The organism is Pseudoalteromonas sp. PAR1, assembly GCF_947311895.1.
Classification (GTDB): Bacteria; Pseudomonadota; Gammaproteobacteria; order Enterobacterales; family Alteromonadaceae; genus Pseudoalteromonas; species Pseudoalteromonas lipolytica_C.
Genome location: NZ_CAMZMY010000016.1, coordinates 1 through 57,671, shown reverse-complemented (window position 1 = coordinate 57,671; position 57,671 = coordinate 1). Strand labels below are relative to the sequence as shown.

Annotated in this window: 44 protein-coding genes and 1 pseudogene (1 of these 45 running past the window's edge); 18 read left to right on the top strand and 27 right to left on the bottom strand. The window is 39.9% G+C overall.

What is annotated here, in order from left to right; translation table 11 throughout:
* Positions 1–2,593 carry the 5' portion of an insulinase family protein gene (locus QL229_RS13930; protein ID WP_135926588.1) on the bottom strand. The gene continues 293 nt to the left of window position 1, outside the view, so only the first 2,593 of its 2,886 coding nucleotides appear in the window; it begins with the start codon at positions 2,591–2,593; the stop codon falls past the left edge of the window.
* A gap of 166 nt (positions 2,594–2,759) precedes the next feature.
* Here QL229_RS13930 and QL229_RS13925 point away from each other — a divergent pair, with 166 nt between their 5' ends.
* Positions 2,760–3,173, top strand: coding sequence for an MAPEG family protein (locus QL229_RS13925; RefSeq protein ID WP_138556552.1), 414 nt, complete (start codon positions 2,760–2,762; stop codon positions 3,171–3,173).
* A gap of 50 nt (positions 3,174–3,223) precedes the next feature.
* On the opposite strand, the gene QL229_RS13920 is transcribed toward QL229_RS13925, so the two are convergent.
* Positions 3,224–3,961, bottom strand: coding sequence for a peptidylprolyl isomerase (locus QL229_RS13920; protein ID WP_138556553.1), 738 nt, complete (start codon positions 3,959–3,961; stop codon positions 3,224–3,226).
* Between the two features lie 246 nt (positions 3,962–4,207).
* Between QL229_RS13920 and QL229_RS13915 the strand changes: the two genes are divergently transcribed.
* Positions 4,208–4,405: a hypothetical protein gene (locus tag QL229_RS13915; protein WP_135926585.1), complete on the top strand. Its 198-nt coding sequence runs from the start codon at positions 4,208–4,210 to the stop codon at positions 4,403–4,405.
* Between the two features lie 74 nt (positions 4,406–4,479).
* The gene (gene ushA / locus QL229_RS13910; RefSeq protein WP_281547087.1) at positions 4,480–6,084 is read left to right on the top strand and encodes a bifunctional UDP-sugar hydrolase/5'-nucleotidase UshA; all 1,605 of its coding nucleotides are present in this window, start codon (positions 4,480–4,482) and stop codon (positions 6,082–6,084) included.
* Between the two features lie 47 nt (positions 6,085–6,131).
* Here ushA and QL229_RS13905 read toward each other — a convergent pair whose 3' ends face one another.
* Together QL229_RS13905 and QL229_RS13900 are read right to left on the bottom strand one after the other, a co-directional pair.
* Positions 6,132–6,959 (bottom strand): hypothetical protein, encoded by an 828-nt coding sequence (locus QL229_RS13905; RefSeq protein WP_249930178.1) that lies wholly within the window; start codon positions 6,957–6,959, stop codon positions 6,132–6,134.
* A 106-nt stretch (positions 6,960–7,065) separates the two neighbouring features.
* Positions 7,066–7,971, bottom strand: coding sequence for a hypothetical protein (locus QL229_RS13900; protein WP_138556555.1), 906 nt, complete (start codon positions 7,969–7,971; stop codon positions 7,066–7,068).
* A gap of 219 nt (positions 7,972–8,190) precedes the next feature.
* Between QL229_RS13900 and QL229_RS13895 the strand changes: the two genes are divergently transcribed.
* Together QL229_RS13895 and QL229_RS13890 are read left to right on the top strand one after the other, a co-directional pair.
* Positions 8,191–9,054, top strand: coding sequence for a S1/P1 nuclease (locus QL229_RS13895; RefSeq protein ID WP_138556556.1), 864 nt, complete (start codon positions 8,191–8,193; stop codon positions 9,052–9,054).
* Positions 9,055–9,088: 34 nt separating this feature from the next.
* On the top strand, positions 9,089–12,205 hold the full coding sequence (locus QL229_RS13890; RefSeq protein WP_281547086.1) for a TonB-dependent receptor: 3,117 nt from the start codon (positions 9,089–9,091) through the stop codon (positions 12,203–12,205).
* Between the two features lie 312 nt (positions 12,206–12,517).
* Here QL229_RS13890 and QL229_RS13885 read toward each other — a convergent pair whose 3' ends face one another.
* The 5 genes from QL229_RS13885 to QL229_RS13865 form a co-directional block, all read right to left on the bottom strand.
* Positions 12,518–13,528 carry an ABC transporter ATP-binding protein gene (locus tag QL229_RS13885; RefSeq protein ID WP_138556558.1) on the bottom strand — a complete coding sequence of 337 codons (1,011 nt, stop codon included), beginning with the start codon at positions 13,526–13,528 and terminating at the stop codon, positions 12,518–12,520.
* A gap of 11 nt (positions 13,529–13,539) precedes the next feature.
* The gene (locus QL229_RS13880) at positions 13,540–15,039 is read right to left on the bottom strand and encodes an iron ABC transporter permease (protein ID WP_138556559.1); all 1,500 of its coding nucleotides are present in this window, start codon (positions 15,037–15,039) and stop codon (positions 13,540–13,542) included.
* Positions 15,039–16,079 carry an extracellular solute-binding protein gene (locus QL229_RS13875; RefSeq protein ID WP_135926578.1) on the bottom strand — a complete coding sequence of 347 codons (1,041 nt, stop codon included), beginning with the start codon at positions 16,077–16,079 and terminating at the stop codon, positions 15,039–15,041. Before QL229_RS13875 ends, QL229_RS13880 begins: the two co-directional genes overlap by 1 nt.
* Positions 16,079–16,891, bottom strand: a complete 813-nt coding sequence (locus tag QL229_RS13870) for a hypothetical protein (RefSeq protein WP_281547085.1) — start codon at positions 16,889–16,891, stop codon at positions 16,079–16,081. Before QL229_RS13870 ends, QL229_RS13875 begins: the two co-directional genes overlap by 1 nt.
* Before the next feature lie 96 nt (positions 16,892–16,987).
* Complete coding sequence (locus tag QL229_RS13865; protein ID WP_281547084.1) at positions 16,988–17,443, bottom strand: MarR family winged helix-turn-helix transcriptional regulator; 456 nt, start codon at positions 17,441–17,443, stop codon at positions 16,988–16,990.
* 103 nt (positions 17,444–17,546) lie between these two features.
* On the opposite strand from QL229_RS13865, the gene hmgA reads away from it, so the two are divergent.
* Both hmgA and maiA read left to right on the top strand, forming a co-directional pair.
* Positions 17,547–18,851, top strand: a complete 1,305-nt coding sequence (gene hmgA / locus QL229_RS13860) for a homogentisate 1,2-dioxygenase (RefSeq protein ID WP_138556562.1) — start codon at positions 17,547–17,549, stop codon at positions 18,849–18,851.
* Complete coding sequence (gene maiA / locus QL229_RS13855; RefSeq protein ID WP_138556563.1) at positions 18,851–19,480, top strand: maleylacetoacetate isomerase; 630 nt, start codon at positions 18,851–18,853, stop codon at positions 19,478–19,480. Before hmgA ends, maiA begins: the two co-directional genes overlap by 1 nt.
* Positions 19,481–19,537: 57 nt before the next feature.
* Here maiA and QL229_RS13850 read toward each other — a convergent pair whose 3' ends face one another.
* Positions 19,538–19,768, bottom strand: a complete 231-nt coding sequence (locus QL229_RS13850; protein WP_105180290.1) for a TIGR02647 family protein — start codon at positions 19,766–19,768, stop codon at positions 19,538–19,540.
* Between the two features lie 95 nt (positions 19,769–19,863).
* Between QL229_RS13850 and QL229_RS13845 the strand changes: the two genes are divergently transcribed.
* Positions 19,864–20,163, top strand: a complete 300-nt coding sequence (locus tag QL229_RS13845) for a DUF1496 domain-containing protein (RefSeq protein WP_105180289.1) — start codon at positions 19,864–19,866, stop codon at positions 20,161–20,163.
* Positions 20,164–20,220: 57 nt separating this feature from the next.
* The gene (locus tag QL229_RS13840; RefSeq protein WP_138556565.1) at positions 20,221–20,487 is read left to right on the top strand and encodes a VF530 family protein; all 267 of its coding nucleotides are present in this window, start codon (positions 20,221–20,223) and stop codon (positions 20,485–20,487) included.
* Between the two features lie 3 nt (positions 20,488–20,490).
* Here QL229_RS13840 and QL229_RS13835 read toward each other — a convergent pair whose 3' ends face one another.
* The 8 genes from QL229_RS13835 to QL229_RS13800 all read right to left on the bottom strand — a co-directional run bounded on the left by QL229_RS13835 (position 20,491) and on the right by QL229_RS13800 (position 32,500).
* Positions 20,491–22,110: a diacylglycerol kinase family protein gene (locus QL229_RS13835; protein ID WP_138556566.1), complete on the bottom strand. Its 1,620-nt coding sequence runs from the start codon at positions 22,108–22,110 to the stop codon at positions 20,491–20,493.
* Positions 22,111–22,482: 372 nt separating this feature from the next.
* The gene (locus tag QL229_RS13830) at positions 22,483–23,112 is read right to left on the bottom strand and encodes a TetR/AcrR family transcriptional regulator (protein WP_138556567.1); all 630 of its coding nucleotides are present in this window, start codon (positions 23,110–23,112) and stop codon (positions 22,483–22,485) included.
* Positions 23,113–23,239: 127 nt separating this feature from the next.
* On the bottom strand, positions 23,240–24,643 hold the full coding sequence (locus QL229_RS13825; RefSeq protein ID WP_138556568.1) for an efflux transporter outer membrane subunit: 1,404 nt from the start codon (positions 24,641–24,643) through the stop codon (positions 23,240–23,242).
* The gene (locus tag QL229_RS13820; protein WP_138556569.1) at positions 24,643–27,774 is read right to left on the bottom strand and encodes an efflux RND transporter permease subunit; all 3,132 of its coding nucleotides are present in this window, start codon (positions 27,772–27,774) and stop codon (positions 24,643–24,645) included. The genes QL229_RS13825 and QL229_RS13820 overlap by 1 nt, the downstream gene beginning before the upstream one ends.
* 12 nt (positions 27,775–27,786) lie before the next feature.
* Positions 27,787–28,950 (bottom strand): efflux RND transporter periplasmic adaptor subunit, encoded by a 1,164-nt coding sequence (locus tag QL229_RS13815; RefSeq protein WP_135926564.1) that lies wholly within the window; start codon positions 28,948–28,950, stop codon positions 27,787–27,789.
* 194 nt (positions 28,951–29,144) lie between these two features.
* A complete protein-coding gene (locus QL229_RS13810; RefSeq protein ID WP_138556570.1) occupies positions 29,145–30,233 on the bottom strand; it encodes an ATP-dependent 6-phosphofructokinase in 1,089 nt (362 codons plus the stop codon).
* 71 nt (positions 30,234–30,304) lie between these two features.
* Positions 30,305–30,718, bottom strand: coding sequence for a hypothetical protein (locus tag QL229_RS13805; protein ID WP_138556571.1), 414 nt, complete (start codon positions 30,716–30,718; stop codon positions 30,305–30,307).
* An 87-nt stretch (positions 30,719–30,805) separates the two neighbouring features.
* Positions 30,806–32,500: a cyanophycinase gene (locus tag QL229_RS13800; RefSeq protein WP_138556572.1), complete on the bottom strand. Its 1,695-nt coding sequence runs from the start codon at positions 32,498–32,500 to the stop codon at positions 30,806–30,808.
* Positions 32,501–32,882: 382 nt separating this feature from the next.
* Between QL229_RS13800 and QL229_RS13795 the strand changes: the two genes are divergently transcribed.
* From QL229_RS13795 to iadA, 3 genes are all read left to right on the top strand, one after another.
* Positions 32,883–35,810, top strand: a complete 2,928-nt coding sequence (locus tag QL229_RS13795; RefSeq protein WP_138556573.1) for a TonB-dependent receptor — start codon at positions 32,883–32,885, stop codon at positions 35,808–35,810.
* A 148-nt stretch (positions 35,811–35,958) separates the two neighbouring features.
* Positions 35,959–37,368: a putative basic amino acid antiporter YfcC gene (gene yfcC, locus QL229_RS13790; protein WP_281547083.1), complete on the top strand. Its 1,410-nt coding sequence runs from the start codon at positions 35,959–35,961 to the stop codon at positions 37,366–37,368.
* 11 nt (positions 37,369–37,379) lie between these two features.
* The gene (gene iadA / locus QL229_RS13785) at positions 37,380–38,546 is read left to right on the top strand and encodes a beta-aspartyl-peptidase (protein WP_135926558.1); all 1,167 of its coding nucleotides are present in this window, start codon (positions 37,380–37,382) and stop codon (positions 38,544–38,546) included.
* A gap of 17 nt (positions 38,547–38,563) precedes the next feature.
* Here the strand turns inward: iadA and QL229_RS13780 are convergent, their stop codons facing one another.
* The 4 genes from QL229_RS13780 to QL229_RS13765 all read right to left on the bottom strand — a co-directional run bounded on the left by QL229_RS13780 (position 38,564) and on the right by QL229_RS13765 (position 42,987).
* A complete protein-coding gene (locus QL229_RS13780) occupies positions 38,564–39,853 on the bottom strand; it encodes a hemolysin family protein (RefSeq protein WP_135926557.1) in 1,290 nt (429 codons plus the stop codon).
* Positions 39,854–39,983: 130 nt separating this feature from the next.
* On the bottom strand, positions 39,984–40,682 hold the full coding sequence (locus QL229_RS13775; protein ID WP_138556576.1) for a transporter substrate-binding domain-containing protein: 699 nt from the start codon (positions 40,680–40,682) through the stop codon (positions 39,984–39,986).
* Positions 40,683–40,809: 127 nt separating this feature from the next.
* On the bottom strand, positions 40,810–41,919 hold the full coding sequence (locus QL229_RS13770) for an arginase family protein (RefSeq protein WP_135926555.1): 1,110 nt from the start codon (positions 41,917–41,919) through the stop codon (positions 40,810–40,812).
* A 288-nt stretch (positions 41,920–42,207) separates the two neighbouring features.
* Entirely contained in the window at positions 42,208–42,987 is a 780-nt protein-coding gene (locus QL229_RS13765) for a DUF2189 domain-containing protein (RefSeq protein WP_199526905.1), read from the bottom strand.
* A 145-nt stretch (positions 42,988–43,132) separates the two neighbouring features.
* Here QL229_RS13765 and udp point away from each other — a divergent pair, with 145 nt between their 5' ends.
* Positions 43,133–43,888 carry a uridine phosphorylase gene (udp, locus tag QL229_RS13760; protein ID WP_135926553.1) on the top strand — a complete coding sequence of 252 codons (756 nt, stop codon included), beginning with the start codon at positions 43,133–43,135 and terminating at the stop codon, positions 43,886–43,888.
* Here udp and cdd read toward each other — a convergent pair.
* Together cdd and QL229_RS13750 are read right to left on the bottom strand one after the other, a co-directional pair.
* Positions 43,885–44,784 carry a cytidine deaminase gene (cdd, locus tag QL229_RS13755; protein ID WP_253038974.1) on the bottom strand — a complete coding sequence of 300 codons (900 nt, stop codon included), beginning with the start codon at positions 44,782–44,784 and terminating at the stop codon, positions 43,885–43,887. The genes udp and cdd overlap by 4 nt on opposite strands.
* A 197-nt stretch (positions 44,785–44,981) precedes the next feature.
* Positions 44,982–45,350, bottom strand: a complete 369-nt coding sequence (locus tag QL229_RS13750) for a hypothetical protein (protein ID WP_135926551.1) — start codon at positions 45,348–45,350, stop codon at positions 44,982–44,984.
* 339 nt (positions 45,351–45,689) lie between these two features.
* On the opposite strand from QL229_RS13750, the gene QL229_RS13745 reads away from it, so the two are divergent.
* Positions 45,690–47,726: a HAMP domain-containing sensor histidine kinase gene (locus QL229_RS13745; protein ID WP_138558171.1), complete on the top strand. Its 2,037-nt coding sequence runs from the start codon at positions 45,690–45,692 to the stop codon at positions 47,724–47,726.
* Here QL229_RS13745 and ppc read toward each other — a convergent pair.
* The gene (gene ppc / locus QL229_RS13740) at positions 47,723–50,368 is read right to left on the bottom strand and encodes a phosphoenolpyruvate carboxylase (protein WP_138558172.1); all 2,646 of its coding nucleotides are present in this window, start codon (positions 50,366–50,368) and stop codon (positions 47,723–47,725) included. The genes QL229_RS13745 and ppc overlap by 4 nt on opposite strands.
* Before the next feature lie 423 nt (positions 50,369–50,791).
* On the opposite strand from ppc, the gene QL229_RS13735 reads away from it, so the two are divergent.
* The gene (locus QL229_RS13735; protein ID WP_138558173.1) at positions 50,792–51,538 is read left to right on the top strand and encodes an SDR family NAD(P)-dependent oxidoreductase; all 747 of its coding nucleotides are present in this window, start codon (positions 50,792–50,794) and stop codon (positions 51,536–51,538) included.
* Between the two features lie 10 nt (positions 51,539–51,548).
* Entirely contained in the window at positions 51,549–52,157 is a 609-nt protein-coding gene (locus QL229_RS13730; protein WP_281547082.1) for a flavin reductase, read from the top strand.
* A gap of 3 nt (positions 52,158–52,160) precedes the next feature.
* Here the strand turns inward: QL229_RS13730 and QL229_RS13725 are convergent, their stop codons facing one another.
* Positions 52,161–53,240, bottom strand: coding sequence for a Xaa-Pro peptidase family protein (locus tag QL229_RS13725; protein ID WP_138558175.1), 1,080 nt, complete (start codon positions 53,238–53,240; stop codon positions 52,161–52,163).
* A 129-nt stretch (positions 53,241–53,369) separates the two neighbouring features.
* Between QL229_RS13725 and QL229_RS13720 the strand changes: the two genes are divergently transcribed.
* Together QL229_RS13720 and QL229_RS13715 are read left to right on the top strand one after the other, a co-directional pair.
* A complete protein-coding gene (locus QL229_RS13720; protein WP_138558176.1) occupies positions 53,370–54,590 on the top strand; it encodes a Xaa-Pro peptidase family protein in 1,221 nt (406 codons plus the stop codon).
* A 160-nt stretch (positions 54,591–54,750) separates the two neighbouring features.
* Positions 54,751–56,157: a TIGR00366 family protein gene (locus QL229_RS13715; RefSeq protein WP_281547081.1), complete on the top strand. Its 1,407-nt coding sequence runs from the start codon at positions 54,751–54,753 to the stop codon at positions 56,155–56,157.
* A gap of 249 nt (positions 56,158–56,406) precedes the next feature.
* Here the strand turns inward: QL229_RS13715 and QL229_RS13710 are convergent.
* Positions 56,407–57,377, bottom strand: a pseudogene (locus QL229_RS13710) (integron integrase).
* Between the last annotated feature and the right edge of the window lie 294 nt (positions 57,378–57,671).

Below are 57,671 nucleotides of genomic sequence, written 5' to 3'. Positions count from 1 at the left end.
AAGATACCAGCGTTGCATTTTTAAGTTGTGAAAATGTTTCTTCTGTCATGTTATCAAGCTCTACTGCGTATTGCTTTTTAAACTCATCAAAGCGTTCTTGCATTTCTTTAGGGCCTTTAACTGGTGTTTGGATATAAAGACCTAGTGCAGAGTAATCTTCAATCGGACGGGCTAACGCACCAACAGCATAAGCAAGCTGCTCTTCGGTACGAAGCTTATCAAAAGCAATCGTTCTGAAGTGGCTTTGTAACACTTGCGCTTGAGCCTTTTGCTTATAACCCGGTGTTGGATGAACAACCATATCGATAATCGCTACATCAGCTACATCAATATCCTTTTGCAATACAATACGTTCACCTATTTGTGGCAACCATGCTTTGCTGCGAGCAAACTCAGTAGATTTATGAGCCTTAGGTAATATAGCTGTTAGCTTATTAGCAATAGATTCAACATCATTTTGGTTGTAGTTACCAAACGTGAATACACGTAAATCATTTGCAGCAAGAGTTGATTGCTTAATAGCAGTAAAATCAGCAAGGGTTAGCGTATCTGCCGCCGCAATTAAGGTTTCGGTATCAAATTTACCACTTCGTGTTAGCTTAGAATATTCACCAAATGCTTGATAGAAAGGAAATTGCTTTTGTTGATTTAGTAAATCACGCTTATAACGGTCAATCGCTTGTGCAAAACCATCTTCTGATACATTTAAAGTAAGATTTTCAAGCGCCTGAGCCAATAATACGTCCTGCTTATCAGTAAAACCACTCAGTGATAATATAAGACCATTGCTTGGCTGTAACCCCAAACTCATACCTGCTACAGCCGCTTCAGTGCTTAATTTACTTTGCTCTAAGTTATACAGATCAGCCCAAATTGAGTAAAGCACCTGTGCTTTTACATCAACTAATGCATCAGGTGTGTTAATGTAAACTTCAACAAGCCCTTTAGGTTGCTCAGCAAATTGCTGACTTGCTTGGCGCCAAACTTTGACACCTTGCTTATCAAAGACCAGTTTAGGATGTGCTTGCTGTTTAAATTCCGCGGTCTTAATAGCAAAACTTTCTGGCAGTAAGCGGTTTACAGTAGGTAAAGCTAAAGCATATTCGCTTGGTTTATTCCAGCTTGCAACTTCTTCGTCGCTGATATCTTCAATACGATATTTACCATCGTAAAAATGTAGCTGCGAGTCTGTCTCTTCTTGCTTTGAAATATACCAAATACGTAGCGTCTCTTCGTTTAACTGTGAAAGCACGTTTTGCACAGCGTCAGCATCAAACTTTGCATAATAGTAAGGTGCATTAATTGCGTTGTTCACTGGGAACTTTTGCATACTATCAGTAAGGTTACTTACGTAGCCAAACTCATCACCTTTTTCAAGAAATTGAAACTCATTGTTTAACGAAGTACGAATTTCATTAAAATACTTGCTATCAACACCCTGCTCTTTAATTAACGCAATATACTGCATTACCATAGCAACAATTTCTTCACGGTTTTGCATGCCGGCGTCAGTTAGTTCAATACTTACTGTTAAGCTGCCGTAGTTACCATATTGTGTAGGTGAATCAGAAGCAGATAAACGTGATACCCAGCCTTTATCGCGTAATATTTGTGCCGGGCTGCCTTGCATTTCATTACTTAACAAGTAAGACACAAAGCGATTAGGTTTAACTGCAAACTGTGAACTGTTATCGGTTATCGTAAATTCAAGTTGTAATTGTTTGACGTCTTCATTTGGCGAATAGTAAACACGTTTGCCACCGGCTTTATCAAAATCAAGTTTATCTGTTACTGTTGGTTTTTCGATATGTTTATTTTCGATATCTGCAAAATACTGTTTAGCTTTTGCTTCCATTTCAGCTAGCGGACGGTTAGAAATCATCGCCACTTTCATGATATTAGATGAATAGTATTTATTATAAAAAGCAACCGTTTCTTTATGTAAATCACTGCCTTCTTTATCACCTAGCGTTTCTAGGTTACCAATTAAGAAACGGTTTGCAGGATGGTCTCCCATCATCTTGCGTGCTAATTTAAATTGTCCAAAAAAGTCCATTTCACGGCGCATTGACCATTCAGCATTAACCGCATTTTTTTCTTTATCAGTGTATTCAGGGTAAAGCTTAGGTGCTTTAAAAAAGTCAGAAAAACGGTCTAATGCTTCATCATAGGCATCGTTATTTACTTTAAACATATAATTAGTGATATCTAACCAAGTGTATGCGTTGTGCGCACCACCGTTTTTGGTCATAAAATCACTATAACCTTTGGTATCAGGATAGCGGTCTGTACCTAGGAAAAGCATATGTTCTAGATAATGTGCCATACCTTGTTGCGACATAGGGTCGTGTAGTAAACCGACACCAACACTAAGTGCAGCTGCTGACTTTTCTACACTCGGATCTGAGATTAAAATAACATCAATCTCATTATCTAGTTTTAGTGTTTTATACTCTCGGGCATCATTTGGACTGACAACCAAAGAATCAGGTATAAGGCTGCTATTAGCTGTAGATGAAGTCATAGTAGATGTTGAAGAACACCCAGCTAATACAGCAAATGCGATTGCACTAAGGCCCATTATTTTTTTCATTATTATGTATCCATTAGATATTGAATCAATTTTTATTTATGATGAGTTTTCATCAGCCGCAATTCAATGCTTTTTAACAGACTAACACTAAAAGTTTGTAACACATTGTGAAAAAGCAATGCAAAAGGCTAATAATCATAATAATTACAATATAAAAGGATGAGTTATGGAAAAGTGGCTAATCGTAGCGATGTTTACTCAGGTATTACTTACATTCATAGTAATGTACATTATGGGCAAGCGCCGCTTTAGCGCGGCTAAGAAAAAAACCATAGAAATGAAAGACTTTCTTACAATGGATTTAGAAAAGGCAGGTTCGCACGTGCGTCTTGCAGATCGTAACTTTATAAATCAGTTCGAAATGCCTGTACTGTTTTTTATTGCGTGTTTAACAGCACTACAACTAAATGCTGTAGGTACTGTTTTTGTTGGCTTTGCTTGGGCTTATGTCGTTTTGCGTATAATCCATAGCTTTATACATTTAACCTCTAATACGTTAAAGGCTAGATATTATAGCTTTGTTATCAGTAGCTTTATTATGCTGATTATGTGGGTACTGATATTAATAACAATCTTTTAATACTCAGTAATACTAAGAAATAAGGCGCTTTTAAGCGCCTTATCAAAGAATTATTTACGACGACAAAAGCCAAACAAAGCTAGTAAAGACAGCATCCACGCCATACTACCACCTGAGCCACTGTCTAAATCACCTGAAGGCTTATCTTGTTTGATCAGCGTGTTTTCTTTTGGTTTTAATAATTGAGAAGAGTTCGGATCATCGTCAAGAATTACCACACTATTAATAGTTACCAAATTCTCACCATTAAAGCCTGAGGTATCTGTTGGACATTGATCGTTATTTAAATCAACAACAGGAATATCACCACAGTGTGTGAGTTCAGTGATTTTATCTAACACCATTTGGCTTTCAGCTGTAATTTGGCCGAACACAGTAAAACCACCATTTTGAAGATCTAAATTAGCACTATTGTCTTTTAAATTGAAAAACCATTGGCTAGTTGCACTATTTGCATTACCACCTTGCTTAGCCATCGCAATGGTGCCTTTCACATTAGATAGTTTAGGCTCATTTTTTATCGCATCATTTGTTTCAATAGCTTTAAAATCAGAATCAAATTTAAATCCTCCGCCTTGTAAAACAAAATTCTCTACAGAGCGATGAATGACACTACTATTATAAGTACCCTCTTCTACATAATTTAAAAAGTTTTCTACAGTTATTGGGGTGTGTTGATCAAATAGATTAACTGTAATCGTGCCTTGGTTAGTTTGCATTTCAATGATAGTTGAGTTGGCGCTGTAGCTTGCTGCACAAAGCACAGAGGCAATTAAATATTTTTTCATTTTTTATCTTTCCTGATATTTTTATTCTAAAACTGCAGCAAGACTAAACAAAAACGCTAGGCGCTTAAATAGCAAACAAAATAGTTACACAAAACGCGCCATATCAATTACAAGTTAGTTACATTTATTTACACCGCGTATTCATTATGGTTATAAAAAATATAAATCTTAAATCAAAATCGTCTTATCAAATAGACTGAGTTTGTTAGTATTTGCATGACAACAAAGAACACACAGGAATAAACCATGGCGAATGAAGAAAACGCAATATGCGATTTTGGCTTACACCAAGGTGAGCCGTATAGTAAATTACCAGCGAGCTTCTTAAATTGGATGGTTGGTAATAACCATCAAAAATCACATTATGCAGAACAAGAGTTAATTCGTAGGCAACTCGCTGCAACTGGACAATTGAATACCGAAAATAGCAATAAAAATCTATAAAAGACATTTAATTTAAATATAAGTCGTTTAAACTAAGCGCTTAATTAACTACTGCTTTTAACAGGCAAACAATTATGCGCTTTTTTTTATCTTCTTTTTTACTGCTTACCTTAGCGGCTTGCAGCTCTTCTACTCACACTGATTCAGTACAATACCTCACATTACTCCATACAAACGACAACCATGGTCGCTTTTGGCACAATGAGCAAGGTGAGTATGGTATGGCAGCTCGTAAGACCTTAATTGATCAATTAAGAGCTGATGCTAAAGCAAAAGGTCATGCAGTATTATTACTCTCAGGTGGCGACATCAATACAGGTATTCCTGAGTCTGACTTACAGCATGCAGAGCCTGATTTTAAAGGTATGTCTATCATTGGTTATGATGCCATGGCTATAGGTAATCATGAATTTGATAACCCACTGGCAGTACTTGATCAACAACAAAAATGGTCTAACTTCCCATTTTTATCTGCCAATATTATAGATAAGGCAACTGGCGAGACACGTTATCAAGGATATAAGATCTTTGAGAAGAATGGCCTAAAAATAGCTGTAATCGGTTTAACAACCACAGATACAGCTAAAATAGGTAACCCTCAATATATTGGCAACCTTGAGTTTAAAGACCCAACAGCAGTTACAGCAAAGCTAGCTCCTGAAATCGATAAACAATACAACCCTGATATCACTATTGCAGTTACACACATGGGCCATTATGTTGATGCAAACTTTGGTATTAATGCACCGGGTGATGTAACAATGGCTCGTAACCTACCAAAGGGTACACTTGACATAATTGTTGGTGGGCATTCACAAGAACCGGTCTGTATGAAAGAGGCCAACGTCGCAGATGATAGTTTTATACCAGGCAAAGAGTGTAAGCCAGACCAACAAAATGGTACTTGGATCATGCAAGCACACGAGTGGGGTAAATATGTTGGTAAAGCTGAATTCAAATTAGAAAATGGTCATCTAACACTACTTAATTACGCGCTTATTCCGGTAAATCTTTATATCAATGATGAAAACGGCAATAAAAAGTTGGCAGCTGATTACATCGAACCAAACAAAAACTTACAAGATGTACTTGCTGTGTATCAAGCAAAAGGTGCAGCGCAAATTGCTGGAAAGATTGGTGCAGTTGATGAAAAGCTAGAGGGTGACCGTAACAAAGTTCGTTACGAGCAAGTAAACCTAGCACGGGTAATAATTGCTGCACAAATGCAATCTGTTGGTGCTGATTTTGGTATAATAAGTGGCGGTGGTATTCGTGATAGCATTCAAGCTGGCGATGTGAGCTATAAAGACATTTTAAAAGTTCACCCTTTTAAAAACCGTATCACCTATATTGATATGACCGGGAAGGCATTATTTGATTACCTATCTGTTGTGACTTCTTTCCCACCTGATTCAGGTGCTTACTTGCAATATTATAAATTAAGCTTTAAGCGTGAAAACGACACATTATCTGATGTTAAAATTGCTGGTAAACCACTTGATATGACGAAAACATATCGTATGAGTATTAACAGCTACAACGCCTCAGGTGGTGATGGCTACCCTACTCTTACAAACAAAGAAGGCTTTGTCAGTACAGATGATACTGACGCACAGGCATTAAAACGTTTCTTTGAGCAAAATAGTCCTGTTAAAGCGGCCGATTTCGCGCCTAAATAAACAAATTAAAAGTAAAAAGGGAAGTCAATGACTTCCCTTTTTTAGTTTTACTTACCTATCACTTCAATATCTTCTAACGTTATGTTCTTTAATCCATAATGATGTAAACGTGAACGTGAACCTTCACCATGCGCTTTCGGTGGGTAATAAACATCTTTAACTTCTGGTTGATCTTGCCAAACGTCATCAAGCGCAGCGCGGATTTCACTCAAGGTTTTTTCTAAACTATTGGTAAAATTTGGTCTTTTCCGAACTGTATGACCTAATTCAACTAACCGGTAAAAATACTTATTAGCGAGTGTAAGTAACTCTTCAGGAACATCCTTATTCTGATTGAGCACTACATCAGGATTTTCAGTACAAAACTCAACCAAAGCCAAATAAAAACATAACGGCTTATTGGCTAATGCAACAGGTTTATCAGGGCTACAATTCGCTGCCAATGTTTTATTTTGAAGATCGACAATCAAAATAGGTTTTGTTTTACTATTCGGTTCAGGTTCGGGAAGTTGTTTTGCAACTTGTAATTTTGTGCGTTCGCTTAAGAAGAGTAAATAACTAATCGCAAGTGAAAACAAACATACCAAAATAAATACTGCAATATCATTTTTATTTAAAATATTGTTATTAATAACAAAACTAATAGTAAAAACTTTTTGTGGTGTTTGAAGTTGCTTTTCAATCAGATCTGCTCTTGCTGGAAACTCTGTAATTCCTTCGATGGAATAAACAAAAATCGGGGTTTCTTTGAGCTGCGAATTAAGCTTAGCAAGGTAGTCAATAACAGCCTCTTTACTACCAGAATGCTTTAAAAAGTCATCAGGGAGGTTTAAATGGGTTAAATCTAAGGCGATTCGCTTCTCTATATTTGCCAAGCTTAATTGATTATTCTCTGTTGACTTAACCGCTTTTGCAAGAATATAGCTACCAAATAAGACCAGACAAATAACGAAGAATAAACAACCATAAATTAGCTTTACTCTAATTGGTAGCATTGTTTACCTCAGCATTAATTCGCATCGAGTGTTGCGTTTTACAGTTAAAGAATGATTGAACGTGATTGAAATAATGAGAATTTTGGTCATGCGCTAAATCAATTAAACGTTTTTGAACAGCACAGAGAAGATCTGTGTTTTCATCTTGCATTTTAAGGTACCAACGGCTGCCACTAATGTTGTCACTGATGGGAGTAATATAATTGATTGAAAAACGTTGCTGGTCTATGTCTTGCCAATAAGAAGAAATTAGATCAACTTTACCGCTTGCTAGTAATTCTCTCAGCTCTGAATGAGAGCCAGCATAGGTAATGTCTAAGTTCTCTAAATTTATATCTAACTTTTTGAACAACTGTTTTGGCAAAATATGACCAGAACGGCTTGTAGGGTAATCTAAAAGGCCAATTCGTTTGTCAAGAAAATAACTTTTATCTAGCCGCGGCTTTTCTTTGCTTGAAATAAAGTAGGCGGTGTAATCAGGAAAACCAACAACGGCTTTATAGTTGTAAGTTGATTCTGCCATAAAAGCGTTAATTAAGTTTTCTTTTGCGAGGATCAAATCGGCTAATCCTTTACCCAAAAACTCAACTGTATCAGATGTCTTGTAACCCCAATAAGAGGTAACCTTGCCATATTGCTTACTGATAGTGTCGTCTTGACATAATGAAAACGCGACATCTTCAGCTAGCCGTTTACCAGATGAATATACGACAAGTTCATTAAGATTAACCTCTGATTTAGTATCACATTGAAAAGAAGTTTCAATAAACGTATCGATATCAGATATAGGCTTATTTGCTTGTAAAATTCCCACAAAACAAAACAAGCCAAACGACAGAAACAAAAATGTAACAATCAAAGATTTTTTTATTAGTATTGTTCTTAAATTCAATTTTTATAGCCAACAACGCACCCTTGCCTCTATTTGAACAATTATTCTTACTTATTACAACAGGTAATTTTACCTAAAATAAATAACTCATTGTTTTTAAACATATATGAACAAGAAATTATGAATCTTATTGAGTCCTTTCTATTTGTTTTAAAATTCAGGAGAATTAGCACCAAGTAATCGTGCTTCAGGGCACATTCATTTTTGGACACTGAGTCAATGTTACAAAAAACAATAAAGATGTTGCTGTTATCGACACCTGTTATTTCAGCGGTGTTAAGTACTCCGGCTAATGCATGGGGACAAAATGGTCATCGTATTGTTGGTGAAATTGCATCTAAGCATATTACTGACACCACGAGGCAAGCATTAATTCCTTTACTTGATGGCGAGTCACTCCCTCAAATTGCCACTTGGGCCGATGAAATGCGCTCTGCCCCTGAGCAATTTTGGCAAAAAAAGTCATCTCGCTGGCATTACATCAATTTAAAAGAGGGTGATGCTGATCCTCATTACGACTCAAATGCCCACCATAACAAAGACACAGTGTCTGACATCCTTGAAGGGATGGAATATTCAATTTCAGTTTTACAAAACCAAAAAGCATCACTTGCAGAAAAACAGTTTGCTTTACGCTTTTTAGTTCATCTTGTTGGTGATAGTCACCAACCATTCCATGCAGGTCGCAGTGAAGATCGTGGCGGCAACAATATTTCTGTCACATTCTTCGGGCAAGATACCAATTTACATAGCCTATGGGACTCAAAACTCATTGAAAATGAAAATTTGTCCTATACTGAATTTGCGCAATTTATAAATACAACAAATCAAGCGTTGATAATGGACTACCTTACCAGTTCACCAAGCGATTGGTTAATCGAATCACATAATATTGCAAATTCAATCTATAAAGAAAATGAAACAAACGTAAGTTATAGTTATATCTATAAAAACTTACCAATTGTTAAAACTCGCCTACAGCAAGGCGGGATAAGATTGGCCGGTTTATTAAATAGTTTATTTGATAAATCAGCAAAACCGTTAGTAAAGGCACTTAAGATGCCAACTGACAGCAAACTATAAATGAAACATAACCTCTAACACGGGAAATAACATAATGAAAATCCAACTCCGCAAAACAGCTCTATCACTTGCTATTGCAGCATGTGTTGGTGTGAGTGGTGCAGCGTTAGCAAATGAAACAACATCTGCTATCAAGGGTCAAATCAAAGGTCCTAGCGGCAACCCTGCTGCTGGCACTAAGATTACTATCGTTCACTTACCTTCAGGTTCAACTAAAGAAACTGAAACGAACGATGCGGGTTACTTCACAGCTAAAGGCCTACGCGTAGGTGGTCCTTACCGCGTTGTTGTAGATTCTGACGTATTTGCAGATCAAACTTTCAACAATATTAACCTACAAGTTGGTGCTGACTACCCTGTTAATGTTACGTTAGAGCCGCAATCAGACATCGAACAAATCGTTGTTACAGGTCGTCCTATCAGCCGTATGTCTGGTGGTACAGGTCCTGCTGCGACTTTCACACTTGAAGATTTAGAAAACCAACCAGCTATCAACCGTGACTTAAAAGATATCATTCGTATCGACCCACGTGTAACAATCGATGATAGCCGTGGTTCAATTAACTGTGGTGGTGGTAACCCACGTTTCAACAGCTTAACGCTAGACGGCGTTCGTATGAACGATAACTTCGGTCTAAGCTCAAACGGTTACCCAACAATCGGTGCTCCTTTCTCTTTCGATTCAATCGAGCAGGTTGCCGTTGAACTAGCGCCTTTTGATGTTCAATATGGTGGTTTCACATCATGTAACATCAACGCAGTTACTAAATCTGGTGGTAACGAAGTACACGGTGGTGTTTTCTTCGATTACACAAATGATTCAATGAAAGGCGATAAAATCGAAGGTGAAGACTACGATAACGGTGATTACACTGAAAAACGTTACGGCTTCAACGTTGGTTTACCACTAATCAAAGATAACCTTTTCTTATTCACATCTTATGAGAAAGTTGAAGGTGTTAAACAGTACGAATACGGCGGTTTAAATACAGGTAGTGTTTCAGCGGCAGATGTTGCTCGTGTACAACAAATTGCTCAAGATGTTTACGGTTATGACGCAGGTGGCATGCCATCAAGCGCACCAGTTGAAGATGAAAAAATCTTAGTTAAGTTAGACTGGAACATCAACGACGATCACCGTGCAAACATAATCTATAACTATAATGATGCTTTCACGCTATCTCAATCAGATGCATACAGCGATACAGTAGCTTTAGAAAACCATTTCTTCAAGCAAGGTGCTGAGTTTACATCAATCATCGGTTCACTTTACTCAGATTGGTCAGACAACTTCTCTACTGAAGTTCGTATTGGTAAATCAGAGCTAGATGCAACAGTACAGTCTTTAGATGCAGCGAGCAGCTTTGGTGAAATGCAAATTGATGCTGCTGGTGGCGGTACTATCTACATCGGTCCAGATGACTCTCGTCAATCAAACGACCTAGACTATGAAACAACAACTGTAAAAGTTGCTGGTACATATTACCTTGATCAACATACGATTACTGGTGGTTATGAGTACGAAAAGCTAGACGTATTTAACCAATTCGTACAACACACACAAGGTGAGTGGCGTTTTGATTCTGTAGATGATTTTGAAGCAGGCCAAGCTTCAGCTATCTACTACAACAACGCTGCAGGTACTAACAACCCTACTGATGCGGCTGCAAGCTTCTCATACGCTCAACACACTTTCTATGTGCAAGATGAATACAGCTTCACAGATTTAGACGCAACATTAACATTTGGTCTTCGTTACGACAAATACACAAGTGACGACAAACCTAACTACAATGAAAACTTTACTAACCGTTATGGTTTTAGTAACCAAGCAACATTCGATGGCATCGACTTAATTCAACCACGTGTAGGTTTTGAATGGTACGCAACGGATGCATTAGAAGTACGCGCTGGTGTTGGTTTATTCTCTGGTGGTAACCCGAACGTTTGGTTATCTAACTCATACTCTAACGATGGTATTACAAACATTGGTACTTACCGTGAAGATGTTGACTTATTCAATACACCGACAGTGAATGGTGGTACACCAGGTTACGAAGTGCCACAAGAAATGTATGACCAAGTTGCTAATACAACAATTGGTGCGGGTGACTCTTCAGTAAATGCTGTTGACCCAGACTTTGAAATGCCATCAGAGTGGAAATACTCAGTAGGTGCAACATACACAACTGAAGATGAGTATGTATTCTCACTAGATTACTTATTCACTAAACGTAAAGATGCTGCAATTATCCAAGACATCGCGTTGCAAGATTCTGGTGAAACAACGTTTGATGGTCGTCCAATTCTTAAGTCTATAGAAGGGCGTAGCGGTGACTTATTACTTACTAATGTGAGTGGCGACAGTGGTGAGTCTCATATCATTTCTGCTGCAATGAGCAAGCGTTTTGATAACGGTATTAGCGTACAACTAGCTTACGCTTACACAGATTCAACAGATGTTAACCCAATGACAAGCTCTGTAGCGAGCTCTAACTACGGTAACATGGCGACATACGATCCAACAAACCCAGGTGCACGCACATCTGATTACGAGATCCCACATCGCTTTACTATGACATTAGGTTACACAACTGAGTTGTTTGATGGTTACAGCACACGTTTCAACCTATTCAGCGAAACATACAAAGGTCTACCTTACAGCTATACATATAACGGTAGTGACAAAGTTTGGGGTGATAGCAACTCAAACCGTAGCCGTCAGCTAATGTATATCCCTGAAGTAAATGACCCTAACGTTGTTTATGATATGACTGCTGATGAAATTAATGAGTTTAACGAGTGGATTTCTGCTCAAGGCCTTGAGCGCGGTGAAATCGTTGGCCGTAACAGCCAAAACGCTGATTGGTTCACGAAAGTTAACTTCAAGATGACTCAAGAGTTACCTGGTTTCATGCCTGGTCACAAAGGTGAAGTATTCTTCGTTATCGATAACTTAACTAACATGTTAAACGATGACTGGGGTGTACTTAAGAAAGGTAACTTCGTTGGTAACCGTATGATTAAAACATCAATCGATGACCAAGGTCGTTACGTTTACTCAAACTTTAGCCCTAACAATGGTAAAACTGCAACACAAAGCAACGCATCAGTTTGGGAAATGCGTGTAGGTGTACGTTACACATTCTAATAACGAGTTAACCTTGTTATAAAGCAAAAGCCCGCCCCTACTGGCGGGCTTTTTACGTTTGGAAGAAAGTGAGGAGTTACAGGTTACTAGGGGAAAGTTAGCAAGGGACAAGAGTAAAATTAGCAAGTTGCTAGTAGCAGCGATTTTATATCGCGTTTGATGGCTGAGGGCTGATGTTTAACGCGATCCAGCGTTGTTATGTAAGTCGTCATTTATGGCGACAAATCTTTAAACTTGAATGATCACGGACTAAAGCCCGACCTACCCTGATATGAAAATGCAGGCCAATTTGACCTGCACACAAAGTTTTATTTAAGCTGCGTAAACCGCAAGTGGATGGGTTGTATTGATTGAAACATGCACAGCATCACCCGGGCGCACTATCACCTCATGGCTCACACGGCTTGTCACCACAGTATCGCATGCCAGTTTAACAGCGCATAATCGGCTGCCCCCCTCATAACGTACCCAGGTCACTTCACCGTTATTTGTATTAGCATTATTAATTAGATGCACATCATCAGGGCGCAACAATACATCAACCTTTGCTGCATCATGATCAATTTTGATTGCTGGTGCATTGCCTATATCTGTTGTGGCTGTATCACCTACACAATTACCGGCAATGAAACTTGCCTCACCTAAAAAGCGTGCCACAAAACGATTACTTGGCAAGCTAAAGCAACGCTCAGGAGTATCAATTTGCTGAATTATCCCCTCTTTAAGCACCCCTACACGGTCACCGACAGATAAGGCTTCCTCTTGGTCATGGGTCACCCAAATAGCGGGAACACCTGCCGCCTTTAAAGCATTTCTAATATCCCATCGAAGAGTATCTTTTAGAGCTGCATCTAGGTTAGATAATGGCTCATCAAGTAAAACAAAGTCTGGTTCATGAGCAAGAGTTCGAGCGAGTGCGACACGCTGCTTTTGACCACCAGATAAGGTTGCCGGCTTTTTATTTCGAAATGCTTCAAGACCTAGTAGCTTTATCCAATGATCGGCTTTAGAAGTATCGTTAAGTCTAAAGCAAATATTCTGTTCAACAGTTAAATGTGGAAAAAGGGCAAAATCTTGAAACACCATTCCTACTTTACGTTTTTCCGGGGGAACTTGTAGTTTTGGCGTAGCTCGCCATGAACCTAAATTTATTTCGCCTTCGCTAATAGGAATAAGCCCAGCTAACGCTTGTAAAATTGTACTTTTACCACAGCCAGTTGGACCAACTAGCATGAGGATCTCACTTTCCCCAAGTGATAAGTTAAGTTCACTTACCACACGATTGCTACCATAATCGATAGACAGCTTACTAACTGATAGCATTAAACTGATCCTTAATGTTCTAATTGACTGCGCTTTTCACCAGAGAGCATTATAGCCAAGCCGCATGCTGATATCACTACCAACAATAAACCAGGAATAGCAGCACGGCCAAAGTAACCGGCTTCATAAACACGCCACAAATATGTTGAAAGGGTTTCAAAACCCGTTGGGCCAAGTAAAAGTGTTGCTTCAAGTTCACGCATTGATTCTAAAAATACCAAAGCAGCACCTGCGATAATACCGCGCATAGTTAGGGGTAAAGTAATTCGTATAAATGCTTCACGAGGGCTGGCACCCAGTACTCGTGCCGACTTTATTAAACTTGAATCTAGATGCTCAGTACTGGTTCTTACAGAGCCAACTGCAAGCGGCAAAAAGCGCAGCACATAAGCAATTACTAATAGAGCTAAGGTTTGATAAAAGAGTGGCAACTGTAGACCGCCATATACCAATGCCGTTCCCATCACAATACCCGGAATACCAAATCCAAAATAAGTTACACGCTCCATAATACGCCCTGCTTTTCCACTCAACGCTGCATGAGCAACAGGTACAGCAACAACAACAGCAACGATAGCAGCAATACCCGATGCATAGGCTGAATGCCAAGCAATACTGAAGTCAAAATCTGCAACTCCATCACGGGCAAGCCAAAGTGAAAAAATTGCCAAAGGTAAACAAATCGCAAGTAGCAATACTGGTAAAAATGTCAGTAACATCGCAACTTTTTGACCATTGGATGGAAATAACATCAATGAACGTCCATGGCGTTCTGAAGCTGTTTTAATTTGTGACTCGATAAACAATAAAAATCCGACGATAACCATCAGTTGTAGCGATAACATTGCCGCACGACTTAAACCAAAGGCGTTGTATTCTACATAAATAACCCGAGTGAACGTATCTAAGCGCATCATCGCCGGTGTACCAAAGTCTGATAAGGTATAAAGCGCAACCAGTAAAGAGCCTGCCGCTATACCATTGATAACCCGAGGTAAAATAACTTTAAATACACTCATTGTCATCGACATACCTAAAGTACGTGCAGCATTAACCATGCTGGCATCTAAGCTAAGTAAAGATGATCGAGTTGTTAGCATTACAAAAGGAAACGTGTATAGGGTCATTACAATGGCAGCGCCTGTTAGCCCATACATAGGCGGCGTTTCGAAGCCGAGCAACTGATTTATCTCACCACCGGGGCCAAATGCAGCATACAAGGTAAACGCACCAATATAACTTGGGATTGCCAGAGGAGCAGCAAACAGAACAAGCCACAGCTTTTTAAAAGGAAGTTGAACATAGGCACTAATAAACGCCAGAGGTACACCAATTAAAACAGAGCCTATTACCGTTAACACCATAAGTGATAAGGTGTTACCAAGAATTTTTAAGTTATGACTATCAAATACAGCAGTCGCATCACTTGCTAAAGTGATCAGAATATAAACTGGCACTAACGCCAAAAGCGCTGCAAGCAGCGCCATGGGATAAGAAGCAGGTATGCGCATTATAAAACACCGCTACTGCGCATAAGGTCGAGTGTTGGCCTTAAATCTGCCAATTGAGTTAAGTCAATTTTCGGCGGTGATACATCCGTTAATGCTGGTAACCCAGCTGGTTGTTCAATGCCTTGGATCAGTGGAATTTCATAGGCTTCACGGGCTAAGTAACTTTGTACTTCTGAACTTAGTAAGTAACGCATAAAATTCATCGCATTAGGGTTATCTGTTAACGATAAAACACCTGATGCATTAACTAAACAACCGGCATCTTGATTGGTAAAAGCAAGATCAAGATTAGCATCTGGTTTACCTGACTTAAGTCGTAATGTGTAATAGTGGTTTGCAAAGCCAATATCGACTTCACCACGTTCAACTGCCATTACTACACCAAGCTCACCAGCATAGGTTTTCGAACGTTTTTGAACCTTTTTAAGCCACTTAGCGGTTTTATCTTCACCTTCAAGAATACGCATAGCCGTTACGAATGATTGAAAAGATGCGTAAGCAGGTGCCCAACCTATTGATAAATCGCTGTCAGCAATCGCCATGATACTGTCGGGGATATCATCTTTGCTCAGACGCTTGGTGTTATAAGGTAGAGTTCGAATACGCCCGGTAACCGGTGCCCAACCAGGGTAACGGAATTGTGGCTGTAACTGTGCTGCTAAATCACTTGGTAATGGTTTAGCCAAACCCGCGTCGGTAATTAAACCAATCGCACCTGAGTCAACAGCCCAAAATAAATCAGCACGTTTAACTCCTGCTTTCGCTTCAGCGACAATCATATTGCCAAGCGCAGCCGTTGGGCCTCTACGAATTGATAAATTCAATTTTGGATTATTCTTTTCGATCGACTGCAGTACGTTTTCGTACAAGCCGCCTTCGCCGCGGCCTAAATATAATGTTAAGTCACCCTCAAGGGCGGGTAAGTCTTTTACAGAAACGGGGCTTGCAGCACTGGCTGCGAAGGCACGAGAAAGAGGTAGTGGCATTGCGCCTACTACCCCGAACGCAGCAAGTCCTTGAATAAAGGTTCTACGCTTCACTAAAATACATCCTTACGAGCTTTTTCGGCTTCTTCTAATAACACCTTAGCGCGATCTAGCTTTTCTTGCATATCAACAACCACTGCACGTACTTGGTCAACAGACCCTTTATCAGAAATCGCTTTTGGCAGGGTTACATTAAAATCTTTTTCGAGCACTTCGACTAACTTCGCATCTTTTTCGATAAGTGTACCTTCAACACCCTCGAATAAATGCAAGTAAGTATCATGTACGATTTGTGTTGCTTCGTCACTTAAACGCTCTGCGTACTTTGCAACAACACGGTCTAATTTGTGTTTGATTTCATCGATGGTAGCACTTTGCGTCGTTTCTTCTGAAGCAGTCGCTTTTACAGCTTTTAACAAGCCTTTTTGCTGGAAATCCGCGGCAAGTCTAACAGCTCCTAAACCTTGCCACAAGGCGGCATTCAACGCCTTTTGATGAGTGCGAACCTCAGCTGCAGGTTTTTTATCATCAATAGCCATTTTGATGCCATAAATACTTTGCCAAATTGATGCATAAACCGGTACATAGTTTGTTTCAATTGCACTATGGAACTTTACTGATTCCCAGTATTCGATTAGGTCATCACTTTTTACAGCTTTAGCACCTTTGCTTTCGTAATCACTCACCATGATATCGACTTTGTTGATCATCCATTCAACGTCATCAGAGTAATCTTTTAAATTTTCTTTTAGATGATTAACGTGCTCACCAATTGGGCCATTTGCCAATACAGGTTGGGCAATAAAAGTAGATGCTAATACTAGGCTTAAACCTAGTTTCTTCACGGTGTTTAACGCTAATTTCATAACAGGAGACATCCAAATTGCTAATTGTAAATGATAGCCATTATCATATACGTATCGATTCCCTAAATCAATTGCTATGATGCATTGATTACAGATTTACACATTTTTATTTAAGTAACTGGAAAGCTTACTAAGAGTGTTCATAAATTGTTTAATTTCTTGGCTATCTAACTCACTCACTAAACTTGCTTGCCATTCGTTTGCTAACGGAACAATTTGTTTATGCAAACCTACTCCTGCCTCTGATAACGATAACAAGTTTGCGCGTTTATCAGTTGGGTTCGCTTTTGCTGCGATAAGGTTTCTTGTTAATAATGACTTTACTGCACGGGACACCGTTGACTTATCCATTTGTGCCATATCACACAACTGTTTAGCAGTGCATTCACCATATTGAGCCAGGTTCGCGATTACTCGCCATTGTGGCACGGTTAAATCAAACTGCTTTTGATATAGCTCACTAAATTGCTCACTCATCTGCATTGCAATATTGGTTAATGAGTAAGGTAAGAACTGCTGTAAATCGAGCGTTGGGTGTTTGTTTGTTGTCATTGCTTCACTACTGTCAAAAATTATTTACACAAGTAAATTCAGTGCAGTTTGAATTTAGTCTCACATGAGAGTATCTTACCTAAAACCTTTCAGGAGTCTAGTGATGAATAACGAATTACAATATATGACAGGCTTTGGTAATGAATTCGAAACCGAAGCATTACCCGGTGCATTACCTATCGGTCAATTCAGCCCTCAAAAAGTAAAATACGATTTATATGCTGAACAGTTCAGTACAACAGCATTTACAGCGCCGCGTGCTGATAACCGCCGTACTTGGTTTTATCGTATTCGCCCGTCAGTAGTACAAGGTGATTATACACCTATAGACAATGGCCTTATTCGTACCGCTCCTATTACAGAAGTCCCAACGCCGCCGACAATGCTACGTTGGGATCCAATTGAAATTCCTGAGCAGCCAACAGATTTTATTGATGGTTTGATTACCATGGCAGCTAATGGCAGCGCTAATGCACAAACAGGTATAGGTATTCATATCTATGTAGCCAATAAATCAATGCAACAACGTTACTTTTATAATGCTGATGGTGAAATGCTGTTCGTACCACAACAAGGTGAGTTATTACTCCGTACTGAGTGTGGAAAACTAACAGTCCGAGCTGGTGAAATTGCCGTAATTCCTCGTGGGATTAAATTTGCTGTTGATTTATTAACGGACACAGCCCGCGGCTATATTTGTGAAAACTATGGCCATGCCTATATTTTACCAGAGCGCGGCCCTGTAGGAGCTAATGGCTATGCCAATGACCGTGACTTCCACTACCCTGTTGCGGCTTATGAAGATGTAGAAGGTGACTTTGAACTAGTTGCAAAGTTTAATGGCAATATGTTCCGCTGCGATATTGGCCATTCTCCATTAGATGTCGTTGCATGGACAGGTAATAGTGCACCATACAAGTATGACCTTGCTCGATTCAATGTTATGAATACCGTGAGTTATGATCACCCAGATCCTTCAATCTTCACCGTACTAACGTCACCATCGGGTACAGAAGGTGTCGCAAATATCGACTTTGCTATCTTCCCTCCTCGTTGGATGGTGGCTGAAAACACATTCCGTCCGCCTTATTACCACCGTAATATTATGAGTGAATTCATGGGACTTATTGAAGGTGTATACGATGCCAAAGAGCATGGCTTTATACCTGGGGGTTCAAGTTTACATAATTGTATGTCGCCACATGGTCCAGAAGCAGATGTATTTGAAAAAGCATCAAATGCCGAACTTAAACCACAACGCTACGAAAACACCTTGGCATTTATGTTCGAATCGCGTTACGTTATTTCACCAACTAAATATGCCCTTGAAGGTAAAGAGCGTCAGCCTAATTACACTGACTGTTGGCGCACTATTAAAAAACATTTCACAGGTAAACAGGACGCATAATGAAACTTTATAGCTATTTTCGTTCATCAGCCGCTTACAGAGTTCGCATTGCTCTTAATTTAAAGAACATTGATCACGAGTTGGTCACCGTTAATTTATTAAAATCAGAGCAGCAAAGCGACCAGTACCTAGCAAAAAACCCACAAGGGTTATTACCGGCACTAGAAACAGATCAAGGTGTGCTTGCACAATCGCTGGCTATTTTAGAGTGGCTTGAAGAAACACACCCAGAAACACCGCTTTTAACAGGTGACGCATGGCAAAAAGCCCAGATCCGCAATTTATGTTATGCCGTAGCGTGCGATATACACCCTATCGATAATTTGCGAGTATTAAAGTACTTAGCTAATGATCTTGGTGTTGATGAAGATGCAAAAACGGCTTGGTATAAGCATTGGGTAGAAGTTGGCTTTGAGAGTATCGAAAAGTTACTTGATGAAGCGAACACTTTTTGCGTTGGCGACAAACCAACACTTGCTGATGTCTGTTTAGTGCCGCAAGTATTTAATGCCTTACGCTTTAACGTTGATATGAGTAAGTACCCAAAAATCTCCGCAGTTTATGAGCATTGTAATAAGCTAGATGCCTTTATTGATGCGGCTCCTCAGAACCAACCTGACGCAATCTAATTCGTTGTTATTAAAACTAAAGGCCCAATCATTTTGGGCCTTTTTATTATCTAATTTTTATCTCAGTGCGGAATTAATAACACTCACGTGATTGATCAAATCTAGCCCTAAATCCGTTAAATAGCCGCCATCAGGGCTATCAGTAATGCCTTTGTCATAAAGACGTTTTGCAGCATTTTTTACTGTTTCTTCTGCATCAGAGTGGATTTTAATGCCTTGCATTTGTGAGTCGCGGGGAAACTTAGCAAGCAGGGTTAATTCGTCAATCATATTTTTATTAAATTGCATGTGTTCACCTTTTTATTATCACGTCATTGTGCTTTTATAGAATACAGTCATAAGCTTAGTGTAGATACAAAAAACTGCACAATGAGAGGTGTATTTTGTTTAGAAAGATTTTAATCTTAACTACCTTGTTTATTTTATTGTTTTCACAGTTCGTTTTAGCAAAAGATAAAGCATTAGTTGTGCTAGATGGCCAAGAAGCACTTAACAACCACAAAGTGTGTTGGTATGAAAATAAGCGTTATACCGAAGGCGCTTATATTGCTGTTGGCGATATAACGTTAATTTGTGCAGCCAAACAGCCAAATTTTTCAAACAGCGACTTAGCGTGGTTAAGACTGGATAAAAACGGCGATATTGTCTATCCAAAACGAGACAAGAGTATAAACGTCAATTAGCTTAAAGACGCTAGATACGTTACTATTACACAGTTTAGAAATAACCAAAGATTAAGCATGGACAATCAACCAAATAACCCTTTGCACGGTATCAAACTTGTCGACATCGTAACCCAACTTGAAGAAAAACTTGGCTGGGAAGGCCTAGCTGAGCATGTTGATGTGCGCTGTTTTCAAAATGACCCAAGTGTTAAATCAAGCTTAAAATTTTTACGTAAAACACCTTGGGCCCGTGAAAAAGTTGAACAACTATACATTGATACTTTCTCCTCTCAAAAGGCCGAAGATGACGCACCTTTTGAATGGAAAAGTATTAAAAAATAACTGTTAGGTTTCGGCCATTATCACCGAAAGTGACTTCGGTGATACCTCTACCACCAGCTTTTCTGCTGTTTTAACCTCACCATCAATCACATAACTAATGTCTTTTTCTGCACTTACAGAAACTCGTTTAGCATTTGTATGATGGCTATTAATGGCAAAGCTTGTTTGCGTTATGCTTGAAAATACTAATTCAGCAATACTTAACGTACTGGCTTTAGCCTCTGAGTTAGGCGTTAACCAATTAACATCAAGTAAACCATCATTATGATCTGGCTGACCTGCTGATTGAGCCAACAATGTAGTAAACGGCGCTGCATTTGCAATGATTAAACTATTGGTATTTATAGACTGAGGTTCATTGTCGTCTAATGTAACTGTATAATCTTGCGCTTCATGTTCGCTTAGTGCCTGCCAAAATCCTTGTAAATAAGCTAGTTGGCCGGACTCATTTTTAGCATCTCGATGCGCCTTTTCAATCATTTTCTGCTCAAACCCAATTCCTGCTAATAACAGCATTCGCTCGCCATTACACAAAGCGGTATCGATCCGACTTGCCTGTCCCTCAATAATAAGTTCACAAGCTTGTTCGACTGGGATTAACTTAGATTGGATCCCCATTAATACATGAGCTAATGCATTAGCAGTGCCTAAAGGAATAATGCCTAACTTACAGTCGGTATTGACTAATACACTGGCTACTTCTGTCACTGTACCGTCACCACCACATGCGATAACAACATCGGGATTTGTTTCTATAGCCTCTTTAGCTAATTGAATACCGTCCACTTCTTCTGTTGTAGTGTGTACAGTTAAATCATAATATTCACTTAACCTTGCGGTTATCTGCTTTTTCTTTTCTTGCCACAGCTTTGTACCAGAGACTGGATTAGCAATTAAGACAGCTTTGTTTTTAATTAGTAAATCGCCTCGACGATGACGTTTTATTAAGTGACGAAGTTGGCGCTTGTTTAAATTAGCAGTTTCTCGAGTTTCTTTGATTTGCTCCAAAACAGTATGAACATCTGCATCTTTATCTTGGCTTAGTAAGTATGCAGCCATAACAAACACTGAACGACCGCGACCTAATGCGCAATGCACAACAACACGTCTATCAGCCTTTACTTGATGGTGGATCCAGTTAATTGCTTGATGTAATTGCGCACGAGTTGGCACACTGTGGTCTAAAACGGGGATATTCAAATAGCGAATATTTTCTTGGGTCGATGACCATTCAAGGCCATCAAACTCACAGGTAACATCTAAGATTGCTGTAATCCCTAACTCTTTCATGGTGTCAATATCTGATGGAAAGAGCCTGCAAGCTAAAAACAGATGTTCATTTATTTGTTGTAAGGGAGGCACTTTATCATGCTTACGAGACCAAGCATTGTATATTTGAGCCCCTAGTAAAAAGGGAATAAACGCCCAACGAATGTAAATTGGTATTACACCGTTTTCACGCTTTCTGAAAATTCGCGCAATGTTAAAAAAATAAGCGCCACTGACTAGTAGTAGCGACAATGCAGCCCAATAAAAAAATAGCGCAAAATATACGAGCTCAACTCGAATAGCCACGATTATAAAAATAATTGCCAGCGCAAGATAGCTAAATGCTGCCCACATAATCACTCCTTGTTATTTTAATCATATACATTAATGCAAGTTTCTTTCCACACAGCAGATAAGCCCTAAACAGGCACTTTAGATGAAAAAATAAGCTCTTACCTTTATTTCCTATCGATAAGTTTAGGACATTTTTTCATTATGCTATGAATAACTTACACATTTTTGTACTTAACTTGATTTTCTGAGCTTGAGAAAACAGACTTCTATTTAAAGTGCTATATGTTGAACTTGCAAACACAACTAATTGGCAAAAATGATTAAATATTAACGCGGATTGCTATCAGTGTGATGAAAGTGAATGCGTAATAAAAAACTTCACAGAATCACTTTAACTGAACAGGAGTAACGGAATAAATTACCTTGCAGAGCTTAATCTATTCCCTTATCAAATGGTAATAGAAGCGTTTTCATCGCTGGACGAAGTGCTTTTAAAAGCTCACTAATGTTTAATGAAGGATTAAGCATCTTACGCAACAAGAGCCCCCCCATCACAGAAAACATCACTTCAATACGGGCATTCACTTCTTCAAGTGCGGTACCTTGTAACGGCCCTCTTTCACCAACTAACAATTCGCGCATAGAATCACGGGCGTGGCTATCTGACTCACGCAGTAAGTTAGCTATTTTTTCATTGCGCGCAGCTTCTGCGAGCATTTCTAAATCAAGCGCACCTTGATTTAAATCGGTATGGCGCTCAACACCTCTATCGAGTCCATCTAGCAACACGGTGACACGATCGCCCGGCTTATCTGCAAACTCTTTAAAGATTGAGAACATTTCTTCCATATCACGCTCAACAATCGATTCTATAATCGCTTCTTTACTAGCGAAATAATTATAGATATGGCCTGCACTCATGCCTGCTGTTTTAGAAATTTCAGCCATTCCCGCGCCATGATAGCCCTTACGTCGAAAACAATCCGCTGCAGCACAAAGCACTTGATTACGTCTTGCCTCAGCAAGCGCAGGGTCATTGTGTCTTTTCGTTTTTTGCGTCATGGTTTCTCCAAGCTCTTTTGAAATGGTTAACTTTTACTTAAACAAGGTTTACAGGATCTTAATATCACAGGAGAGTCAAAACAACTAAGATCCTGCAAAACCTTAAATAAATTATGCTTTTGCTGTTTTAATGCACATTTTTTTGCGCATTCCAGCCACCACCAAGTGCTTTATACAAATTAATTTGGCTAGCAAGATACGCTTGTTTACCCAAAATTAACTGTTGCCCAGCACTGTACCAATTTCGTTGCGCATCCAACACTTGCAAGTAACTGTCTGCTCCTTTTTGAAAACGCGCATCTGATAAAGTAAAAGATAACTCATTACTTTGGTACAAATCGTTGAGTGCATCTAGCTGATGCATATAACCTTCTCGATCAGCAAGGGCATCAGATACTTCTTTAAATGCTTGTTGTATGGTTTGCTCATAGCTAGTAAGCGCCATTTCTTGTTGTGCCTTTGCAACATCGAGATTGGCTTGATTACGACCCATATTAAAGATAGGTAAGTTAATCGATGGTACAAAACTCCAAGTCCCAGAGCCCGAATCAAAAAGATTACTCAAATCAGCAGAGGCCGTTCCGGCATTGGCGGTTAAACTTATACTCGGATAGAATGCCGCTTTTGCCACACCAATATTTGCATTAGCTGCCAATAAATCATGCTCAGCGGCCTTAATGTCTGGTCGTTGCGTCAGTAACTCTGACGGCAACCCCACAGGCACATCCGGTAAGTTCAGTACATCATCTATATTTTGATTTGGTAGTAAATCAGCAGTGACGGTTTTACCCACTAGAAAATCGAGAGCATTTTTATCACGCTTTAGTAAGCGCTGATAGTTTGCAATATCGACCTTAGCGGTTGCTACTGTACTTTCCAGTTGCGATAGCGTTAACTGAGACGCAGCGCCAAGAGCAAATGTTTTACGGGTTAGTTCTAAAGACTCCTGCTGAGACTTTAAAGTCTCGTTTGCAAGCGCCAATAGCTCTTTATCCGTCGCATAGTTAAGCCACGCATTCACTAATTCCGAAATCAAGCTAATGCGCACACTGGTTAAACTGTATTCAGCGGCATAGAGGTTTTGTAAAGCTTGCTCTGATTGGTTGCGCACTTTGCCCCAAAGATCAATTTCGTAAGCAGTTAAGCCAACAGTCGCTGAATAGTTTTCAGAAATAGTCGCTTGACCAGTACCAGATAAATCTGCCGGAAGACGCTGACGAGTTCCCGCTGCATTTAAATCAATGCTTGGGTAAAGCGCAGAATCTTCAATCTGATACATCGCTCTTACCTGCTGCACATTGAGTGCAGCAGTTTTAATGTCTTTGTTGTTTTCAAGTGTTAGTGCGATCAATTGTTGCAGCTGATCATTAGTGAAAAATGACTGCCAATTAAGTGCATTGATATCACCTGCAGTACCTTGAACATCATAGTTTTGAGCAACGGGTAATTCACGCTGCTCCATATCTGGCGCCATATTACAGGCAGATAACAAAAGTGCAGCAACAGACACTGAGATAAGTTTAGCTTTCATTATGCCTGCTCCTCTTTAGTTGACTTTGTTTTACCAGGGAATACACGGCGCACCAATACAAAGAACAATGGCACAAACAACACCACAATGGTCGATGACGCAAGAGTACCGCCAATAACAGCAATACCTAGTGCGTTTTGTGCACCCGAACCTGCACTTGATGCAATTGCAAGTGGTAGTACACCACACACAAATGCCATTGATGTCATAAAGATTGGACGTAAACGAAGGCGAATAGCAGCAACAGCAGCATCGACAAGTTTCATACCCTCGTCCATTTTATGAATCGCAAACTCTACAATTAAGATGGCATTTTTTGATGCCAGACCAATAGTGGTTAATAGACCCACTTGTAGATAAATATCATTTGATAAATTAAATACAAATGAGGCAATCGATGCACCAAATACCCCAAGCGGTACAATTAGCATAACCGCCGCAGGCACGGACCAGCTCTCGTATAACGCCGCTAAACAAAGGAATACAACTAACAATGAGAGTGCATAAAGTAATGGTGCTTGACCACCGCTTAAACGCTCTTCATATGAAATACCTGTCCATTCGAACGCCACACCTGGCGGTAACTTCTTAACCATTTTCTCAACTTCGGCCATCGCTTGACCTGTACTATAACCCGGTGCAGCAGCACCTTGGATTTCCATCGCTGAAAAGCCGTTATAACGCTCAAGACGCGGCGAGCCATAAGTCCAATAAGATTGAGCAAACGCAGTGAATGGCACCATATCGCCATTGGCATTGCGCACGTACCACTTGTCTAAATCTTCTGGCACCATGCGTGATTCAGGCGTACCTTGTAAATACACTTTTTTAACACGACCACGGTCAATAAAGTCATTTACATAGCGACTACCCCAAGCCGTTGATAACGTATTATTGATATCTGCTTGAGTCAGACCTAATGCTTCAGCTTTGGCTAAGTCAATATCAAGCTCCAGCTCTGGTTTATCTTCTTGACCATTTGGGCGCACACCCGATAACACAGGGTTTTGTGCCGCCATACCTAAAAACATGTTTCGAGCTTCAAGTAGTTTGTCATGTCCTAAACCAACACGGTCTTGTAGGTATAAAGTGAAACCATTTGCAGTACCGAGCTCAACAACCGCTGGCGGTGGGAAAGCAAACACAAATGCTTCTTTAATGGTTGAGAAGTATCCCATGGCTTTACCAGCAACAGCGCCTACTGATAAATCAGGGCGTTGACGTTCATCCCAGTGTTTCAAGCCAACAAAGCCGATTGCTGCGTTTTGCCCAGAACCTGCAAAGCTGAAACCTGTTACCGTAAAGATAGATTTAACCGCTTCTGATTGATCTTCTAAGAAGTGGTGTTCCATCTTTTCAACAACTTTTAAGGTTTGTTCTGTTGTTGCTCCAGCAGGTAGGCTTACTTGGTTAAACAAAATACCTTGGTCTTCATCTGGTAAGAATGCCGATGGTAATTGTGAGAAAATAAACACCATGCCACCCACGATTAAACCGTAAATAAGTAAATAGCGTTTACTGTGTTTGATCATACGAGACACAAAACCTTGTGTACCCGAGTTTGTTTTATCAAAACCACGGTTAAAACCAAGGAAGAAACGACCAAATAAAGACTTATCATTATGAACATGACTTGGTTTTAGCATTGTTGCACAAAGGGCCGGCGTTAGAATTAACGCAACCAGCACTGATAAACTCATTGCCGTTACCAAGGTGATTGAGAACTGACGATAAATAACACCTGTAGATCCCGGGAAGAACGCCATAGGCACAAATACTGCCGAGAGCACCATGGCAATACCCACAAGTGCGCCTTTGATTTCATCCATTGATTTACGTGTCGCTTCAAGAGGAGACAAGTTCTCTTCTGTCATTACACGTTCAACGTTTTCAACAACAACGATCGCATCATCAACCAGTAGACCAATGGCAAGGACCATAGCAAACATGGTTAGAGTATTAATTGAGAAGCCAAACACTTTTAAGATGGCAAACGTACCTAGCAATACAACAGGTACTGCAATAGTTGGAATAAGTGTTGCTCTGAAGTTCTGTAAGAATAAGTACATGACCAAGAACACCAGCACAACAGCTTCAATTAGAGTGCTAACTACTTTCTCAATTGAAAGTGATACGAATGGTGTCGTATCGTAAGGAACAACGGTTGTTAAACCTTCAGGAAAGAAAGGCTCAAGTTCAGCAAGTGCCGCTTTTACGCCATCAGCTGTATCAAGCGCATTAGCACCACTGGCAAGCTTAACACCTAAACCTGATGCCGGTTTGCCGTTAAAACGCGCAACAACACCATAGTTTTCACCACCTAATTCAACATCGGCAACGTCACTTAAACGAACAACCGAGCCATCAGCATTGGTTTTTACAAAGATATTTCTAAATTGCTCAGGTGTTTGTAAGCGGCTTTGCGCAGTCACTGTTGCATTCAGTTGTTGGCCACTCACTGCTGGCAAGGCACCCAGTTGACCTGCCGACACTTGTGCATTTTGGGCACTGATTGCAGCGCTAATATCAGCAGGAGTTAATGAGTACTTAAGTAATTTAGCTGGATCTAACCAAATACGCATTGCATATTGCGAGCCAAAAAGTTGTACTTCACCCACCCCGTTAACACGAGAAATAATATCAAGTACGTTAGATGAAACATAATCACCGATATCGATGTTGTTCATGCTACCGTCTTCAGATACAAAGCCTACAACCATTAAGAAGTTACGAGCCGATTTTGCAACCGAGACACCTTGACGTTGTACTTCCTCTGGTAATAAAGGTGTTGCTAACGACAATTTGTTTTGCACTTGAACCTGTGCGATATCAGGGTCGGTATCTGCACTAAAGGTTAACGTTAAAGTCGCAGAGCCGTTCGATTCAGAGGTTGACGACATGTAGAGCAAGCCATCGAGCCCTTTCATTTTTTGTTCAATAACCTGTGTAACCGTATCTTCTAAAGTACGGGCCGACGCACCAGGGTATGAGGCTTGAATACTAATTGCAGGCGGTGCAATTGATGGATACTGCGCAACCGGCAAACTTCTAATTGCTAAGATACCTGCCAGCATAACAACGATAGCAAGTACCCATGCAAATATGGGCCGATCAATAAAAAATCGTGACATTAAGTTTCTCCGTTACTGGCTGTTAGCTACTGATTCTGCTGGCATTGCGTTTACTGGGGCACCTGGGCGGATTTTCTGTAAACCTTCAACAATCAGCTTATCGCCATTATTTAGGCCATCTGTCACTAACCAGTTTGAGCCTACAGTACGGTCAGTTTTCAGCACACGTGCTTCAACGGTGTTATCTTTACTTACGACCATGGCAGTAGGTTCACCTTTGGTGTTTCTGCTCACACCACGTTGTGGTGCTAAAATCGCATCACTTTTCACACCTTCAACAATCACTGCGCGAACATACATACCCGGTAGAAGTAATTTTTCAGGATTAGGAAATTCAGCACGTAAAGTCACAGAGCCTGTACTTGGATCAACGGTTACTTCAGAAAATTGTAATGTGCCTTTGTGTTGATAAGTGCTGCCATCTTCCATTATTAATTCAACTTTTGAATGTAAAGCGGCATCTTTATCAAGCTCACCTGCGGCGATAGCTTTTTTCAAACGTGTTAGTTCACTGCTTGACTGTGTTAAATCAACATAGATTGGATCAAGCTGAGTGATAGTAGCTAATGCTGTTGCTTGATTAGCGCTAACAAGGGCACCGGCAGTGACATCCGATTTACCAATTTGACCACTAATTGGTGCTAACACTTTGCTGTAGTTTAAATTAATTTCAGCAGTTTTAAGCTGTGCTTGAGCAGTCAATAAGTCGGCTTTTGCACTTTTGTATGCCGCATCCGCTTCATCATAATCTTGCTGACTGACAGCTTTGATATTCAATAGCTCTTTATAGCGTTCAGCTTTTGCTTTGGCATTAGCAATACTTGCTTGAGCTTTAGTAATAGCGGCTTTGCTGGTAGCGACCTCTGCTTCAAATGTAGATGGGTCAATTTGATATAAGGCTTGGCCCTTTTCTACTTCAGCACCTTCAACGAACATACGAGACTGAATAATACCGTTAACCTGTGGACGAATTTGCGCGATACGTGAAGCAGCCACACGACCTGGCAATTCTTTAGTTAGCGTAAGTGGTTTGCTTTGCATCTCAATAACACCAACAGGTACAGCTTGAGCTGCCTGCGATTGCCCTTGAGCCGATTCTGATTGGCCGCAGCCTGATAATAAAACAGCACCAGCCAAAGCTGACACTGCAAAAAATGGAATGCGAGAGCGCTGCATGTGTAGTTCCTTAATTTAGAATGAACGATCATTCTAAACTAAAAAAGGCACAGATCAACCACCTTTAAGTATCTTTACATTAAATATTTTGCTTGCTTTGCAGTGTGTTTTTTGTGCAACAAATAAGTTGCTAAATGAATAATTTAGCAGCTAGTTAAGAAAATCATTTTAAAACTATCAGTTAGAACTGCTTATTAGTCACCTAAGCACATCCCCATAGCCCGGGCACTGCTTATTAACGAATGCTCTAAAGGGATAACACGATATTCAGAAGTTGCGGCTTTTAAACTGATTGGTTTAATTTCACCCTCTTTACTTACGGGGATAAAACCAAACTGGCCTTTCTTAACAAGTTCGAATGCTTGCACCCCAAACTCTGCTGCAAGCACCCTATCAAACGCATTGGGTGTGCCACCACGTTGAATATGCCCTAACACAGTGACTCTTACATCAAGGTCAAGTGCAATACGGATCTGTGAGGCTAGTTGCTCAGCAATTCCACCTAGCACTGGGTTTTCGTAGCCAAACTCACTTGATTGTTTACTTACAACACTTCCTGCAACAGGTTTAGCTCCCTCTGAAATAACGATATTTGCAAATCCATGGCCATTATCAAAACGTGATTTAAGTTTTGCTTTAACCACTTCAATATCGTAAGGAATTTCAGGAATAAGTGCTACTTCAGCGCCTGCTGCAATTGCTGAATGTAAACAAATCCAACCCGCATCACGACCCATAACTTCCGTCACAATCACGCGATTATGACTTTGCGCAGTTGGTATTAATCGATCAATGGCTTCTGTTGCAGTGTCAACGGCAGTTTGAAAACCAATTGTGTAATCAGTGCCATATAAATCATTATCAATGGTTTTTGGCACGCCTACGATATTTAAGCCATGCTCAAATAAATGCTGAGAGATTCTGTGAGAACCATCGCCCCCGATATTAATGACTGCATCAAACCCCAATTGTTTCAAAATACTTATTAACTCATCTGAACGGTCAATAAATACTTGCTCGCCTGCTATCTCTGCAGGAAATGCGGTAGGATTCCCTTTATTAACTGTTTCTAGAATTGTGCCGCCACGAACATGAATACCGGCCACTACTTCACTAGTTAAGTGAATAATATCATTTGGCTTTTCAAGTACACCACAGTAAGCTCTTCGGCTTCCATATACCTGCCAATTGCCATCATGTTCGGCTGCTTTAACCACAGCTCTGATCACCCCATTTAGCCCAGGGCAATCACCCCCACTTGTTAATATCAGTAATTTTTTCATTCTATGACCAACTTCGTTCACTGATTAATTAGAGATTAGCTTATATGTTGAACTTTCGCGTATGACTTACATCAACTAAAGTTCGGTTTTTTATGATTAGAAAACAGCGCTACAAAAAGTATTAATAATAGATACTTAGGCAAACTTGCAAGCAAAGTCGTATTATCAAAATTTGCAGAAAAGGTGTTAACAGCAAAATATAAATGCAGTGCTAAAAAAGGTGTCAGTAATATAAAATATGAATACGCTTTGTCTTTTAGGTAGAGCCATTTACTTAATAATAAGAACACAAAAAGTAATGCTATTAGTGGGATACCTAACGTAACAATATCAATCACTGTTAAAGCAAATTTAGGTGACAAATCATAAAGAGGTGTAAGAATTTCGCTAGGGATCGCTAAAGCTGAGCCAACCCCTACTACTGGAATAGATAAATAAGCAAACAAACAGCCAAAAATAAATAAAAGTAGTAGATTATATTTCATTAACTCATTCCATGATTTGTTCGTTATTAGTGTTACGCTAACTAATAACGAACAAATAATCTACTACTTTTTCAGTAATTTTTAGTGTTAAAAGGATTTAACACTAAAGGCTAGATTCTCTACAGCACAGCCCGTACTACTTTTATTAACACGGTAATAATGCGTATCTTCAGTAGCATTTAAATCGAGTAGAAACTCATCATGCTGGGCTACAGCTTGTTGTTCTTGAGTTAAACACATAGCTTGCACAAGCGAGCGCAATTTAGCATCAGAAAAAATAGTGCCAAAACGCTGCATCGGTAATCGCGGAATTTTAATACTAGGCAGTGCATTATCAACAGTTCGCTTCGCAAGACTAAAACCATCCTTTGTTACATCAATAACCGCCCCTGCTGGCCAATAACTGATTGCTCCTTTGTTTTTAGCGTCTGTTTGAACATGTACTACACCACTTTTACCAATCACCGTCATTAATGCGGTTTCACCTGCTCGAATTGATACAAGCGCCGTAGTTTCATCAATGCCAAAACCATGTTTTTGCCCTGAATCTGCCAGTAGTCTAGCCAAGCGCATGGTTCTGTTGCGCTCGCTAAAATGAGTATCTAGAACCCCGTAAGTAAAGCTACCTAAACCGCCTTGTTTTTCATAGGTTAATGAATCTGCTGAAAGGCTATTATCACATTCATTTTTACAGCGCTCACTCGGTGGTGAAACAGCAAATGCTCCAGCTCTTAATGCTGCTAAACTAGTCCCATTAGAAATCATAGGCACCGAACCATAGGCATTCTTACCACCACTTTGCACCGCTGTTCCTGCACTTGTGCCAACAAGTAATGGCCTTTGTAAGATTGCGTGAGTCCAAGGGTATTGCTTGCCGTTATCATCAAAAAGCACCTGTCTAGTTAAGCTCTGATCACCACCGTTAAACATAATGCCCGTTGCGTTTTCAATCAGTTTAACTAAATGCTCTACCCCTTGATCACAAAGCGCTTTTTCGGCCTTAACTCGGTCAGGATAAATAGTCTCACGGTTAAAAACAGCCATTCTCTCAGTACGTAAAGCATCTAAATTCTCACATTGCTTACTGGTAATCGCTCTTGCTAAAGCGGGTGTTAAAGGTAACCACTTTGATTCGACACCATTAAAGCTTAATAATCCTTCATAAAAATCTGCTGATTCATAAGGGTCTCTGCTTGAAGCTGTAACCGCTAAAATGGTTGGTGATTCATCCGTTGTTTTTAACGAAGCAGACACAAAGTCTAAAATATCACTTGCTGCACTTTCATTGTTATCCGGTACACTAACTTGCTCTTTTTGTCTTGTTGAATCGGTTGTTAACACAGGAACTTCGAGACTATCTTGCACGAAGTTATACTCTTTATCTGTTAACGTGTTCAATAACGTATTATCTAAATCACGCCATGCCCATAAAATATCACTTTTAGTGTTCACATCAGGTTGTTGACGTGCAATCTGTGTTAACACCTTAAGCGTTTGCTGGCGATTTTTTTCATTATTTGTTGGCCAGTTTGTCTTTATTGCAGATAAAGCATCATTATTTAATCGAAATTGATTAGTTTGTTTACCACTGATCTGTTTATTAGAAAGGCAATTTTTAGGGCTCATACTTGAACAGGTTGTCAATGCCCCACCAATTAAAACTAACGTTTGCTGTTGCTCGCTTGCATAAACTTTACTGCCAAATGACGCGAAAACAACACTAAATACCCCAAAAATAAACCCAATGTGGTATTTAGCATTTTGCTCCTTAAGGATGTTCATATTGTTACACTCTTGTAAAAAAATATTAGAAAATTACTTGCACAGCTTTTTGTTGCTTGCTATAAAAAAAAGGAACATTTAAAACGCGAGTAAGCTAGCACTGTATTACTAGCTTTGTCAAAAGACCTTACGGATTGGAATTATGTTGAAAAACGCATTATCGCTTTGTACATATTTCTACTCTCCACACTACCTTTCGGAGTGGTTTGACGAGTAGCCACACCTCACTTCCTGTGAGGGGCTAGTTGTGTCTATAACCCACAGCCCTGTCTAAAAAATTATAAAAATTATTTAAAATGTCACGGTTTTGCCGTGGGTATTTAATACCAATTCGCTTAATTAAGCATTTTTGCGGATTGGTATAAGACAAAGGTAAATCAATATGTTTCGTCAGTTATCAATTGCTGTAGCAATCAGCGCTGTGCTGTGCCCAGTTCATGCTGTGTATGCTCAAAACGACCAACAATCAGAAAAAATTGAACGAGTAGAAGTAACAGGATCACGAATTAAAGGGGTTGATTTAGAAGGAACCATCCCGCTTACCGTGCTTGACCAAGATGCAATCAAGCGCTCAGGAGCGAACACCATTCATGAGTTATTAAAAGATTTATCTGTATTCAAAGGCGGATCAGGTACCTTTTCGACATCTGAAAGCGGCGGTACATCAACCTCAACGCCAGCGGGTCAATCTGCTGCCAGCCTTCGTGGTATGGGGCCTTCAGCTACATTAACACTGATTAATGGCCGTCGTGTTGCGCCGAGCTCGTTCGCAGCAGGCACTGAAAATTTTGTTGATGTGAACTCAATTCCACTTGCCGCAATCGAGCGCATTGATATTCTCGCCACTGGTGCATCGGCAATATATGGGGCTGATGCTGTCGCTGGTGTTATTAACTATATTCTTAAAGATGACTTTCAAGGAGCTGAAGTAAACACTTCTTACACTAATAGTTTTGAAAGTCATGACGAAGGTAAGAAACAACTTAACTTAGTTTACGGCACGAATATAGGTGAGAGTAACTTAACGGTATTTGCCGATATTTACGATCGCAATGCCTTTAAAGCGACCGACAGAAGCTATACCGCAAGCCCAAATTTAGTGAATGGATACTCATATTTACCGAAACTTGAGAACTCACCAAACATTTATTATTACAGCAGCCGAGATGGCAATGAACTACCAGCGCCAAACTGTAAAACAGAGCTTGTCACGACTGAGTATGGTGAGCAAATTTGTGCTTACTATGCAAACCAAGATGATTACCTAGAAACCCCATTTGAAAGCCTTTCAACTGGCTTTATGTTTAACAGCACCTTAGGTGATTTAGATTGGCATACCGATTTCTTCTATAGCCAAACTAAATCAAAAGCCTATTCATCACCTGCACCAATCAATCAAATAAACGACGATGATGGTCCGTTTATCATAGAAGATGCGCTATTCATTTATGATAACGCTGATGGCAGTAACGACTTAATGGACCAGCTTTATATTGATCCATTTACCACTCAAGCGGGTCGAGATGTGTATGGCTTTGCATTTGATGCGCGTTTTAATTCACCACGAACGGTTGAAGTCGAAACCAAAAACTTTCGCTTAGTCAGTAGCCTTGCCGGTTATATTGGTGATTGGAGTTGGGAGTCGGGAGTAACATTTTCTCGTTCTAAGTCAGAGCAACAAGCAATTGATGGTATTTATAACCGCTATCAATTTCATGCAGCTATCACTGGTGAATTATGTTCTGACGGATCATTAGCTACATACGATGGAACACAGCTCAATTGTGCACAAGGTCAGTTAATGCCGTTCTACAACCCGTTTTTACAGGGGGATAGTAATAACGATGCAGTGCTTGATCTTGCAAAGGCAAACCCAAGTAGAAGCGGTGAAAGTACAGTATACGGTTGGGATTTAAACTTTAATGGCGATTTATTTACGTTTAATGAGTTACCCATTTATGCTGCATTTGGTATTGAAGCTCGACGAGAAGAATTAAAAGATATTCCATCGTTAGACTCACAAGCCCGTCCTGAAAATGGTTATTTGGTAGATGTATTTGGTTTCGGCTCTAGCTTGTCTGAGGCCGATCGTACTCAGTACGCTGCATTTTTAGAGTTGAATGTGCCACTCACTGAGCAGATAGAACTGCAAGTCGCTGGTCGTTACGATCATTACGATGACTTTGGTGGAACGTTTAACCCTAAAGTTGGTTTAAGCTATCGTCCTTCAGATTCTCTTATCATTAGAAGTTCTTGGTCAACGTCATTTAGGGCACCTTCATTAACTCAAGCAGGCGTAAAATTACGTACCACACAATCACGCTTCGATTGCGGTGCTAATCAGGCTGTTGCAGATTTATATTGTATGGGTGATGGCACCGAGGTCAGTGTTAACAGCCTAGAACTCGGTAATCAAGCACTCAAAGCCGAAGAGTCTGAAGCGCTCAGCATTGGCTTTGCATGGAGCCCATCTGTAAATACTAACTTAACGGTTGATTATTGGCATTTTGATCACGAACAAGTTATCGATACCAATATGACTGCAGTGCTAGATAGAGCTATTACAGATGCTTCTCTTCGTCACTGTGGGCTAGTACCACAAGGTCAACAAGGTATTTCGTACGAGGAGCAGCTGTGTGAAGTAACCGATAATGCTGGACTCAATATCGAAAGTGATGGCGCTAACCTTTCAGAGATCCTCACAAACTATATTAGTGAGTTTAACCCGCGAGAAGATGAGCTATTCCTGCCATTATTTAGAGACCATGTTATTCCTCTTGAAAATACCGGCACCCAGACATTAGCAGGTATCGATTTTAAATTTGATCATCGATTTAATTTTGCAAAAGGCAATTTAACACTCGCTTTCGATGGTACACACTATTTAGAGTTTGAGCGAAATAAACCTGGCTCAGATGCAATCGAAAAATTAATCGGTACTTATCGCTACCCTGAAAATGTAGGCAGATTTTCTATTGATTGGGAAGCTGAGAGTTATTACTTAAATCTCGGTGCCAATTATACCAGTAGTTATGAGGATGATATCGAAGGGCTGCGTGGTCGTGAAATAGACGAACTAGAAGAGCTTGGCGAGCTTAACGAGGAGTTAAAACGTGACGTTGATGACTGGTTAGTATGGGATTTATCAGCTGGCTATTTTGTCAATGATGCATTATCAATCCGCGCTCGTATTGATAATATCTTCGATAAAGAACCCCCTAAGCTATATGGCTCAAGCCGCGGGTTTGATTCAATCAATCATAATGCATATGGCACTCGCTATACGTTGAGTCTGAGCTATCGCTTTTAACATTAACGTGGGCGGCTATATGTCGCCCACATTGCTAAGTTTGTGTTATCAATAACTCAAACTCGCGGCTCTCAGTGTTAATCTTTCTCAGCAAGAGCTACAATACCTTGCTTTTCTCACATTCTTCGAACAATCGTTAAGTGACTTTATGAAAAACAAACAGTTTGCGATGCCTGATGCGAGCATCATTTTGTTATGCGTCGCAGTCATCGCCTATTTAGCCAGTTTATTTATAACACCCGGTGTGTTTAATGCCGAACAAGATAGTCACAGTGTTGAATTATCACAGTATCAAAAAGCAACAGAACATACACCACCTGCCCTTTTTGCAGAAGGAGGAGGCATTGGTCTAGCCAATGTATTGTTTGAAGGCTTAGTCTCTGGTGATAAATATGGTGCAGCCATCGGGGTAATGGCATTTATTTTAATCACAGGTGGCGCCTTTGGCGTTATTTTAAAAACAGGTGCGATTAATAACGGCATTATGGCGCTGATTAATAAAACACAACACGTAGAGTGGATATTCATTCCTTTGCTATTTGTGCTTTTTTCATTAGGAGGCGCAGTATTTGGTATGGGTGAAGAAGCCATCGCCTTTTGTATTGTGTTATTCCCCATTATGAAACAGCTCGGTTATGATGCAAAAGTAACTGTATTAACAACTTATGTTGCGACACAGATTGGCTTTGCTACCTCTTGGATGAACCCATTTAGTATCGCAATTGCTCAATCAATTGCAGAGATCCCGGTGTTTTCTGGTGCCGGATTCAGAATGGTTGCGTGGCTGGTTTTTACCTCATTTGGCCTTCTATTTACTATCCGATATGCTAATTCAATCAGATCGGCAAAGAACCTAAGTGCTCAAGAAAATAACAAGTCAATTAGCTTAGACAGCGCAGATAAGCTTATCTTAATAACCTTTATTGCAGGTATTATTTGGGTTATTTGGGGTGTTATGGCAAGGCAGTATTATATTCCTGAATTAGCTGCGCAGTTCTTCTGCTTAGGTGTAGCCTCTGCTGTGATTGCTAGTCTATTTAAAAAACAAACAGCAAATGAAAGCGCAAATGCATTTAAAGAGGGTGCACAAGAACTCCTGCCCGCAGCGCTTTTGGTTGCTTTAGCAAAAGGCGTTATTTTAATACTTGGCGGTAGCGATTTAACATCGCCTTCAACTCTAAATACTTTGCTTTACTATAGCGCCACCAGCATCTCAGTTGTACCAGACTATATCGCCGCTTGGGGTATGCTATTATTTCAAAGTGTGTTTAACTTTTTTGTATCTTCAGGTTCAGGACAAGCAGCAATCACAATGCCGCTAATGTCACCACTGGGTGATCTATTAAATATTTCACGGCAGATTGTAGTGCTGGCGTTTCAATTAGGTGATGGACTAACCAATATATTTATTCCCACCTCAGCAAGCCTCATCGGCTGTTTAGGCATTGTTAAACTTGATTGGAGTGAGTGGGCAAGCTTTATTTGGCGTTTTACCTTAGCGCTCTTTGGCCTTGCTAGTTGCTTTATTTTTCTCGCACATTTTATTAACTATCAGTAAAAGATTTAATTATGTTAACACTTATAAAAGGCGCCGATATTTTCGCTCCTTCGCCGCTTGGAAACCAAGATGTTTTAATCGCGGGCGGAAAAATCGTGGATATACAGCCTGAAATTAATATCGAAAATTATCATGGTGTTACCATCGTTGATGGATCTAATTGCATTTTAACTCCGGGGTTTGTTGACTCTTTAGTCCATATAACAGGTGGTGGCGGTGAGGCTGGTTTTGCTAGCAGAACACCTGAAATGAACCTAACAGATGCAACATTGCATGGTACAACAACGGTTATCGCCGCGCTTGGTACTGACTCAAGTAGTCGAACCCATAGTAATTTAATTGCAAAAGCAAAAGCACTTAAAGAACGAGGATTGAATGTTTTTTGCCATACAGGTTCATATCACTTACCTGCTAAAACACTGACTGGTTCAATAACGAATGACATTATGTATATTGAGGAGTTTATTGGTGTCGGTGAAGTCGCCATTTCTGATCATCGCAGTAGTCAGCCAACGGCTCAGCAACTTGCTGAACTAGCCGCTGAAGCAAAAGTGGCTGGCATGTTAAGTGGCAAAAAAGGCACGGTTAGTATTCATGTAGGTCCAGTAGATAGTCACTTATCTTTATTACATGAGATAGATAGCTTAACTGATATTTCGCTTAGCCAGTTTTATCCTACGCATATGAATCGAAATCTTGCTTTACTCAATGCGGGCGTGGCGTTTTGCAAAGCGGGTGGCACTATCGACTTTACCACAAGCACGACAGAGTATGATCTTGCCCATGGTGAATATTCAGCCGCGCAGGCACTGGCTTACTGCCTTAAAAATAATGTACAACCGACTAAGCTCACCATGAGCTCTGATGGTCATGCAAGCTTACCTATTTTTGATGATAACTTTAATCTATTAGGTCTTGAAGTTGGTAAAGAATCAACATTGCATAGCTCGTTTGTAGAAGCCGTTCAAGAATATGGTGTATCGGTTGAACACGCATTAATGGCTATTACCTCAAATCCAGCTGATGTGCTTGGTATTAATAAAGGTAGAGTGACTATCAATGCAGATGCAGATCTGGTGTTACTTGATAATGCATCACTGCAGCCCATTGAGTGTTGGTCAAATGGCGTACACATGGTGCATCAAGCTAAGGCAATAGTGAAAGATACTTTTGAATAAAGGCTGCACGAGCAGCCTTAATTGCTTTCTTCTGAAATTCGAGTAACTAATAGTTGCTCGACCTTCACTCCTTCAACATCAACCACTTCAAATTTAAACCCGCCAAAGTGTATAAACTCGGCGCGCTTCGGAAGTCGCTTCATCGTATAAATAAGGAATCCGGCAACAGTTTCATAATGTGATTGATCAGGAAACTCTTCTATCTCTAGCACTTTAGCAAGCTCAACCACAGGTGTCAGGCCATCCACTAACCAAGAAGTGTTATCACGTTGAATAATTAACTCTTCGCCCTGATGACTGATCAAATCACCCATAAAGCCTTTCATTAAATCTTTAACAGTGACAATGCCAACCATCAGTGCATATTCATTAACAACAACAGCAAATGGCTCAGCTGCTTTTTTAAAGGTATTTAATGCTTCAGAAAGACTGAGTGTTTCTGGTAAGTAAAAAATATCACGGCTGATTAACTCACTATCTATCTCAGCAGTTTGCCCTTTAAGTACTTTACGAAGGATATCTTTTGATTCAACCGAACCAATTAATTTGTCTAAACTACCATCACACACTAAAAAGTGATTATGCGGGTGCTCAATAATTTTGGTAGCGACTTCTTGGGCATCAGCTTTTACATCAAAAAATACAATTTGATCACGTGGAGTCATCACACTCGATAAAAACCGGGCCTCCAAATCAAACACATTGCCTATTAACTCATATTCCTGTTGTTGTAGGCTGCCATATTCAGCCCCAGCATCCATCATTGCAACGATGTCTTCTGTGGTAACAATATCTTCTCGTTCAGCCGGAACTTTAAAGGCGCGTAAAATAAAGTTTGTAGTGCCATTAAAGAACACAACAAATGGCGTTAATGCAAAGGTAACCCAACGCATTATAGACACCACATTGACAGCAACAGCCTCAGGCATAATCATCGCTAGGCGTTTAGGCAGTAAATCTGCAAATAAAATGAATAATGAGGTTATGCTAAAAAACGAAATCAAAAAGCTAATTTGACTTAGTAACGGGCCTTGATAAATCATCCCTAAAATTTGTTCAATATAAGGTGATAAAGCTTGCTCACCGACAATACCACCTAAAATAGCAATCGCATTTAAGGCAATTTGTATCATCGCAAAAAATGCCCCCGGCTGCTCTTGCAACGTTAATACTGCCTGGGCTTTTTTATTGCCTTCGTCGACCATGACCCTTAATTTTATCTTACGTGATGCAGCAATAGCTATTTCGCTCATTGCAAACAACGCACTGATCAAAATTAATATCATAATAACGAGTAAGTCACTCATTGTGGCTCCTAGTAAAAAGCATTCAGACTGTTGAATGCAAACAACTTTTTGCTCACTTATGCTGTTTAGAGTTTGGCGAGAATGGTCAAAAAGCAGCTGATTATAACTGCTTTATCGCAATCAACAAGTGCTATTTTAAATCACTGGAAACAAAGGCTTTATTGAGCTTATCTAAAGTCACTGGGTCGATATTTCCGTTACAAGCAAAGTATAAATCAGCGCGTGCAACAGGTAGCTGATAAACAGGCTCTAGAAAAGAAAGGCTTTGATCATTTTTACTTTCAAATTGATATTGTTGGTCACTTAATACCACTAAATCAACAGTTGTACGACGACTCTTAAGAATGTCGTAAATATTTTCAAAGCTATCAAGCAGGATTAACTGTTTATTTTCATTAAAACCCTGCTCTTTTAAATAAACATGGGAATAGTTATTTTTTAGAACTGCAGTACGATATTTTTTCGCATCATCGAGATTATTGATACTCAGCCGATTTGATTTAAATGCATAAAAAGATGCTGAAAAGCCTTCAAGTTTATGTATCCACTTAAATTTTTTCTCTCTGGAAGGAATACGTGCTAATGAAAAAATACACGTGTTTGCGTCACGTAAAGCAGCATTGTATGTAATTGACCAAGTATTAATTGATATGTCGTACTGCATCCCTGATTTTTCGAGGGCAGCTTTAACTTTGCCCACGACAGAGCCAACTAACTCACCTTGTTCGTTCTGATATTGGAAGTTTGGAAAGTTTTCAGTTACCACTGTTATTGCTGCAAAACTAGGTTTAGCAATAATAAGCAATAACAAGGCTAGAGATTTCCACATCGCAGACAAACCAAATTTATAATTATTTTTTATAATAATATAGCGTGTAGTTAGGAATAATGGAATGTTTTTAAGACTAAGGAATGACTAAGGGGAGTAACACACTCCCCTGTTGCATCAAGGCAAATTACTTGTTCATCGCAGCAATTAAAAAGGCAGAAATTTTTGCACCTTCTTTAAGCGTTGTTTCAGAACTCGTTTGACCAATCAAAGAGCTGTCTGTAAATGGTGCAATTTCCATCATATCAGCCCCGGTAATTGGAAACTCATCAGCTAAAGCAACTAAAATGTCTAACGCATGCTGTGGTGTTAAGCCACCTGCTTCAGGTGTGCCTGTCGCAGAAGCAAATGCTTCGTCTAGTGCATCAATATCAAAGCTCACATAAAGCTCATCAACTTTATCAGCTTTAAGCTGGGCAATTACTTCTTCAGCAACAGCTTTAGCACCACGCTCAATAATTTCATGTGCCCAGTGCTGCTTAACACCAAAAGTCTCTTCCCAGTGTTGTTTCGGTTTACCACTTGAACGAATACCAAATTGAATAAGGTTACGCGGTGCAGGTAGGTACTCAAGGATATGTGTACACCATGAACCAAAACATAAATCGATACCTAAGCGCTCTACAAGTAAATCAGTGTGGGCGTCAAAATGTATAATTGCAGTGCGTTTACCTGCGTCACGCTTTGCTTTTAAATACGCTTTGGTTAGCGGATAACTGATTGAATGGTCACCGCCAATCCCGAAAATACCTTTATCTGGGTAGTTGGCATAAAACCCATCACACACATCTTCAGTGATAGACAATGGTGATACATGGTATTCGCTGTTTTCATCAGCATAGAGTGCTTTTTGACAGTTTGTGATTGTAGCTTCGTTTAGGTATTTATCATGCAATAAATGCGGAATAACACGAACGTCACCTAAGTCGAACGCGCGAGCCTGTGGTTGTTGATCAATTAAGGTAGAACGTAAAAATAACGGGCCCCAGTTAGCACCACGTAAAATACCCCCACCACAATCAGAGCTGATCCCAAGAATCACAGCTTTATGTTCTGAGTCTGCTAGTGTCTCTAATGACTCTTTCCAAAGAACGTCTACGTTCTCTGTCTGACCGTATAATTTTGTTCGTAAGGCATCTTTACGTTCTTTCGCTGTATTTACCGTAAAAACACCATCGCCTGGTGGGCAAAGACATTGACTTAGTTTTTCGTGAAATGCTTTTTGTGTGTTACTCATTTCTACTCCGCTGCTAAATAACTGCATATTCATTCGTAATCGTTAAAATTACGCTTTCTCATAATCTAGAAACCGCGATGCAAGCATCACATTTATCATGAGAAGAAGGAAAAATTAACCTCTTGAAATTTATAGTTTATTATTTCTAAAGAGACTTATTATGGGTGCTCAATAACTCAATGAGCGTGGTATTTTGGCAGGTATAACATGCACGGAGGGAAAGTCAAATTTTGCAGCAACCTATTAGATTGCTGCAATAGATTTATATTCAAGCAAGGTGAATACTCATTATTCGTAACCCCTTGGCTTCTTAGTTTTTATCACCGCAATGTAAGCATGCCAACTCGCGTAGCTTAATAATGGCATAATAACAATAAACCCAGCCGTTCCTGTGACAAATCCTAGAAATACCATGAATATTATTAAAGCAGCCCAAACAACCATTGCGCCTACATTGGTTTTTACTGCATTCATCGATGAGATAACCGCCGTCATTATATCTACGCGCCTTTCCATCATTATCTGCGGGGTAAATGCTGAAATAGCAAAAACTGTTACCAGTAAGATACCACCGACAATACTGCCGAGCGTTAAAAACGCAGATAACTGCTCAAAACTAGGATCTACAACATTCGGATACAGTGCGTGGATCAATGCAGCAAGTCTCATCCACACAATCATAATCACCATTAATAATACTGCAAATCCCCATTCACCAGCGGGGTTTCTAAACATTGATTTTAAACTGTGCATTAAGGTCGGTTTATGCCCTTTTTCTAGCTCCCAAGCAACATCGTAAAGCCCAGCCGCAAATGCAGGGCCAATAAGAGCAAAGCCAACAACCGCTGGCAAAATGACAAGATGTGTATCAAATTGATACACAAAGTACATTATTGCTGCAGGTATTAGTGTAAAAACTAAACCGTACACTAAGCTTAGGATTGGCGCATTGGCAATATCTTTAAACGCTAAAGCAAGCCAATGAAACGGAGCAGCCATAGAAACATGAGCACTCTCTAAACAGCGAGCAAATTCATGATGTTTACTCATAGATGATGAAGCAGGCATAATAGGTCCTCTTTTATCGTTACATCTTTAGGTTTAGGTTATCTGTGCAAATCTTGCAACATTCGTAATCTAATAGGACATCTGTCCTGTACTTTAAACACGTATGATTAAAGTATTACGCTTTAGACAAAAATAAGGTTTAATAATGGAAAAGGTATTTCATTTAGGGCTCACTCGTGAGGACTTAAACGGTGCAACACTGGCAATTGTCCCTGGTGATCCTGATCGCTCTGCCCGCATTTCAACACTTCTCGATAACCCAAAGTGCTTAGCGAAGACCCGTGAATTTCATGTATATCGTGGTGAGTTAAACGGCCACAGCGTGGTAGTTTGTTCAACCGGTATTGGTGGGCCATCTACATCAATTGCTGTTGAAGAGCTTGCACAGCTAGGTATTGATACCTTTTTACGCATTGGTACAACAGGTGCTATTCAACCACACATTAATGAAGGCGACATTTTAATTAGCCAAGCATCTGTTCGTTTAGATGGTGCAAGTCAGCACTTCGCGCCATTGAGCTACCCTGCGGTATCTGACTTTTTTGCAACACAAGCTATGGTTAATGCTTGTGATAATTTAGGCATTAATTTCCATATTGGCATTACAGCTTCAAGTGACACCTTCTATCCAGGCCAAGAACGTTACGATACCTATTCAGGTTATGTTCCTCGTTCATTACAAGGTAGCTGTGAAGAGTGGCAAAAGCTTGGTGTGATGAACTATGAAATGGAATCAGCAACACTTTTCACTATGTGTGCAGCACTTGGCTTACGCGCAGCGTGTGTTGCAGGTGTATTAGTAAACCGTACTAAGCAAGAAATTCCTAATGTTGACCACGGCGAGATTGAGAAAAAGTCAGTCGCCGTAGTCATTGAAGCTGCAAAACTATTGCTAAACTAATCTTTAACTAGCTTAGCAATACAGTGCTCGAATGCTGGTGGGTTATCAAAACTTGCCAGCACACTTTTAGCCACCTCATACTGATTTTCGGCCCCTTGTGTTTCTAACAAGGTGATCGACTTAACCGTCTTATCATCAAACTTTAACCCAGCAAGATAAAACTGACTTAAAGCACTTTGAAGCGGTGATAAACTTGGGCTGTAAGCCGCATTTTCAGCATAGCTTCCGTAAAAATTACCGTTTTCAAAAGTCGTGATTTTAACGCTACAGTAGTTCGCGGTATAAGGTACGTAAGCTTTTAGCGCTGTTTCAGCTAATTTCTGATCGAGCTCATTAACACTATCGAAATGACCGTCGTTTTTTTCCTGTGAGAATAAGCTTTCGTTATTCCCTAAGTCTGTTGGCCCAAACGAATACGGCAAAAGCTCATGTAAAGTAAAGTGTCTTTCAGGAAGTAATATTTCAAGTGATTGCGCTGTGCTGAGCTCATTCATAAACTGGCGACAGTATCCACAAGGGGCATCACTGATCGCAATTTTATCTATTGATTGAGCACCGTTTAACCATGCATTATTTATCGCAGATTGTTCTGCGTGAACAACTAAACTTAGCGCTTGATGAGAAAACTCCACATTAGCACCAAAATAGAATGTCGTTTCACCTTGCTGATTGTTACCTTGTGCAATAGCACCGACATAGAATTTTGAAATTGGTGCGATAGAAAACAAACTCGCAACAGGTACACACGCTTTTAAGAGTTGTGACTCTGTTAACTGATGTTGCTCACAAAGTAATAAAATATCAGCTTGAGATAAGATGCCACGTTGGCTTTTCAACTGACTAAAAAGAGATTGCTTTTGCTCATCACTGAAGTCAAAAGGTGTTGTTCTTGACACAGAATTAGATACGTCTTTCCTAGTTACTGTCATAACAAATTATAATTATTAATTGGCTAAACAGTTTAAAAGGTTATGCATTTAAATACTAGGTTTCAACGCGCTGTGTCTCGAAATTTACAACAAAAAAGTGTTAAATAGGCATTTTTTGTAAGCGCAAATATACACAGAAAATGAATTTCAGCTAGTTTCTCTGTTTATTGATGAACTAGCCAATTTTTAGCTTTACTAAAACACTCAAAATTCTCGGCTTGAAGGTTGTAACGTTTAGCTTTTTGCACAAATAAGTCATGCATAAAGCCATCGAAACTCACCACAATAGCTAATACAGCTCGCTTTAACGAGTTAGCAATCACTGGCATTATAGTAAACAAGTCTGCTGGTGCGAAGTCATGGGTTAACTCAGATACATCAACAAGAATTTTTTCTGACCCATATAATACTGAATATTGATGGGCTATTTGGTAAAAATTAATCACATCCTGTGCACTTGCAGTCCCTCTTAACGTCATCATCACTAAAGACGTCGATGCATCATAAGTGATGCACGTTGACACGTTCGACATAGGTTACTCTAAAATGCGTGGGTAAAGGTAAAATTAATGGTTGCTGAATAAAAGCCGGGCTATTTTATGGATCTGCCTTGCTTAGTCAATACCTAGCAATAAAATAGGTATGACCAGTTGCAAAGTTCACACTTAAGGATTGGATTTATACCCGCAAATGTTACCTACTTTCATAATCTATTTACCTTTTGAACATGTATGAGTTTTCTAATCCATTATTAAGCTTTTTCGTATAACTCTATTTCTAATTAAAATCCATAATAAATAACCTCACATATGTAGACGAAAGGATTATGCACTTTCCATCCTTACTCTGGTTTGTATAAAGGATTATTTGAAATGAAAATTCGTTTTCTGTTTTATCTATGCTTGATGCTGTTCACAAGTACTGCTCTGTCACAAGCAATCACAGAAACTGAATTTAAAGAAATAGAAACCTCAATTACTGAAACCTATGCCAGCTCTCCTACCAATGCCCTACAGCTAGTCAATTCATTATTATCCTCCGACACAGTAATATTTTCATTAGAACAACGAGCAATAATCACAAATTATAAGGCTTGGTTTTTACTTGAAAACGATGAATTAGAGCAAGCCATGAAAACACTAGTTCATTTCATGGATATAGCATTACAGTCGAGTAATAAGGATTTAATGTATGGCTACTTAAACATATCTGGCGGTATTTATGCCCGATTAGGCATGTATCAAGATGCATTACACTATTATAGCGATGCATTACCTGTGGCAAAAACAATCGGAAAGCACCTTTTACAACAAACCGAAATAAATATTGCTCTGATTAACCTAAATTTAAAACGTTACCGTGACGCTACCATCGCTTTTGAACAATACAGAGATACCGCAAAAATAGAGAATCAGCCCCTAGATGAGTCGTTTGCAAGTACCCACCTTGCAATAGCGCTAATTGGTTTAGGTGATTTTGATCATGCATTAGATGTATTAAATGACGCGATAATATTACAACAACGCCACGATTTTACTGCTCATCTAAGTAAAAGTTTTGTATTGAAGGGAAAGGTATTACGTTTAAAAGGTATGTTAAATGAATCAGAAGAATTTCTAACTGATGCTGTAGAGCTTATAAAAACTCAAACCTACAGCGGTGATTACTTAAGTGTGGTTTTATGTTTAGCGCAAACATACGATGCACAAGATTCAGCGAACAAAGCTCTTAATTTACTCGCTTCGATTGAAACACATACTTTTAAGCTATCTGATATCACGACTCAACTTGAAGTTACCAAGTTGACTGCACAACTACTTGAAAAGCAAGAACAGTATGCTGAAGCACTGATTGCATACAAACACTATGCGCAAATCAATGCGGAAATTTTAAAACGCCAAGCAAATGTTAATTTAGCTAAAGCGTTAGCGCAGGCTGATGCAAAAGCTAAAGAGCTCAAAATTGCAGAACTTACACGGGCAGAGCAAGTAAAAGCAACAAAAGCGCAGGCGTTTAAAGATCTTACTATCGTCATATCAATATGCTTGGTAATCATCTTGTTTGGTTCTTTTATCGCGATAAATAATATTGATAAGCGAAAACAAGAACTTGAAAAGATACTAGTACAATTAAATGAAACGCAAGATCATTTAATTGAAATCGAAAAGATAGCCTCTTTAACCTCATTAGTCTCTGGCATGGCCCATCAATTAAATACACCAATAGGCACAATTGTCACAGCAAGTTCACTCATCGACGAATATTTAGAGTCTTTGTCAGATAAATTTAAACAACAAAACTTATCAAGCAAATACTTCCATGAATTTATTACCAACACCGACAAGGCCAAGGATCTTGTTATTTCAGCTATTAACCGCTTAGCAGGTATTGTTGAGGAATTTAAAGCACTTAATGTGTCTATTAACTTAGACAAACCGTTATCAAGTATTCCATTAAAAAACTTTATTCATCATAAACTAGAGCCTATGAGTAAATATTTGGGTAAGAAAATTACTTATCATGTTGATGGAGACAGTGTAGCCATTACTTCCTGCCCCTCAATTTTAGAGGATATTCTAAAAACTCTGGTTATTAATTCATATGAACATGGTTTTACACATACAGCAGAAGGAAAGGTAGACATTACCATCCGCGCAGGTAATGACTATGTCAAAATTATCTATCAAGACAACGGCGTAGGCATTAAGGAATCAATCCTGCAAGAAATTTTTACCCCATTCTATACCACTAATTTAGGTGGCCATCACTTAGGGCTTGGTTTGAACGTGGTTTTTAATGCTGTGAAATATAACTTGAAAGGCAATATATGCGCCGTACCATCAAAGCACGGCGCACGGTTTGTGATTACATTACCAATCGATGCACGATTAGTTGACGACATCAATTAACCTGTATTGCGCATACCTGCAGCAATACCAGTCATTGTAATCATTAGGGCATTATCGATATCACCTTCAGAGTTTTCATCTGCTGCACGTGAACGACGTAATAACTCCACTTGTAGTAAGTTAAGTGGATCAGTGTACGGGTTACGCAGTGCAATCGACTCTTTGATCCAAGGTTGGTCAGCAAGTAAACTTTTTTGTGGGCTTAATGACTGCACCAGCTCAATTGCCTCACTCAACTCTTGGCGAAGCTTCACACCAAGTGGTTTATATTGCTCAGTTACCAATGCATCATCGTAATGAGCACTTAACCAACTATCGGCTTTACTAAATACCATCTCTAGCATCTCTAATCGAGCACGGAAGAAAGGCCATTTTAAGCTCATTTCGTGAAGTGTCTCGATGCCATATTTATCTAAAGCAGCTTTAAGACCTGTTAACGCACCTAACCAAGCAGGCAGCATTAAACGGTTTTGGCTCCAAGCAAAAATCCATGGAATTGCACGAAGGCTTTCTACACCCCCATTTGGGTTACGCTTCGCTGGGCGAGAACCCAGTGGTAATTTAGAAAGCTCTTGCTCTGGCGTTGCCATTCTAAAGTAAGGTACAAAGTTTTCATCATGACGCACAACTTGGCGGTAATGCTCACACGAGTCAGCACTGATAAGTTCCATCACTTCACGCCACTCGCTTTTCGGCTCTGGCGGTGGTAGCAGGTTACTTTCAAGTACTGCACCGGCATAAATATTTAAGCTTTGTAGAGCAACAGCTGGTAAACCAAACTTAAAGCGGATCATTTCACCCTGCTCTGTTACACGCAGACCACCTTTTAATGAACCAGGAGGTTGTGAGCGAAGTGCTTGTGCAGCTGGCGCGCCACCGCGACCAACCGTACCACCTCGGCCATGGAATAAAATAAGCTCAATACCGCGATTCTCGGCTAATTGAACCAGCTTATCCATTGCTTCATATTGTGCCCAGCCTGCAGCCATCATACCTGCATCTTTTGCAGAATCTGAGTAGCCAATCATCACATTTTGTTGGTTTTGAATATGACCACGATACCAGGTGTTATCAAGTAAACATTCAATAACATCTTTACCATTATTTAAGTCATCTAGCGTTTCAAATAATGGCGCAACCGGTAAGTTAAACTTACAGCCGCTTTCTTTAAGCAATAACTGCACTGCCAGTACATCAGATGCAGTACGAGCCATCGAAATAATATACAGGCCGAATGTTTGTGCATCTTGCGCTGCAATTACATCAAATGTATCAAGCACTTCTTGTACTTCAGGGCTCGGTTGCCAATGTTTTGGAATAAGCGGACGGCGAGAATTTAGCTCAGCAAGTAAAAATGCTTGTTTGTCTTCTTCTTGCCATTGATGATAATCACCTAAGCCTAAATAACGTGTTAACTCAGAGAAAACATCACCATGACGCGACGAATCCTGACGAACATCTAATTTAGCAAGGCGTAGACCAAAGCTGTTAATACGACGCAGTACATCAAGCAGTAAACCATCGGCAACTACCTTCATATTGGTTTTAATCAGCGAGCGATAACACACTTCGATTGGGTGTTTAATTTGCGCTATATCTGTAATTAAATCTTCAGAATCAGTACGCTTTTTCTTAATTTTAGCGCCTAAATGCGTCACAGTTTCGGTAATTTGATTCTTGAGTTTTTTAAGTACCGCACGATATGGTTCAAAGTCTTGGCCTGCAAGTTCAATAAGCTCATCACTTGCATCTGACATTGATAGCTCATTGCTTAGCGTTTCGATATCACGCGAATACAAATCAAGCGCCATCCAGCGGCCATGATCAAGTACTTGCTGTGTCACTTCAGCAGTTACAAACGGGTTACCATCACGGTCTCCGCCCATCCAAGAAGTGAACTCAATTGGGCTGTAATCAATCGGCAACTCTAAATCGAGCTCAGTTTTTACATCTTCGCTAAATTCACGTAAGAAACGCGGTACGGCATGCCATAAGCTATTTTCAATAACAGCAAAGCCCCATTTTGCTTCGTCAATTGGCGTTGGGCGCGAACGGCGAATATCGTCAGTATGCCATGCTTGGCTAATTAGCTGAGCAATACGGTTTAATAAGTCAGCACGTTCGCTTGGTAAATTGTCTTTACGCTCTAAAGATGCAAGACAATCACTAAGTTCAACGTGTTTATTAATCATAGTACGACGCGTCACCTCTGTTGGGTGTGCGGTTAGTACAAGGTTTATGTGGAGTTTTGAGAGTGTTTGTGCCAAGTGATTTGGATCTACTTGACCTTGTTTTGCCGCTGTTGCTAACGCTTTTAATGTTTGAGTGAGAGGGTTTAATTGGCAAAAGCCAACATCATTAAAACGCGATACGGTATGAAATTGTTCAGCAACATTAGCAAGATTCAAAAAATGATTAAATGAGCGTGCAACCGGTAATAGTTCTTCATCTGTGAGAGCGTGTAGTACATCGATAAGCGCTTGTCTGTCGGCCTCGTTACCACTACGTGACGATTTAGATAAAGCGCGAATTTCTTCTACCTTATCTAAAATGGCTTGTCCTTGTGCATCTTTAATGGTTTGACCCAGCATTTGTCCAAGCATACTAACATTACCGCGAAGTGCAGCATATTGTTCACTCATTCTCATACTCCTTTCTTTAGCTAAGTTGAAAGTACTTACTGCGCAGTATTTAACCAAGCACGAACGCAGCTAAATACTGATCCTTTCTATTAATATCATTGTCGGCGTTAATTTAATAGATCGAATTTTCTAACAAACTCGTAAAAAAGAATAACCAATCTATCAACATAAAAGTGTAATAAACACGCAGTTTGTTTTGATACAAGGTTTAGCGACACACACAATTGGTAAAATGGACTTACCAATTAAATTGTCAAAATACGCGTAAATTAAGGCATTCTTAATATCAGTTTGGTCAAATTTTTACCGAGCCTTTTTATCTACTTTAGTTTAGGTAAATTAGATTCTAAATCGCGATCGCAATACTTATTGATGATAGATTGAGCTAAAAAAGTTTTTTAAATATTTTATAACAGGTCAAAAATGCAACTCTTTATTCTGTGCGGTGCAAGCAGTGAAATCGCTAAAGCCTATTTCACAACATTAAAAAAACAAATCAGTCGTGGTCATATCGTCACCATCAGCCGTAATAAATATAATGCTAATTTTGATGAGACATCGAACAATGAAATCAGCCACCAGCATTTTACAACTGATTACTCAGAGCAAAGCTTAGGTGAAATTGCCAAAGAACTTGCCAACAGCCAATATGACTTAGCTCAACTAATGATATTTAATGGCCTACTGCATGATCCAGAGCACGTACCTGAACGTAAACTTGAACAAATATCTGAGCAGCACTTTATAAATAGCATGCATACAAATGCCCTACTGCCAATTCGCTGTGTGGCTTTATTCTCAACGCTTTTAAAGCCGCAAGTAGCTTCGGTTATCTGTGCGTTGAGTGCACGTGTTGGTAGTATTAGCGATAACAAGTTAGGTGGTTGGTATAGCTACCGAGCGTCGAAGGCAGCTTTAAATATGTTATTTAAATCCGCTGCGATCGAACTTAGTAGGCGCTATAAACAATGCCACTGCGTGTTATTTCACCCAGGTACCACTGATACACCACTATCAAAACCGTTTCAGGCAAATGTACCCGAAGGAAAGTTATTTACCCCTGAGTTTGTAGCCGAGCAGCTGTATTCATTGATAAGTGATGCTGATTATTTACAACAATCACCCAGCCCAGCCTACTTTGACTGGCAAGGAAAACCCATAGACTGGTAACAGGAAAATTATGCATTTAACAAAGCAAGCCATTGCAGATTTAGAAAGCCGCTACCGCGCCCATTTAATTAATAGTTTGTCGGGATTTAAAAGTGCTAACCTAGTCGGCACACAAGATAGTAACGGCCAAACTAATTTAGCCATTGTGAGTTCAGTATTTCATCTTGGCGCACATCCCCCTTTAGTGGGTATGATAATTCGCCCTCATTCAGTGCCTCGCCACACCCTAGAGAACTTATTAGCGACTAAGCAATATACGATTAACCATGTCAACAAAGACATTTATAGCAAAGCGCACCAAACATCGGCACCCTACGATAAAGACGAGTCTGAATTTGATGCAACAGGCCTCACTACTCAATACCTAAATAACTTTACGGCGCCTTTTGTTAAAGAAAGTAAGCTTAAATATGCCCTTGAACTCAAAGAACACCACCACCTTGCCATCAATGGCACGGAACTTATCATAGGTGAAATAACTGATATCTACTTAGATGAGGCGTGTCTGCAAGAAGACGGCTTTGTCGATATTGAAGCCATTGGCACAGTGGCCGTTAGCGGGCTTGATAGTTACCACGTAACTGATCGTTTAGCCCGCTTAGCCTATGCTAAAAAATGAATCTTAGATTATGAATGGCTTAGGCGCTTGGGTTAACACCTCAAAGCCAGATTCGGTGACAACTATGTCATCTTCAAGGCGCACACCACCGTAGCCTGGTATATAAATTCCAGGCTCAATGGTGATCACATTTCCTACTTCAAGCTTGTAGTCTGTCAGTGTGTTGATAAATGGCACTTCATGTAAAAATAACCCTAAACCATGGCCAAGACCTTTACCTGCGTACTCGCCAAAGCCCGCATCAGCAATCACCTTGTTTGATATGGCATTTAAATCTAAACAATTAACACCCGGTTTAACCATTTCAAGTGCTGTATTTTGTGCATCTAGAACAGTATTATAAATACGGGTTTGTTTTTCTGATGCTTCGCCAATAATGTAACTACGAGTCATATCAGAGCGATAGCCATTTACAACTGCACCAAAATCAAGGGTTACAAAGTCACCTTGCTTTAAAACCTGATCTGACGGGTTACCATGCGGCAAGGCTGAGCGTTCTGCAAATAGCATGATAGTGGCAAACGACATACCCTCTGATCCTAGCTTTTGCATTCTAAATTCAAGCTCTAAGGCAAGGTCACGCTCAGTTACACCCGGTTTAAAATAAGGCAGCGTTTGTGCTAATGCTTCATCAGCAATGGCTGCGGCAGCCTTTATTTGCGCCACTTCCCAGCTATCTTTAACGCGTCTTAGTTTTTCTATTAAGCCGTTTACTGCTGTTAAAGTATGGCCGCTAAGATCATCTGCCACACCTTGCCAAATTGCTACTGTGACATAACTTGCATCAAATGCGACATGGCTGTTTGGGCTAAGGTGCCTGTTAATACAATGACCAAGAGTTTCGTTGTCTCTGTCTCGGCAAACAACTTCAAATCCTGTTGTTTCTGCAATTGCACGTTGGTGGTATCGGTAATCAGTGATCAACACACAATCATTTTGAGTAATTAATGCATAAGCGGCATTACCACTAAAACCACTTAAGTAACGAATATTTTCATAACCTAGTACTAACATGGCGCTGTAACCTTGTTGTTCTAGCAAGGCTTTAAATTCAGCTTGTCTTTTTAAGTAATTAACTTGCATTGTCGCTCCTTATTTTTTGCGCATGCTAACAATAATCGCCACAAATACGAATATTATGCGATTAGTCGCAGTGAGTTTGCATCAGCTGTTTACTCAAGCCACAATGCACAAAAAACCAAGGAGTACACAATGACAACATATGGTATTGGCACACAAACGCCAGAGCAGGCGCTTGACTCTTTGTCAGATATGACAACAGATTTAACCCCTATTCAAAACGACGAATTTCATGCGCGTATCGCAAAAGCACAAGCGTATATGCAAGCAAACAATATTGACGCAATTTACTTAAATGCAGGTACTAACCTTGCCTATTTTACGGGTATGCGTTGGTACGCAAGTGAGCGTTTAGTTGGCGCGATTTTACCTGCTAAAGGTGATGTGCAATACATAGCACCGTTTTTTGAAATCGGCAGCTTAAACGATTTTATGGTGATTGATGGCCCAATTCGAGGTTGGCAAGAGCACGAAAATCCTTACCAACTGTGTGTAGATGTACTTTCAGAAATGGGCATTAGCAAAAACGGCACCCTTGGTATTGATGAAAGCGCACAGTTTTTCATCTACGACGGTATTAATAAAGCTAATAGCAATTACAACATTGTTAACGCACAGTGCGTAACAGCTCACTCCCGCATGCATAAATCAGCCAGTGAACTTGCCTTAATGCAACGTGCTATGGACATGACTTTAGAAGTACATAAAGCAACGGCAAGTATGCTTTATGAAGGTATTACCACCACTGAGGTTGAAGCCTTTATTAAAAAAGCGCACCAAAAAGTCGGCGCACCGGGTAACTATTTTTGTATTGTGTTATTTGGTGTTGCGTCGTCTTTCCCGCATGGCGTTAAAAACCCGCAAACCCTTAAAAAAGGTGATGTGGTACTGATTGATACTGGCTGTAAAGTGCATGATTACCTCTCTGACATTACCCGTACTTATGTATTTGGTGAAGCAACCGAACGTCAACGTATGTTTTGGCAGCACGAGAAAAATGCCCAACTTGCTGCTTTTGCTGCTGCAAAAATTGGTGAGCCATGTGGCAAAGTAGACGATGCTGCAAGACAGTACCTAGCCGAAAATGGCATGGGGCCAGAATATCAAACACCGGGCTGCCCACACAGAACAGGCCATGGCATTGGTTTAGATATTCATGAATGGCCATACTTAGTTGGTGGAAACCCTACCCCACTCGCAACAGGTATGTGTTTTAGTAATGAACCTATGATTGTCGTACCTGATGAGTTTGGTATTCGCTTAGAAGATCATTTTTATATGACAGACGAAGGCCCGCGCTGGTTTACCGATCCGGCTCATAGCATTGATGACCCATTTGGTTTAGCTAAATAAAATTTCAATCATTATCAAAAGGCCAGTTTTCTGGCCTTTTCTGTATCTAAATTATTACAATCTTTAACAGTGTGTTTAGTTAAGAGACAACCTATCAGCTTTTATCATGTTATGATTTTAAGAATTTAACTTAAATACCTAACATAATTACGGAGAATAAATGGGTTTACGTTTTAAAGTTCCACATACCTTGATACTTCTGCTTAGCATGATGGTCGTTGCACTTATTGCTACATGGTTAGTACCGCAAGGTTTTTTCACTACCACATTAAGTGAATCTGGCCGCGAAATGGTCGCTGCAGGCACCTATCAAACGGTTGCTGAGCGGCATTACTTAACCCCATGGGATTTATTACAAGCCATACCTCGTGCTTTTGCTGCTGCTCAAGATGTTATTTTCTTTGTGTTAATTGTTGGCGGCGTATTAGCTGTTGCACGTGCGACAGGCACTGTCGATGCACTCATTGGTAGGCTTTTAGAGCGCCACGGTAAAAAGCCGCAGCGGTTAATTTTTATGGTGGTGTTTTGCTTTGCCTTAGCATCAAGCAGTATTGGTACCGCCGGTGAATATATTCCTTTTGTTATTATTTTAGTAGCCCTTTGTAAAGCAATGCGCTTAGACGCAATGACCGCCGTAGGTATGATAGTCGCAGGTTATGGTATTGGTTATGGTGTTTCGGCATTTAACCCATTTACCGTATTAATCGCACAACAAATTGCAGGTATTCCTGTTTACTCTGGCCTGTGGTTACGTTTAGCCATTTTTATTCCATTCGTGCTCATTGGTTTTCATCATGTTTGGCAATACACCAAAAAGGTAGCTAACGACCCATCTAAGTCAATGATGATTGGCGTGCCTTGCCCACTCGAAAATCAAACAGCAACAAGTTACCCAGCACTTGCCCTGCGCCATAAACTCATTTTAGGCAGCTTCATTATTACCCTTGCAATTGCAGTATGGGGCATCGCTACAAAGGGCTGGTACTTATACGAACTAGGCGGTGTTTTTATTGCTTGGGGTGTGGTTGTAGCCATTCTAGGTAAACTTTCTGCTGACGAAGCTGCAAACAAATTTATAGAAGGCGTATCTGATCTTGTTACCACCGCAGTGTTAATTGGTGTTGCACGCGGTATTGCCCTTATTTTAGAAGACGGTCAAATCCTGCATAGCCTTGTACATGGCATGTCGTTACCGCTTTCTTATGTATCAGCTGAAATATCTGCAATCGGCATGCTGGTTATTCAAACCCTACTCAATACTTTTATTCCTTCAGGTTCAGGGCAAGCTTATGTCACCATGCCACTAATGGCGCCACTAGGTGATTTAGTTGGTGTACCAAGGCAAGTCGCCGTACTTGCTTATCAATTTGGTGATGGCTTTTCAAATATGATCATTCCTACTAATGCCGTACTTATGGGTATTTTAGGCATGGCTGGTGTCCCTTATGGCCATTGGTTTAGATTCTGTTTACCACTATTGATTAAGCTAATGGTCGCAGCATCGGTTGTATTAGTTTTAGCAGTAATGTTTGGCTATGGCTTAGATGTCCAGCCCACACTAAATTAACTTAGTCGATTTTAAAAAAGCGCCGTAGGCGCTTTTTTAGTTTATATAAACTAATTTGTAGCAACACATTTTTAGATAGAAATGAGTTGGTGCTGAAGGACGACTTTGTGCCAAAATAATAACATTAGGCGTAACTTGATTCTGCCCCAAAATAAGTTAGGTTAAATGCTCTAACTGCTGCTTTGAGCAATCAAGAAACGGTCCAAGCCCTAAACATTGAATGATAAGTTAACGCACCTTTAATAATAGCTAGAAAATTTTGCTTAATGGGCTTACAACACCGTTTGCTCCTTGTTGTAAAACATGGGTGTAAATCTGTGTGGTTTTGACATCAGAATGGCCCAATTGTGCTTGAACGGTGCGAATATCGGCGCCACTTTGCAATAGGTGCGTTGCAAATGAATGGCGCAAGGTATGAGGCGTAATAACCTTTGTAATATTGGTTTGCTTTAATGCTTTTTTAATCGCTTTTCTAACACATGTAGGGTGGAAATGGTGGCGACGTATCTCGCCAGTTTCTGGGTCATCACTTAATTTGTAGGAAGGAAATAAGTATTGCCACGCTAGTGATTTATTAGCTGAGGGATATTTACGAGTTAAAGCGTTAGGCATCCACACACCTGCGTATCGCTCGTTTTGTAAATCTAATCTTAAATATTCTTCAACTTGCAAAATTTGATTTCTAAGTAGTGGGATCAACTCCGTTGCAAGAGTAACTATACGATGCTTTTTGCCTTTCCCGTTCCAAATTTGAATGCATTTGTAATCAAAATCAATGTCCTTTACTCGCAATTGCACCGCTTCCATCACATGCAAACCACTTCCATACATTAACCCCGTGATTAAGTAATATCGCTTGGAAAGATGACTCATCAATTGCTTTACTTCATCAGGCGTCATCACTACAGGCAGCTTGGGTTGTCGATTACTTCGTGCAAAATTCAAGTTTAAAGAAAGCTCATTTTTGACAATATGTTTATATAAAAAGCGAGCGCATTTAAAGCTGCACTTTGTGTTCTAGGTGACATATTACGTTTTAATACAATATGGTCTAAAAACGCTTTGAGTTCTGCATCTCCCATTGAGCTTGGGTGACGTTTGTTGTGAAAGTGAATAAATTTTGCGATCCAACCTAAATAAGCATTAATTGTTCTTAATGAATACTGACGAGTGAGCATATAGTCTGCAATGTAGTTTAAATAAGGAGAGCGAGTTTTCATTCCTTTGAAATGAAGCTGTATATATATACAGTTTTAGCTCAGTCGCTCGTATAGTCAAGAAAACGACCCAATCGCTCGTTTTTATCCTGAGGTAAAAGCGAGAACTCCTAAATTTTAATAACACTGGTAATTAGTTAACAAGTTTGTTAGAAATAATCTAATAAGAAAAACGAGCTACGCTGTGGTAGAAAAACGCGCGATTAGCTCGCTATAAACATGTTGAACTAAGCCGCTACGCGGAGATCCTATTCTTATAATTTGAGCCACACTTACCTTGGGGTTATCCCATAACTT

Coding starts and splice junctions, on each gene's coding strand:
- QL229_RS13925 (WP_138556552.1), top strand. CDS start 2,760: ATGGAAAAGTGGCTAATCGTAGCGATGTTTACTCAGGTATTACTTACA.
- QL229_RS13920 (WP_138556553.1), bottom strand. CDS start 3,961: ATGAAAAAATATTTAATTGCCTCTGTGCTTTGTGCAGCAAGCTACAGC.
- QL229_RS13915 (WP_135926585.1), top strand. CDS start 4,208: ATGGCGAATGAAGAAAACGCAATATGCGATTTTGGCTTACACCAAGGT.
- ushA (WP_281547087.1), top strand. CDS start 4,480: ATGCGCTTTTTTTTATCTTCTTTTTTACTGCTTACCTTAGCGGCTTGC.
- QL229_RS13895 (WP_138556556.1), top strand. CDS start 8,191: ATGTTACAAAAAACAATAAAGATGTTGCTGTTATCGACACCTGTTATT.
- QL229_RS13890 (WP_281547086.1), top strand. CDS start 9,089: ATGAAAATCCAACTCCGCAAAACAGCTCTATCACTTGCTATTGCAGCA.
- QL229_RS13885 (WP_138556558.1), bottom strand. CDS start 13,528: ATGCTATCAGTTAGTAAGCTGTCTATCGATTATGGTAGCAATCGTGTG.
- QL229_RS13880 (WP_138556559.1), bottom strand. CDS start 15,039: ATGCGCATACCTGCTTCTTATCCCATGGCGCTGCTTGCAGCGCTTTTG.
- QL229_RS13870 (WP_281547085.1), bottom strand. CDS start 16,891: ATGAAATTAGCGTTAAACACCGTGAAGAAACTAGGTTTAAGCCTAGTA.
- QL229_RS13865 (WP_281547084.1), bottom strand. CDS start 17,443: ATGACAACAAACAAACACCCAACGCTCGATTTACAGCAGTTCTTACCT.
- hmgA (WP_138556562.1), top strand. CDS start 17,547: ATGAATAACGAATTACAATATATGACAGGCTTTGGTAATGAATTCGAA.
- maiA (WP_138556563.1), top strand. CDS start 18,851: ATGAAACTTTATAGCTATTTTCGTTCATCAGCCGCTTACAGAGTTCGC.
- QL229_RS13850 (WP_105180290.1), bottom strand. CDS start 19,768: ATGCAATTTAATAAAAATATGATTGACGAATTAACCCTGCTTGCTAAG.
- QL229_RS13840 (WP_138556565.1), top strand. CDS start 20,221: ATGGACAATCAACCAAATAACCCTTTGCACGGTATCAAACTTGTCGAC.
- QL229_RS13835 (WP_138556566.1), bottom strand. CDS start 22,110: ATGTGGGCAGCATTTAGCTATCTTGCGCTGGCAATTATTTTTATAATC.
- QL229_RS13830 (WP_138556567.1), bottom strand. CDS start 23,112: ATGACGCAAAAAACGAAAAGACACAATGACCCTGCGCTTGCTGAGGCA.
- QL229_RS13825 (WP_138556568.1), bottom strand. CDS start 24,643: ATGAAAGCTAAACTTATCTCAGTGTCTGTTGCTGCACTTTTGTTATCT.
- QL229_RS13820 (WP_138556569.1), bottom strand. CDS start 27,774: ATGTCACGATTTTTTATTGATCGGCCCATATTTGCATGGGTACTTGCT.
- QL229_RS13815 (WP_135926564.1), bottom strand. CDS start 28,950: ATGCAGCGCTCTCGCATTCCATTTTTTGCAGTGTCAGCTTTGGCTGGT.
- QL229_RS13810 (WP_138556570.1), bottom strand. CDS start 30,233: ATGAAAAAATTACTGATATTAACAAGTGGGGGTGATTGCCCTGGGCTA.
- QL229_RS13805 (WP_138556571.1), bottom strand. CDS start 30,718: ATGAAATATAATCTACTACTTTTATTTATTTTTGGCTGTTTGTTTGCT.
- QL229_RS13800 (WP_138556572.1), bottom strand. CDS start 32,500: ATGAACATCCTTAAGGAGCAAAATGCTAAATACCACATTGGGTTTATT.
- QL229_RS13795 (WP_138556573.1), top strand. CDS start 32,883: ATGTTTCGTCAGTTATCAATTGCTGTAGCAATCAGCGCTGTGCTGTGC.
- yfcC (WP_281547083.1), top strand. CDS start 35,959: ATGAAAAACAAACAGTTTGCGATGCCTGATGCGAGCATCATTTTGTTA.
- iadA (WP_135926558.1), top strand. CDS start 37,380: ATGTTAACACTTATAAAAGGCGCCGATATTTTCGCTCCTTCGCCGCTT.
- QL229_RS13780 (WP_135926557.1), bottom strand. CDS start 39,853: ATGAGTGACTTACTCGTTATTATGATATTAATTTTGATCAGTGCGTTG.
- QL229_RS13775 (WP_138556576.1), bottom strand. CDS start 40,682: ATGTGGAAATCTCTAGCCTTGTTATTGCTTATTATTGCTAAACCTAGT.
- QL229_RS13770 (WP_135926555.1), bottom strand. CDS start 41,919: ATGAGTAACACACAAAAAGCATTTCACGAAAAACTAAGTCAATGTCTT.
- QL229_RS13765 (WP_199526905.1), bottom strand. CDS start 42,987: ATGCCTGCTTCATCATCTATGAGTAAACATCATGAATTTGCTCGCTGT.
- udp (WP_135926553.1), top strand. CDS start 43,133: ATGGAAAAGGTATTTCATTTAGGGCTCACTCGTGAGGACTTAAACGGT.
- QL229_RS13750 (WP_135926551.1), bottom strand. CDS start 45,350: ATGTCGAACGTGTCAACGTGCATCACTTATGATGCATCGACGTCTTTA.
- QL229_RS13745 (WP_138558171.1), top strand. CDS start 45,690: ATGAAAATTCGTTTTCTGTTTTATCTATGCTTGATGCTGTTCACAAGT.
- ppc (WP_138558172.1), bottom strand. CDS start 50,368: ATGAGTGAACAATATGCTGCACTTCGCGGTAATGTTAGTATGCTTGGA.
- QL229_RS13735 (WP_138558173.1), top strand. CDS start 50,792: ATGCAACTCTTTATTCTGTGCGGTGCAAGCAGTGAAATCGCTAAAGCC.
- QL229_RS13730 (WP_281547082.1), top strand. CDS start 51,549: ATGCATTTAACAAAGCAAGCCATTGCAGATTTAGAAAGCCGCTACCGC.
- QL229_RS13725 (WP_138558175.1), bottom strand. CDS start 53,240: ATGCAAGTTAATTACTTAAAAAGACAAGCTGAATTTAAAGCCTTGCTA.
- QL229_RS13720 (WP_138558176.1), top strand. CDS start 53,370: ATGACAACATATGGTATTGGCACACAAACGCCAGAGCAGGCGCTTGAC.
- QL229_RS13715 (WP_281547081.1), top strand. CDS start 54,751: ATGGGTTTACGTTTTAAAGTTCCACATACCTTGATACTTCTGCTTAGC.